This is a genomic window from Blautia sp. TM10-2, assembly GCF_003480845.1.
Taxonomy (GTDB): domain Bacteria; phylum Bacillota; class Clostridia; order Lachnospirales; family Lachnospiraceae; genus Fusicatenibacter; species Fusicatenibacter saccharivorans.
Genome location: NZ_QUJZ01000013.1, coordinates 57,672 through 115,342 on the forward strand (window position 1 = coordinate 57,672; position 57,671 = coordinate 115,342).

47 protein-coding genes, 2 tRNA genes, 4 pseudogenes and 1 riboswitch (1 of these 54 only partly in view) are annotated in these 57,671 nt (G+C 47.7%); of the genes and pseudogenes, 7 read left to right on the plus strand and 46 right to left on the minus strand.

Features of this window, described 5'->3' with window-relative positions; genetic code table 11:
• Window positions 1-60 precede the first annotated feature (60 nt).
• From DXD92_RS13795 to DXD92_RS13835, 9 genes are all read right to left on the minus strand, one after another.
• Window positions 61-684: a V-type ATP synthase subunit D gene (locus tag DXD92_RS13795; RefSeq protein WP_117801544.1), complete on the minus strand. Its 624-nt coding sequence runs from the start codon at window positions 682-684 to the stop codon at window positions 61-63.
• Between the two features lie 20 nt (window positions 685-704).
• Window positions 705-2,129 (minus strand): V-type ATP synthase subunit B, encoded by a 1,425-nt coding sequence (locus tag DXD92_RS13800; RefSeq protein WP_022461684.1) that lies wholly within the window; start codon window positions 2,127-2,129, stop codon window positions 705-707.
• Between the two features lie 14 nt (window positions 2,130-2,143).
• A complete protein-coding gene (locus DXD92_RS13805; protein ID WP_022461685.1) occupies window positions 2,144-3,910 on the minus strand; it encodes a V-type ATP synthase subunit A in 1,767 nt (588 codons plus the stop codon).
• Complete coding sequence (locus tag DXD92_RS13810; RefSeq protein ID WP_055220230.1) at window positions 3,903-4,490, minus strand: V-type ATP synthase subunit E; 588 nt, start codon at window positions 4,488-4,490, stop codon at window positions 3,903-3,905. The genes DXD92_RS13805 and DXD92_RS13810 overlap by 8 nt, the downstream gene beginning before the upstream one ends.
• A 23-nt stretch (window positions 4,491-4,513) precedes the next feature.
• Entirely contained in the window at window positions 4,514-4,822 is a 309-nt protein-coding gene (locus DXD92_RS13815) for a V-type ATP synthase subunit F (protein WP_055220228.1), read from the minus strand.
• 50 nt (window positions 4,823-4,872) lie between these two features.
• A complete protein-coding gene (locus DXD92_RS13820) occupies window positions 4,873-5,307 on the minus strand; it encodes an ATP synthase subunit C (protein WP_022461688.1) in 435 nt (144 codons plus the stop codon).
• Window positions 5,308-5,434: 127 nt separating this feature from the next.
• Complete coding sequence (locus DXD92_RS13825) at window positions 5,435-7,381, minus strand: V-type ATP synthase subunit I (RefSeq protein ID WP_308054128.1); 1,947 nt, start codon at window positions 7,379-7,381, stop codon at window positions 5,435-5,437.
• An 11-nt stretch (window positions 7,382-7,392) separates the two neighbouring features.
• Window positions 7,393-8,433, minus strand: a complete 1,041-nt coding sequence (locus DXD92_RS13830; protein ID WP_022461690.1) for a V0D/AC39 family V-type ATPase subunit — start codon at window positions 8,431-8,433, stop codon at window positions 7,393-7,395.
• A gap of 4 nt (window positions 8,434-8,437) precedes the next feature.
• Window positions 8,438-8,749 carry a hypothetical protein gene (locus DXD92_RS13835; RefSeq protein ID WP_055220224.1) on the minus strand — a complete coding sequence of 104 codons (312 nt, stop codon included), beginning with the start codon at window positions 8,747-8,749 and terminating at the stop codon, window positions 8,438-8,440.
• Window positions 8,750-9,163: 414 nt separating this feature from the next.
• Here DXD92_RS13835 and trmB point away from each other — a divergent pair, with 414 nt between their 5' ends.
• A complete protein-coding gene (gene trmB, locus DXD92_RS13840) occupies window positions 9,164-9,814 on the plus strand; it encodes a tRNA (guanosine(46)-N7)-methyltransferase TrmB (RefSeq protein WP_117761983.1) in 651 nt (216 codons plus the stop codon).
• A gap of 211 nt (window positions 9,815-10,025) precedes the next feature.
• On the opposite strand, the gene DXD92_RS13845 is transcribed toward trmB, so the two are convergent.
• Window positions 10,026-10,098, minus strand: a tRNA-Lys gene (locus DXD92_RS13845).
• 210 nt (window positions 10,099-10,308) lie between these two features.
• Window positions 10,309-10,458: a hypothetical protein gene (locus tag DXD92_RS18600; RefSeq protein ID WP_156327623.1), complete on the minus strand. Its 150-nt coding sequence runs from the start codon at window positions 10,456-10,458 to the stop codon at window positions 10,309-10,311.
• 177 nt (window positions 10,459-10,635) lie between these two features.
• Here DXD92_RS18600 and DXD92_RS13850 point away from each other — a divergent pair, with 177 nt between their 5' ends.
• Window positions 10,636-12,003: an MATE family efflux transporter gene (locus DXD92_RS13850; RefSeq protein WP_118640757.1), complete on the plus strand. Its 1,368-nt coding sequence runs from the start codon at window positions 10,636-10,638 to the stop codon at window positions 12,001-12,003.
• Between the two features lie 149 nt (window positions 12,004-12,152).
• Here the strand turns inward: DXD92_RS13850 and nrdD are convergent, their stop codons facing one another.
• Complete coding sequence (gene nrdD / locus DXD92_RS13855; RefSeq protein ID WP_118640759.1) at window positions 12,153-14,288, minus strand: anaerobic ribonucleoside-triphosphate reductase; 2,136 nt, start codon at window positions 14,286-14,288, stop codon at window positions 12,153-12,155.
• 171 nt (window positions 14,289-14,459) lie between these two features.
• Window positions 14,460-15,308, minus strand: a complete 849-nt coding sequence (dapF, locus tag DXD92_RS13860) for a diaminopimelate epimerase (protein WP_022461696.1) — start codon at window positions 15,306-15,308, stop codon at window positions 14,460-14,462.
• A 205-nt stretch (window positions 15,309-15,513) separates the two neighbouring features.
• On the opposite strand from dapF, the gene DXD92_RS13865 reads away from it, so the two are divergent.
• Together DXD92_RS13865 and trxB are read left to right on the plus strand one after the other, a co-directional pair.
• Window positions 15,514-16,839: a hypothetical protein gene (locus DXD92_RS13865; protein WP_118640761.1), complete on the plus strand. Its 1,326-nt coding sequence runs from the start codon at window positions 15,514-15,516 to the stop codon at window positions 16,837-16,839.
• 59 nt (window positions 16,840-16,898) lie between these two features.
• Window positions 16,899-17,819, plus strand: coding sequence for a thioredoxin-disulfide reductase (gene trxB / locus DXD92_RS13870; protein WP_118601130.1), 921 nt, complete (start codon window positions 16,899-16,901; stop codon window positions 17,817-17,819).
• 572 nt (window positions 17,820-18,391) lie between these two features.
• On the opposite strand, the gene DXD92_RS13875 is transcribed toward trxB, so the two are convergent.
• From DXD92_RS13875 to DXD92_RS13890, 4 genes are all read right to left on the minus strand, one after another.
• Entirely contained in the window at window positions 18,392-19,489 is a 1,098-nt protein-coding gene (locus DXD92_RS13875) for an ABC transporter ATP-binding protein (protein ID WP_118640763.1), read from the minus strand.
• Between the two features lie 6 nt (window positions 19,490-19,495).
• The gene (locus DXD92_RS13880; protein WP_243001844.1) at window positions 19,496-20,557 is read right to left on the minus strand and encodes a FecCD family ABC transporter permease; all 1,062 of its coding nucleotides are present in this window, start codon (window positions 20,555-20,557) and stop codon (window positions 19,496-19,498) included.
• An 11-nt stretch (window positions 20,558-20,568) separates the two neighbouring features.
• Entirely contained in the window at window positions 20,569-21,933 is a 1,365-nt protein-coding gene (locus DXD92_RS13885; protein ID WP_243104910.1) for an ABC transporter substrate-binding protein, read from the minus strand.
• A gap of 79 nt (window positions 21,934-22,012) precedes the next feature.
• Complete coding sequence (locus tag DXD92_RS13890) at window positions 22,013-25,801, minus strand: hypothetical protein (RefSeq protein ID WP_117814352.1); 3,789 nt, start codon at window positions 25,799-25,801, stop codon at window positions 22,013-22,015.
• A 279-nt stretch (window positions 25,802-26,080) separates the two neighbouring features.
• Window positions 26,081-26,284, minus strand: a riboswitch (cobalamin riboswitch).
• Between the two features lie 119 nt (window positions 26,285-26,403).
• Here DXD92_RS13890 and DXD92_RS13895 point away from each other — a divergent pair.
• The gene (locus DXD92_RS13895) at window positions 26,404-28,170 is read left to right on the plus strand and encodes a DUF885 domain-containing protein (protein WP_158581790.1); all 1,767 of its coding nucleotides are present in this window, start codon (window positions 26,404-26,406) and stop codon (window positions 28,168-28,170) included.
• Between the two features lie 90 nt (window positions 28,171-28,260).
• Here the strand turns inward: DXD92_RS13895 and DXD92_RS13900 are convergent, their stop codons facing one another.
• The 24 genes and pseudogenes from DXD92_RS13900 to DXD92_RS19715 form a co-directional block, all read right to left on the minus strand.
• Window positions 28,261-29,730 (minus strand): hypothetical protein, encoded by a 1,470-nt coding sequence (locus tag DXD92_RS13900; RefSeq protein ID WP_022461704.1) that lies wholly within the window; start codon window positions 29,728-29,730, stop codon window positions 28,261-28,263.
• Window positions 29,731-29,904: 174 nt separating this feature from the next.
• Window positions 29,905-30,675, minus strand: coding sequence for a TrmH family RNA methyltransferase (locus DXD92_RS13905; protein WP_118640767.1), 771 nt, complete (start codon window positions 30,673-30,675; stop codon window positions 29,905-29,907).
• Window positions 30,676-30,686: 11 nt separating this feature from the next.
• The gene (locus DXD92_RS13910) at window positions 30,687-31,343 is read right to left on the minus strand and encodes a potassium channel family protein (RefSeq protein ID WP_118640769.1); all 657 of its coding nucleotides are present in this window, start codon (window positions 31,341-31,343) and stop codon (window positions 30,687-30,689) included.
• A 15-nt stretch (window positions 31,344-31,358) separates the two neighbouring features.
• On the minus strand, window positions 31,359-32,744 hold the full coding sequence (locus DXD92_RS13915) for a TrkH family potassium uptake protein (protein ID WP_118640771.1): 1,386 nt from the start codon (window positions 32,742-32,744) through the stop codon (window positions 31,359-31,361).
• Window positions 32,745-32,752: 8 nt separating this feature from the next.
• Window positions 32,753-33,292 (minus strand): hypothetical protein, encoded by a 540-nt coding sequence (locus tag DXD92_RS13920; RefSeq protein ID WP_118640773.1) that lies wholly within the window; start codon window positions 33,290-33,292, stop codon window positions 32,753-32,755.
• Between the two features lie 130 nt (window positions 33,293-33,422).
• Window positions 33,423-33,506 (minus strand) — tRNA-Tyr (locus DXD92_RS13925).
• A gap of 139 nt (window positions 33,507-33,645) precedes the next feature.
• The gene (locus DXD92_RS13930; protein WP_118640775.1) at window positions 33,646-33,900 is read right to left on the minus strand and encodes a helix-turn-helix domain-containing protein; all 255 of its coding nucleotides are present in this window, start codon (window positions 33,898-33,900) and stop codon (window positions 33,646-33,648) included.
• Between the two features lie 49 nt (window positions 33,901-33,949).
• Window positions 33,950-35,158 carry an RtcB family protein gene (locus DXD92_RS13935; RefSeq protein ID WP_117510110.1) on the minus strand — a complete coding sequence of 403 codons (1,209 nt, stop codon included), beginning with the start codon at window positions 35,156-35,158 and terminating at the stop codon, window positions 33,950-33,952.
• Window positions 35,159-35,495: 337 nt separating this feature from the next.
• Window positions 35,496-35,810, minus strand: a complete 315-nt coding sequence (locus DXD92_RS13940) for a helix-turn-helix domain-containing protein (RefSeq protein ID WP_022461712.1) — start codon at window positions 35,808-35,810, stop codon at window positions 35,496-35,498.
• Window positions 35,811-36,148: 338 nt separating this feature from the next.
• Window positions 36,149-37,513 carry an MATE family efflux transporter gene (locus DXD92_RS13945; protein WP_118595949.1) on the minus strand — a complete coding sequence of 455 codons (1,365 nt, stop codon included), beginning with the start codon at window positions 37,511-37,513 and terminating at the stop codon, window positions 36,149-36,151.
• A gap of 170 nt (window positions 37,514-37,683) precedes the next feature.
• Window positions 37,684-38,181, minus strand: coding sequence for a flavodoxin family protein BilS (bilS, locus tag DXD92_RS13950; RefSeq protein ID WP_055220197.1), 498 nt, complete (start codon window positions 38,179-38,181; stop codon window positions 37,684-37,686).
• 202 nt (window positions 38,182-38,383) lie between these two features.
• Window positions 38,384-38,806 carry a PPC domain-containing DNA-binding protein gene (locus DXD92_RS13955; protein WP_055228550.1) on the minus strand — a complete coding sequence of 141 codons (423 nt, stop codon included), beginning with the start codon at window positions 38,804-38,806 and terminating at the stop codon, window positions 38,384-38,386.
• A 55-nt stretch (window positions 38,807-38,861) separates the two neighbouring features.
• Window positions 38,862-39,434 (minus strand): DUF6553 family protein, encoded by a 573-nt coding sequence (locus DXD92_RS13960; RefSeq protein ID WP_118640777.1) that lies wholly within the window; start codon window positions 39,432-39,434, stop codon window positions 38,862-38,864.
• A 119-nt stretch (window positions 39,435-39,553) separates the two neighbouring features.
• Window positions 39,554-40,603 (minus strand): galactose ABC transporter substrate-binding protein, encoded by a 1,050-nt coding sequence (locus tag DXD92_RS13965; protein WP_330411482.1) that lies wholly within the window; start codon window positions 40,601-40,603, stop codon window positions 39,554-39,556.
• A gap of 13 nt (window positions 40,604-40,616) precedes the next feature.
• Window positions 40,617-41,567, minus strand: a complete 951-nt coding sequence (locus DXD92_RS13970) for a substrate-binding domain-containing protein (protein ID WP_118601136.1) — start codon at window positions 41,565-41,567, stop codon at window positions 40,617-40,619.
• On the minus strand, window positions 41,564-43,399 hold the full coding sequence (locus tag DXD92_RS13975) for a cache domain-containing sensor histidine kinase (RefSeq protein ID WP_117801555.1): 1,836 nt from the start codon (window positions 43,397-43,399) through the stop codon (window positions 41,564-41,566). Before DXD92_RS13975 ends, DXD92_RS13970 begins: the two co-directional genes overlap by 4 nt.
• Before the next feature lie 86 nt (window positions 43,400-43,485).
• On the minus strand, window positions 43,486-45,084 hold the full coding sequence (locus DXD92_RS13980; RefSeq protein ID WP_055267740.1) for a response regulator: 1,599 nt from the start codon (window positions 45,082-45,084) through the stop codon (window positions 43,486-43,488).
• Between the two features lie 172 nt (window positions 45,085-45,256).
• Window positions 45,257-46,909 (minus strand): galactose/methyl galactoside ABC transporter permease MglC, encoded by a 1,653-nt coding sequence (locus DXD92_RS13985; protein ID WP_055228554.1) that lies wholly within the window; start codon window positions 46,907-46,909, stop codon window positions 45,257-45,259.
• 17 nt (window positions 46,910-46,926) lie between these two features.
• The gene (locus DXD92_RS13990; protein WP_055228555.1) at window positions 46,927-48,435 is read right to left on the minus strand and encodes a sugar ABC transporter ATP-binding protein; all 1,509 of its coding nucleotides are present in this window, start codon (window positions 48,433-48,435) and stop codon (window positions 46,927-46,929) included.
• Between the two features lie 147 nt (window positions 48,436-48,582).
• On the minus strand, window positions 48,583-49,887 hold the full coding sequence (locus DXD92_RS13995) for a substrate-binding domain-containing protein (RefSeq protein WP_055228556.1): 1,305 nt from the start codon (window positions 49,885-49,887) through the stop codon (window positions 48,583-48,585).
• A 343-nt stretch (window positions 49,888-50,230) separates the two neighbouring features.
• Window positions 50,231-51,592 carry an MATE family efflux transporter gene (locus DXD92_RS14000; RefSeq protein WP_117761998.1) on the minus strand — a complete coding sequence of 454 codons (1,362 nt, stop codon included), beginning with the start codon at window positions 51,590-51,592 and terminating at the stop codon, window positions 50,231-50,233.
• Between the two features lie 227 nt (window positions 51,593-51,819).
• A complete protein-coding gene (locus DXD92_RS14005) occupies window positions 51,820-52,533 on the minus strand; it encodes a metallophosphoesterase (RefSeq protein WP_117762300.1) in 714 nt (237 codons plus the stop codon).
• Window positions 52,534-52,912: 379 nt separating this feature from the next.
• Window positions 52,913-52,999, minus strand: a pseudogene (locus DXD92_RS19710) (IS200/IS605 family transposase); the annotation flags it as partial.
• 20 nt (window positions 53,000-53,019) lie between these two features.
• Window positions 53,020-53,172 carry a sortase B protein-sorting domain-containing protein gene (locus DXD92_RS19715; protein WP_118640779.1) on the minus strand — a complete coding sequence of 51 codons (153 nt, stop codon included), beginning with the start codon at window positions 53,170-53,172 and terminating at the stop codon, window positions 53,020-53,022.
• A gap of 308 nt (window positions 53,173-53,480) precedes the next feature.
• Here DXD92_RS19715 and DXD92_RS14020 point away from each other — a divergent pair, with 308 nt between their 5' ends.
• Window positions 53,481-54,188 carry a LytTR family transcriptional regulator DNA-binding domain-containing protein gene (locus tag DXD92_RS14020; protein ID WP_055267388.1) on the plus strand — a complete coding sequence of 236 codons (708 nt, stop codon included), beginning with the start codon at window positions 53,481-53,483 and terminating at the stop codon, window positions 54,186-54,188.
• 112 nt (window positions 54,189-54,300) lie between these two features.
• Window positions 54,301-54,528 (plus strand): annotated as a pseudogene (locus DXD92_RS19545) (winged helix-turn-helix transcriptional regulator); the annotation flags it as partial.
• 134 nt (window positions 54,529-54,662) lie between these two features.
• On the opposite strand, the pseudogene DXD92_RS14030 reads toward DXD92_RS19545, so the two are convergent.
• The 5 genes and pseudogenes from DXD92_RS14030 to yaaA all read right to left on the minus strand — a co-directional run.
• A pseudogene (locus tag DXD92_RS14030) lies at window positions 54,663-55,853 on the minus strand (MATE family efflux transporter); the annotation flags it as partial.
• 3 nt (window positions 55,854-55,856) lie between these two features.
• Window positions 55,857-56,399, minus strand: coding sequence for a rubrerythrin (rbr, locus tag DXD92_RS19550; RefSeq protein WP_243104913.1), 543 nt, complete (start codon window positions 56,397-56,399; stop codon window positions 55,857-55,859).
• An 18-nt stretch (window positions 56,400-56,417) separates the two neighbouring features.
• Window positions 56,418-57,038, minus strand: a pseudogene (locus tag DXD92_RS19555) (flavin reductase); the annotation flags it as partial.
• Window positions 57,031-57,438 carry a Fur family transcriptional regulator gene (locus DXD92_RS14040; protein ID WP_055225693.1) on the minus strand — a complete coding sequence of 136 codons (408 nt, stop codon included), beginning with the start codon at window positions 57,436-57,438 and terminating at the stop codon, window positions 57,031-57,033. The pseudogene DXD92_RS19555 and the gene DXD92_RS14040, both read right to left, overlap by 8 nt.
• Before the next feature lie 127 nt (window positions 57,439-57,565).
• Window positions 57,566-57,671 carry the end of a peroxide stress protein YaaA gene (gene yaaA, locus DXD92_RS14045; RefSeq protein WP_117805398.1) on the minus strand. The gene runs 644 nt beyond the window's last position, so only the last 106 of its 750 coding nucleotides appear in the window; the start codon falls outside the window, past its right edge — the gene reads right to left on this strand; it ends in the stop codon at window positions 57,566-57,568.

A 57,671-nucleotide genomic window follows, 5' to 3' on the forward strand; every position in this document is an offset into this window, starting at 1 on the left:
GCACCGCAAATCTCTTCGCGGCCCAAGCGGGTTTTTCATCTCTATTCCGGGAAAGCCTTATCAGCTTGCCTTGTTCTTTCTCTGTTTGATGACCTTCAGTCGTGTGAACTCCTCGCGCTCCTTCTCCTCCAGTGCGTCCGCGATATCCTTGGACAGCTGGGTGTAATGCGGAATCGTGATGTTCTTCAGCGCGTTGGCACGCTTCTGTGTTTTCTTGATTGCCGCAGCAAGGCGGTACGCCGAGTTCTCTATCATGGAAAGGTTTAAGGTCAGGTCTTTTACTTTTTCAAAGGCCTGTCTTGCCTGATCCAGGGACTCCTTCGTGCTGTAGTAAGCATACGTCGGGGCCTGTCCGGACGTATCAGCCTCTACCAGCGGAATTTCCACGCCCATGATACTCCTTGTCTTGATCCGGATGGATTCCTCCACCGGAACGGTATAGGACACGGTCTGTACGTTGGTGATACCGATCTCCATGTTAGCAATCTGCAGCGCCGCATATGCTTCGCGGAACGTCACATCAATCTGACGCTGAATATCCTTCGCCTCATCGATCAGGCCCATGAGCTCGCGGATCAGAATATTCCGCTTCTTGTCCATCAGCTCGTAACCCATGTGGGCAAGTTTCAGAGAGTTCTTTGCAAGAATCAGGTTTCCCTTGGTAGGAAAGGTATTCGGGTCCATTCCGATCTCACTCCTCTCGCTTACTCATTCATGGCATCGGCTTCTGCCTTTGCTTTTGCTACTGCATCAATGGTGGTCGGATGATAATACTGATCCAGAACCTTGGTGTTGACACGGTCGAGCTCTTCTCTCGGAAGCAGTCCAAGAAGCTCCCATGCCTTGTTCAGCGTATCTTCCATGGAACGGTTTTCATCCATTCCCTGGCCGATGAATTCATGCTCGAATTCATTACCGAATACCAGGTACTGTTTATCGATCGGAGAAAGCTCATCCTCACCGATAACGGATGCCAGGGAACGCGCATCTCCTACCTTTGCATAGCAGGAGAACAGCTGGTTCGCTACGTCCTGATGATCGGCTCTTGTGTAGCCCTCACCGATACCGTCCTTCATCAGACGGGAAAGACTCGGCAGCACGCTGATTGGCGGGTAAATAGACTGGCCGTGAAGCTGGCGGTCCAGTACGATCTGACCCTCGGTGATGTAACCGGTCAGGTCAGGGATCGGGTGCGTGATATCATCGTTTGGCATGGTCAGGATCGGAATCTGTGTTACGGATCCCTCTACGCCCTGTACGATTCCGGCGCGCTCATACAGCGTAGCCAGCTCACTGTACAAGTATCCAGGATAACCTTTACGGGAAGGAATCTCTCCACGGGAGGAGGAAACCTCACGCATAGCCTCGCAGAAGGATGTGATATCGGTCAGGATAACCAGGATATGCATGCCTTTCTCGAATGCAAGGTACTCGGCAGCTGTCAGCGCTACCTTCGGAGTGATCAGACGCTCTACAACCGGGTCATTTGCCAGGTTCAGGAACATAACAACGTGGTCAGATACACCGCTTTCCTCGAAGGTCCGGCGGAAGAACTCTGCTACGTCGTATTTAACACCCATAGCGGCAAATACGATTGCGAACTTTTCATCAGAATCTCCCAGGGATGCCTGCTGTACGATCTGTGCTGCCAGCTGGTCGTGCGGAAGTCCGTTTCCGGAGAAAATCGGCAGCTTCTGTCCACGAATCAGGGTGGTCAGACCGTCGATTGCAGAGATACCGGTATGGATATAGTTTCTTGGGTATTTACGGGTAACCGGGTTCAGCGGCAGGCCGTTGACGTTTCTTCTTACCTCTGCGTCAATCGGTCCCATGCGGTCGATCGGTTTTCCGATACCGTCAAAGGTACGTCCCAGGATTTCCTCGGAAAGTCCGATCTCCATCGGATGTCCGGTCAGACGGGTATGGGTATTGGTAAGAGACATGCTTGAAGTTCCCTCAAATACCTGAATAACGGCTTTATCTTCGTATACGGCAACGATACGTCCCAGTTTTTTCTCATTGCCGTCTACGGTAAATTCTACGATTTCCTCGTAGGAAGCATTTTTTACACCTTCCAGAACAACCAGAGGGCCATTGACCTCACTAAGGCCTAAATATTCAATTGCCATGATGAATTCCCTCCTTAACCATTCTTCTCGAGTACCTTATCGTAGAAGGTGTCGATATCTTTTTTGTATGTGTCAAACAGATCCAGACGGTCATTCGGTACATCGTATTTAATAGAAACGACGCGGTCGAAGATCTTGTCCTCTTTCAGTACGGACATTGGCATGCCCATCGTTACGAGCGCTTTGGATTTCTTGTACAGATAAAGAATAACTTCCATCATCTTGTACTGTTTTTCCAGAGATACGCAGGTGTCATCCGGATGGAATGCGTTCTGCTGCAGGAAGCCCAGTCGAATAACTCTGGCGATTTCCAGGGTCAGCTTCTGGTCATCCGGAAGAACATCGCTACCGATCAGTTTTACAATTTCCATCAGGGAGCTCTCAGAGTTCAGGATTCCCATTAACTGGTTTCGCATATCTACGAAGTTTTTGTTTACGTGATCTTTGTACCACGGCGACAGATCCTGCAGGTATTCACTGTAGCTGGTCAGCCAGTGGATCGCCGGGAAATGACGGGCGTAAGCCAGCGATTTGTCCAGTCCCCAGAAGCAGCGGACGAAACGTTTGGTGTTCATGGTAACAGGCTCGGAGAAGTCACCACCCTGCGGAGATACGGCTCCGATGATAGATACGCTTCCCTCTGCGCCGCAAAGGGTCTGCATCATGCCGGCACGCTCATAGAAAGCGGACAGACGGGATGCCAGATATGCCGGGAAACCTTCCTCGGCAGGCATTTCCTCCAGACGGCCGGACAGCTCACGAAGTGCCTCTGCCCAACGGGATGTGGAGTCTGCCATGATTGCTACATCGTAGCCCATATCGCGGTAATACTCAGCCAGTGTCAGTCCGGAATACAGAGATGCCTCACGGGCTGCAACAGGCATGTTGGATGTGTTGGCGATCAGGGTGGTACGGTCCATCAGCGGGTTGCCGCTCTTCGGGTCGATCAGTTCCTGGAACTCCTCCAGAACCTGTGTCATCTCGTTTCCACGCTCTCCACATCCGATATAGATGATGATATCGGCATCAGACCATTTTGCGATCTGGTGCTGGGTCATGGTTTTTCCGGTACCGAATCCGCCAGGGATGGCTGCTGTGCCGCCTTTTGCGATCGGGAACATCGTATCCAGGATACGCTGTCCTGTGATCAGCGGAACGGATGCCGGATATCTTTTCAGGGTTGGACGCGGTACACGGATCGGCCATTTCTGTGCCAGTGTGATCTCTTTTTCGGTGCCATCTTCCAGTTTCAGTTTTACAATCGGGTCAAGGATGGTGTACTTTCCGTCTTTGGCAGCCCAGATAACCGTGCCGTTGACATCCGGCGGAACCATCGATTTGTGTACGATGGAACGGGTCTCCTGTGTCTCTGCAATGATTGCGCCGCCCATCAGCTCTTCGCCTTCTGAAACAGTTACATGGACATCCCATTTTTTCTCTGTATCCAGAGAATCTACGGTAAGACCGCGGCTGATATATTTACCGGACTGCTTTGCAATCTCGGACAGCGGACGCTCAATACCGTCAAAAATGTTGTTCAGGATTCCAGGTCCCAGTGTAACAGAGAGGGCATCTCCGGATGCGGTAACTGTTTCGCCTGGTTTCAGTCCTGTGGTTTCCTCGAAAACCTGTACTGTAGTGGTATCCTTTGTCAGGGCAATAACCTCGCCGACCAGACGTTCTTTACCAACGTAAACCATCTCGGACATTTTAAATCCGGTGTTTCCTTTCAGATATACGACCGGACCGTTGATTCCATAGATAACTCCGGTTTTATTCATGCTCTACACCTCCGTGAAAGATGAAATTCTCCCGCTCTTCGTTCAGAAGGGTCTCGAAGGAATTATCGATCAGAATATTTTTCTCCGGAATGACCGCGCGCACGCCGCCAAGGAACGGCATGGCCGAAATGGTAAGGGTTACGGAGAGTTTCTGCTCCAGGGAAGCCTTATGAGCTTCGTCTGACGGATCCAGATATAAGGTCAGTTTGTCATTTCCGGCAAACGTAACGGCTTCGCGGATTTTGCGCTCCAGATACTCCTCATAGGATGGATCCTTTTTATAAGCGGTAAGTTTTTCACGAACTTCTTTAAACAGTTTTTCTTTTAATTCCAGATTTTTACGGGACAGCTTCCGTCTGATATGAAGCTGATCCGCAGACAGTGTCTTATTGACATCACGTTTTGCTTTCTCGGTCTCGGCAGCAACTTCTTCTTCTGCCTGACGTCTTGCGGTTGCTTTATGCTCCTCGAAGATCTTATCCAGAGCTTTCTGGTGATCGCCGATCACACGTTCTGCTTCACGGTTTGCACTGTCCAGGGAATGATTATAAAAATTCTGAAGTTTTTCCTCAGTAGTCAATGTGTGTCACCTCCAGGGCATTCTTACAGTTTTAATCCAATAGATTCATTTACAAAGGAAGTGATAAAGTCCGGCGCTCTTCCGGTACCGTGACGGTCCGGAATTTCAATGAGCAGCGGAAGCTTATGGTTGAGGCGGACATCCTCCAGAATGTCCGGGAATTCCTTCCCGAACTTTTCTGTAAGGAGAATAATTCCGATCTCTTTGTCTGCCAGTGTTTTCTGCAGTGTATCATAAAGCTCCTCGCGCTCATGAACGACAACGCCTTCCACTCCGGCCAGGCGCATGCCCGTCTGAGTGTCTACGTTATCACTGATCAAGAACATTTTCATTTATGATTCCTCCAACTTAAGGTGAAGATCAATACCTTCCGGTTTTGGAATCAAAGTTTACCAAGAATCATGAAGGAGATGATCAGACCATACAGAGCGATACCTTCGGCCATAGCTACGAAGATCATGGATTTACCAAAGATGCTGCCGTCTTCGCTGATTGCTCCAAGAGCTGCGCTTGCGGAAGATGCAACGGCGATACCGGAACCAATACCGGAAAGACCTGTAACAAGAGCTGCACCGATGTAACCAAGACCGGTTGCAAGACCAGCGCCTGCTTCTGTTGCAGCAGATGCAGTTGTTGCGCCTGCGAAGGAAACAACGGTTGCGATCAGCAGAAGGCCGAAGAAGCCGCTTACATTGGCTGCCAGAGATTTTTTGTAACGATTTTTGTTGTGCTCACCTTTGAAGTAATAAGTCATAGGAACAACGATGGTTAATACCATTGCGATTGCAGTAAGTACCTGTACAAATGCTGAGTTCATAATAGTTTTCCTCCTGAAGTTAATTCATTAAATTTACTCTTTGCTGCGATCCGGAGCCATTTTCACTTTTTCCCGATACAGCTTCCCGCCATATTCACTTCCATTTCGCATGGCTCTGAATCCTCTTTTATTTCTCGCCTTTTTTCAAAAACGGAACAAACGGTTTTCCGTCTCCTTCATAGAACCGGCTGAACATCTCGTAATACTCCAGACGCAGTACCTGGATCGCTACCAGCAGTGCCTCAAGGCAGGCAACGAAGACATTTCCGAGAACAATAACCGGCCAGCTGATGCTGCCGCCGCCTGTTGCTCCGCCGAGCATCAGGACAACCTCCATCATAGCCGCATGGCTGACTGCATATGCGCCGACACGGACAAAGGAAATTGTGTTGGAGAAGTAGCTCAAAAGCACATCGAAGAGTTCGAAGAATGCCTGTACAAAGAACATTCCCTTTCCAGTCTCCGGAAATGCATTGCCCTTCTTCTCTACCATACGCTCCAGTGGCTCTTTTAAGAAGATCGCAAGAAGCGGAATACCGAACATGACTACCATCACGCCGACAGCCGGAGCTTTATGGCCGCTGAACAGGAGAACGAGTGTAACGGCAAGGGCTCCGTAGAAAATGAAGCCTGCCAGGGAGTTCTGGCTGAACAGAAGCTCGCCGAGCTTATGGTTTCTTGCTGCATTAATCATATGCAGAACCATTCCTGTCAGAATCATGAACATACCAAATGCAACCGCTGCGACAAATACGGTGTTCATCGAACCGATGAACGGAAGCGTTGTCATCGCTTCCTTCGGATGCAGCCAGAGGGCCGGTATGACATTCTCAAATCCGAAGAAGCTGCCGAACAAGAATCCGAAGATCACAGAGAATACCGCGCAGGTACTCATGATCGCTGCCAGATCCATCTTCTTGTAGTGGTACAGCAGTGCGCCGCCAATCAGCAGACACAATCCCTGTCCTACATCGGCAAACATGATTCCGAAAATAAAGGCATAGGTGAGTCCTACGATAATCGTAGGGTCAATTTCATTGTAATTTGGCAGTCCGTACATCTTCACGTACATCTCAAACGGACGGAAGATTTTCGGGTTTTTCAGCTTTGTCGGCGGCTGACGCAGAACGTTGTTTGCATCATCCTCGATGAAGCAGAAGAGATTTGTGTCGTTTTCGATGTCCTTCTGGAAGGAAGCGGCATCTTTTTCCGACATCCAGCCGCACAGAATATAGAAGGTTTCCTTCTTAGATTTTGTGCAGGCTGCCAGGCGACGGACATCAAAGTTGCCGGAGAGCTGCTCTAACTGCTCTTTTGCTGCAACCAGATCCTCTGCGGAATCCGAAAGGCATTTTGCCAGTTTCCGTGAGCACTCGCTGAGTGCATCGTCTGTCTTTTTGATTTCTGCCTGAAGTGCTGCGTAAGCATCCTCCGGCGTTCCGCTGTACTCGTCCGGAACGTAGATTCTTTCGAAGTGCAGGGATGAGAATACGGCGTCCACTTTCGTGACCTGATCTCTCGGGCAGAAGTAAATGCCCCATACATACTGCTCATCGGAATGGCAGCGGTAGAATACCGTATCGCTGTTCTCATAGCAGTAGCTCTCAAACTTGTTGTAATACTCTTTTGTGATCTTTCCGAATCTGAATTTGATAAAGTGGAAATCCAGAATGGAGGAAAGATTGCAGTGCAGATCCTGGAACGGCTCGATTTTCTGTGCTTTTTCCATCAAGTCTTTCTTTTTTGCTTCCAGTTCTGTACGCTCCTGGTTCAACTGGCCAAGGGTGTGATCCAAACCATGGACACAGTTGATGGCATCTTCCAGGGAAAGTCTTTTCGTGGTGGTACGCTTGTCTTCCGGCAGAAGTGCTGTAAAATCTTCCGCCTGTTTTAAGGTCTCTTTGTATGGGTTGATCTGGATATACGGTGTGATATTCTGCATCGTAGACAGCTCCGTCAGAGCGTTTTCCAGATGTATCTCATATTTTGAGAGATAAGTGTTGACCACACGGTCAATGTCGGCTTTCGGCCCGGTGATGCTCAAAAATTTCATCTTGACAATCAATGAGTACACCTCCCCGTGTATTAAGTTTTTGCGATATGCTGCATTGCCTCGTCAGCGCTGATACGGTAACGTACGCACTCGAGTGCAATAATAAGCCGGTTTACCTCGTGCTCTTTGTGATAGAGGTATGAGTATATGGTGGCAACGGAATAAGGATCCTGTCTGGATTCACTGGAAAGTATGTGCTTCATAATGGCTGCATACATGGATTCCAGCGTATCGACTTTGAAGGAATCATACCGTTTCGCATAATAGGTTTGTTCCAGCAGCTGGGAAAATGCACTCATATTCTCGGCTTCTACCAGTGCCTTTACCACATCCTTTTTCAGCCGGTGATGAACCGGAATCAGCAGGGCGTAGATTTGTGCGCTGGTCATGTGATAATAGCGTTTGGAACGGTAGATCCACTGAAGGTTCAGCATGTCAAACTTGCTTCCCCATGCAGCGGTCAGCTCTTCCAGATCCCGCTTTGTCACTACTTTTGATCTGTCTTTCCACATCTGTGCAAAGTAATACAGATCCAGGGTCATCTCATAGTCGAACAGGGTCGGACGCTCGATATCCGCGAGCTGCGACAGCGGGGCATAATATTCTGTCCCTTTCAGGTTCGCAATCAGTTCTTCGATCGTCCTGGAGGACGCCAGAAGATTGATGTCCAGCTGGGAATGCTTGTTAAAGAACTCGTCGAATATGGACAGGTTCAATACCACATCACGGTGATCAAATACCGTGTTCAGGCATTCTTTGATAACGGACACTTCGTATCGTTTAAAGTAGAGCGCAAGGAACTTTCTCTGCTCCACATTTGCAAAACGGTACAGCTTGGAAAAATCCCGGTATACCGTCAGGCGCAGCATTTTCTCGATCTGACCTCGGTGAAGGTCAGCTTCGTTGTAGCCCTCAAACAGATCCTCATAGCCTTTATGCTGCTTGAGGTAAGAAACTGCCTGCGGTACACTCTCCAGTTCCACGATTTCCCGAAAATTCTGGTCGTTTAAAAGATGGCTCTGCATGGCTCTTATCTTTGTGGTAAGGCCGCTGTAGGATAATAGACCGCTCATCGTTTCACTTCCTTATAATGTTTTCGTAAATCTGTGTGGACAGTGCTCCGTGATTCTGCTCGTAATAAGCGTCCAGTGAAGATAGAAGTTCGGCGGCAGAGTCCCGCTGCTTTTTCTGATCCGCATCTGTAGTAGAATGAAGTTTTGTTGTGATCTCTTCAATCCGCTTTGCCGTTTCCGCTTCCAGATCTGCATCGAATTTTGCAATCCGCTCTTCCTGCTGCTCATCCTGGAGCTTCTTCTGATTCTCGGCAGCCTGCATAATCTTGGTAGCAGCCGTTTCGATCTCTGCAAGTTTGTTAATTACAGATTCCATAGCATCGCTTTCCCTCCTTATTTATTTAAAAGACAACAAAGACGAGGAAAACTCCCCGCATCTTTGCTGTTAGTATTCTACACCTTTTTTTCCAAAGTTGACATATTGAAATCGTAAAAAAAAGTGGAATTTCGATCGACTTTTTGATTAAAAATAGACAATGGGTCATATTTTTTCTTCCAATCTCAATAGCCAAAAGATGGTCCCTCATATGATTTCGATATGGTTCCAATCCGATTGTCATATTGCTGATAAGAAATGCTATGTGCAGGTTGATATTGTATATAGTATTTTGAAAACTTTGAAAATTTGAAAACGGGATTTTTCTGTTTTGCTTTTTCGGGAGCTATGATATACTGGATATGATTGGCTTTTATTCTAATATTTATCACTTAAGAAAGGAATTTTACGCATATGCGCCTTAGAAATATCAGAGGATCAAAAGATGTGATTGCTTCCTGTCCGTTCGTTGTGCAGGAGCCGGAGAGCTGCCGGGGACGGTGGGCTGAAATTTTTGGAAATGAAAATCCGATTCATATTGAGGTCGGTATGGGAAAGGGCCGCTTTTTGATGGATATGGCGGTTCTGCATCCGGAAATCAACTACGTCGGCATTGAAATGTACGACAGCGTGCTGCTCCGCGCAGTACAGAAACGGGAAAAACTGGAGACGGAAATCAAAAACCTGTTCTTTATCCGCATGGATGCACGCCAGCTTCCGGAAGTGTTTGCTGAGGGCGAGGTAGACCGCATTTACCTCAACTTCTCCGATCCGTGGCCGAAAGACCGCCATGCGAAACGGAGACTGACATCGCATGAGTTTCTTGCACGGTACGAGAAGATTTTAAAGAAGGACGGAACACTGGAATTCAAGACCGATAATAAAGATCTGTTTGACTACTCTCTTGAAGAGATGAAAAATGCAGAAGGATGGGAACTCACTGCATTCACATACGATCTGCACCACGATGTGGTTCTCTCAGAAGGAAATGTAATGACGGAATATGAGGAGAAGTTTTCCTCAATCGGAAACCCGATCTGTAAGATGGAGGCACGGTTTCTGTAGCGGAATGCTTTCGCAAATGATTTGATTCCCATCCAAAATACAAACCGGCAGCAGAACGGTCTCTTGAAAAGTAAGACCGCTCCGCTGCCGGTTTTTCTCTGTTTCTATCGCAATGTAAAAAAGTTGATACACAGACTTTTGGTATTTTGCTTGTAAAACAAGAAAAACACCGTCCCCGCAGCTCTCAGGTCTGCAAAAACAGTGCTTTCGATGCGCCTTCAGGGACTCGAACCCTGGACAAATAGATTAAGAGTCTACTGCTCTACCAACTGAGCTAAAGGCGCTTACTTTTGTTTTTCTGTGTTTCATTGGATGATCCACTCGCTGAACACAAATAAGATTATAAAGGATTCTGCCGAAAAAAGCAACCTTTTTTTCACTGTTTCTTTACTTTTGTTAAAAACAGCGAAAACAGGTCTTATAATTCTATTAAATTTCACAATTTTTTCGTATATTTCCGTTTGTTTCGACGACGGCTCCAATGGCAGCCGAACCTACTTCCGTTTCTTATCTTTCTTTTTCAAAAGCTTCTCCAGCTCCTGCATGGATTTCTGGATTTTATAAAGACAGCCGCTGCCGGCATATTTATTCTGATAGCAGAAATCCTGGAGTTTCTGCTGAAGGAAACCTGATTTTCTGATCAAACTTCTTCTCCGCTTTCCGGCGTACCGGACACGGGCACCGGAAAAGTTCTTTTTCTTCTATATTATACAGGGAATGTCAAAAATGACCAGAAAATAGCTTGTTTTAGCCATTGTTTTCCCATTTCCTTTCCGCTATAATACAGCAAAAACTACTATTTATACTTTGGGGGAATTTTTATGAAAACACGAATGAATTTTAAGGATGAATTTTACCAGAAACTAAAACTCCTCGTCCTTCCGATTGCGATCCAGAATTTTATGCTGGCTCTCGTCAGCGCAACGGATGCGATCATGCTGGGCTGGATTGATCAGACTTCGTTGTCTGCTGTTTCACTGGCCGGACAGGTGCAGTTTGTTTTGAGCCTTTTTATCTCAGGCATCGCGGCGGGCGCCGGTATTATGGCAGCGCAGTACTGGGGGAAACAGGATGCCGCTTCGATCGAAAAAGTGATTCCGATCGCACTTCGCACCAACCTGCTGTTCTCCGGCCTGTTTACCATCCTTGCCGGTTTCTGTCCCGAAATGCTGATGCGCATCTTTACAAATGATGCGGCCCTGGTTGCAAGCGGAAGCCAGTATTTACGCGCTGTTGCACTCTCCTACGTACTCTGCGGTATTTCGCAGGTCTATCTGATCCTGCTGAAAAACACCGGTCATGCAGCAGTCAGCTCCCGCATCAGTTCCACTGCGGTTGTACTGAACATCATTTTAAATGCCATCCTCATCTACGGTCTTTGCGGTGCTCCGGCACTTGGGATCCGCGGAGCAGCTTATGCAACGGTAGCTGCCCGCGTTGTGGAACTGATCTGGGCTTATCTCGAGACAAAGAAACCGGAGCGTGTACGGATTCTCTGGAACCGCCTCTTCTCTTCCGCAGGGAAAATACTTTCAGAAGACTTCTGGCGCTACACGCTTCCCGTGCTTGCGGCCTCCCTCGTCTGGGGAATTGCCTACGTTCTGTACTCCGTTATCATGGGCCACATGGGAAGCGATGCTGTTGCAGCAAACTCGATTACCTCGATTGCAAAGAGCCTCCTCTCCTGCCTGATCCGCGGTGTGAGCGGCGGTGCCGGTGTTCTGATCGGAAATCTGCTCGGCGCGAACGAGCTGGAAAAAGCCCGTGAGTATGGAGGACGTTTAAGCCATCTCTCCATTGCCATCGGCATTGTGACCGGCGGCCTGCTGATGCTTATTTCCCCAGCCATCGTTCATTTTGCCCCACTTTCCGATACCGCAGCCGAGTACCTGCAGTACATGCTTCTCTTCTGCGGTCTGAACCTGATGGCACAATCGGTCAACACCACCGTTCTCGACGGTATCTTTTGTGCCGGAGGCGATGCGAAATTTGATATGCAGGGAAACATCGGCGCTATGTGGTGCTTTTCTGTACCGCTTGGCTTTCTTGCCGCATTCTGGCTGAAGCTTCCGGTTATGGTGGTTTACTGCATTGTAAATCTCGATGAAATTGTAAAGCTTCCTGCCGTTTATCATCATTATAAAAAGTACATCTGGGTTCGAAATATTACCCGCGATGTCGAAGATTAATTCTCACATCATCTGCAGTCCCTGCCGCCGGCAGCTTCCACCGGATACAATACCCAAAAAGCCTCTGAGGAAAGTCACATTCACACCGGACTTTTCTCAGAGGCTTTTGATTATTCCATTGATTGTTCCATTGATTATTTCATGAATGATTACATCGATTTTCTCTCTGCAATTTCCGCCATCTTTGCTTCATTCAGACGTGTGTCGCCATGGACACGGCTGTAGGAAAGATAGCCGTTCATACGGTCGATCTTTGTCAGGTTCTTGGAACCGCAGACCGGGCAGACATCCATGTCGAGTTCCTGGTGGCCGCAGTCATCGCAGTAAGCCAGGGACAGGTTTACGCCCTCGTAGTAGCCAAGCTCCATCGCACGCTCGATCAGTGTCTTGATCGCGCCTTTGTTGTAGCCGACCGGATAGCGCACGTACTGGATTTTTCCGCCGTTGCAGAGCTCCCAGAAACGTCCCTCGAGATCCTGTTTCTGGATCGGGGTGATGTCCTCGGTTACGTGGCAGTGGAAACTGTTGCTCACATACGGGCGGTCCGAAACGTTGCGGACGATGCCGTACTGTTTGCGGAACTGCTCTATCTGCAGGCCGCACAGGGATTCTGCCGGTGTGCCGTAGATCGCATAGAGGATGCCGTCCTCTTTCTTAAACTCGGCAACCTTGTCGTTGATATATTTCAGCGTGTCAAGTGCGAACTGTCCGTCCTCAACAAGAGATTTTCCGTTGTACAGCTCCTGCAGCTCGTTCAGCGCCGTGATACCGAACGATGCGGTCATCGGCTTTAACAGCGGGCGGATCTTGTCGGACGGTTTTAAGTGGCCGCCGTAGAAACCTCCCTCACAGTAAGCCAGCGGGTTCGTGGATGCACGCATCTCGCCGAGGTAATCGTAGGTCCGTTTGTGCAGATCGCGGATCATCTCGAGGTAGAAGTCGAGCACTTCGTGGAAATCGCGGTTCTCGGAACGGGATTTTGCCAGGATCATCGGAAGATGAAGGGAAACGGCTCCGATGTTGAAACGTCCGACAAAGACCGGTTTGTCGTTCTCATCTGCCGGCTCCATGCCTCCGCGCTCGTACCACGGGCTAAGGAAAGCACGACATCCCATCGGGCTGATGACTCTCTTGTATTTCTTGTACATCTCGGCGATGTAGCCCTCGCCGCTCATCGACAGCCAGTCCGGATACATCGTCTTGGAAGAACAGTCAAGTCCTGCCTCGAAGACATCTTCTGCGATGCCGCCCTCTCTGTGAATTGCCTTGTCATATAAGAAGACGATTTTCGGGAAGAGCACCGGCTTTTTGTGGCCTTTCTTGCCCTGTCCGTTTTTGTGGACCTCGAGAAGGGAGATGGAAATCATCTTCTCGAACATGCTCGTTCCAAGGCCGAGGGTCACGGTAACGAACGGATAATCACCGCGGGAAGATCCAACAGTGTTCAGTTTATACTCAATTCCCTGCCATCCCTGATCGCACTCTCTTCTTACTTTGTCGATCGCATACTCGATGGCTTTCTCCTGTGCACCCTCCCAGGATGCGTCGGTATATTTCAGGAACTCTTTTACGTAGTAATCATAGCTCTTCTGTGCGTACGGAGCAAGGATCTTGTCCACCTCCGGCACGGTAAAGCCGCCGTACTGCTGTGCAGCGGTGCTGAGGACGATATCACCCATGACATCAAATGCGGTGTCAAGTGTCTTCGGCTCGTTGTACCAGACATTTCCCATCTCGAAGCCGCCTTTTAAAACGTTTCCGACATCGAACAGACAGCAGTTCATGGTATCGAGACGTGCGGACTGGTCGTGGATGTAGATGTAGCCGTCCTTACAGGCCTGCAGCTCGTTGCGGTTCATGAAGAACTTGCGGTACAGCTCTTTGTTCAGCTCGTTGAAAATCAGGCTTCGCTTCGTTGCAACGAGGGCGCTGTCGGTGTTGGCATTGCTCTTGTCGCCGATGTAGCGGATGGACTGGCTCTTCGTGTAGACCTCGTCCATCATATGGATAAAATCAGTTTTGTAATTGCGGTAATCGCGGTAGCTTTTTGCCACAGCCGGGTTTACTTTTTCGAGTGCTCCCTCCACGATATTGTGCATATCGCTGATCGGAATTTCGGTCTTTCCAAGGGAATATACGTGCTCGGTTGCGAACTTACAGATAAAGTCAATCTCCTGCTGTGAGAAGGTATACAGGATTCTCTGTGCGGATTTATTTACGGCACGAACGATCTTCTGCGCGTCGAATTCTTCTTTGGTGCCGTCCTTTTTGATAATATAAACCATTGTGGTGTCCTCCAAATCAAACACTATATCTTGTGTGTCCCCCACCCTTTTCTTGTAGCGGGCACCACATATTGTAGCATGTTTCTTTTGAAAAGAAAAGGCATTTCCTGTAAGTTTTTATTTTCAGAATATTGCATACTGCTCTTTCGTGCAGACAGAAATCTGCATTTTTCAAATTCGTTCTGCAAGCGTTCCTTCAAAAACGGTCTCGGCCGGGCCGGTCAGAAGGACCTTATTTTTCGTCCGGTCCCATGTAACGAAAAGCCTGCCGCCGCGCAGTTCTACGGCAGTTTCTCCCTCCGAAACACAGCCGGAAAGCATCGCCGCGACGGCTGCCGCACACGCTCCCGTTCCGCAGGACAGCGTTTCACCGCTCCCACGTTCCCAGACTCTCATTTTTATTGTGTGTTGATCTAAAGTCTGGATAAACTCTGTATTGATACGGTCCGGGAAGCAGGAAAGGTGTTCAAAAGCGGAACCGGTCTTTGCAATGGATATTTTTTCCACATCTTCCACCGGAATCACCGCATGCGGATTTCCCATCGAAAGGCAGGTCATCGTATAATTTTCCCCGCACACGGTAATTTTATGCTCCAGCACATATTCCCCCAGAGAAACAACGGGGATCTGTGCGGCGCGGAATTCCGGCGTTCCCATCTCCACTGTCACCTGACAGATCTCATTCAGATTCTCCCCCGTCTGCAGATGAATCACACGGTTTCCGCTGCCGGTTTCGATAGTCAGCGTCGTTTTTCTCGTCAGCCCATGCTCGTACACGTATTTTCCCACACAGCGGATGCCGTTGCCGCACATCGCGCCCTTCGAGCCGTCGGCGTTGTACATTTCCATCGAAAAATCTGCTGTTTTGGATGCCCCGATCAGAATCAGCCCGTCCGCGCCGATGCCGAAATGGCGGTCACTTACCGCTTTTGCCAGCCGTCCCGGACTCTCCACCCGCTCCTCCATGGCATTTACATAGATATAATCATTTCCGCAGCCCTGCATTTTTGTAAAACGCATACACAGCCTCCTCCCAGACTTCTGCCCTTTCCAGTTCCTTACTAAATATGTATTCCGTACCGCGCGTTTGAAAAACCATTTTTCTCAAATCCGCTTCAGACATTGGAAAACGAAGCGGAATGTGATAGAATAGGGGGAACTGATATCGTTACCTACATGAAGTAACTTTCAAATATTTTTAACCATTTATTATGAGGAGGTTTTGATGAAAAAATACCGTTGGGTTTTAACAGCAGTATTTGCCGCTTTCCTCGTGGGAACGAGCGGCTGCGGAAAGAAAACAGAAACGATTCCGATCACAACCATCAGTCAGAGTACCGACGATGACGACCCCGAAGACAATCTGGCGGCCTCCGGCGATTCCGATGAGATTCCGGAATACGATGTGGATCTCTCGAAGAACCTGAACAGTTTTCAGCTTGCCATCTGGGGCGATACATACGAAATTCCGGAATCCTACGCGGATTTTACAGCGCTTGGCTGGGTCTACAGCGGCGACGACACGAAGGAAATCCAGCCGGAATCCTTCTCAGAGGGCGAAAGTTTTGAAAAGGACGGAAACCAGATTACCGTCGATATTGCCAATCCGGATACCACGGCAAAGCCAGTGGCGGAATGCCTGATCGGAGGCATTCACATCGACACCTCGACCGCTGAGGGCCAGAATATCTATGTCGGCCTGCCGAACGGCGTCACTCTGCAGCAGTCGCTGATGGAGGATGCGGAAAGCATCTACGGTGCGCCAAAGGACCGTTATGAGACCGATACCTCTGTGCAGTTCACGTATGAGTACGGGCTGTACCAGACGATCACGCTCGGCTTCGATAACAAAACGGGAATTCTGTATTCCCTCGATATGCAGAACTTTACGACCACGGCTGATGCAGAAGCGCTCGATGGTGTCAGCGATGCCACAACACCGGAAGTGGAGGCCTACCAGGCACCGGAAGCCGACAGCATTGAAATCAACGACTGGACCGTCCGCTTTGACGATGTACTCTATCATCTTCCCGTTCCGGTCAGTGAACTTCTGGACCACGACTGGACCGTCAATACGAAAGAGTCCGATACGGCCGTTTTAAACGGAAAATACGGCTACGTCACGCTGGAAAAGGGCGGTCAGAAGCTTTACTGCACCGTACATAATTACGGCGCGGAGGCGACGACAGTGCGCAACTGTTTTGTTACTTCGCTGTACGGCGATCTCGATACGACAAAGATTCCGATTTCAATCACAAACGGCATCACGCTCGGCACTTCCGAGAGCGATTTTCTGGCGAAGGCAGGGGATGCCAAATCAGAAAAAACGGAAAAAGAGGATAGTAACCTGACACTCTACACATTCTATAGTGATGACGAAAAGCTGGACTACACTGAAATCGGCATCGACAACGATCTGAAGCTGGTACGCAGCATCAAGGTGGTTCACAACCAGCCGGAAGCGCCGGAAGAAGAAGCCAAAAAAACTTCCGCGGAAGATTCATCTTCCGTTTCCGACAGTCAGGAACCGTCCGAAACACCGGCTCCGTAACGATACTTTCAGAAAAATGGCTGCATGGCAGCTTACTACAGACGAAAACGAGGATTTTTATGGAAAACTTATACGACGTTATCATCATCGGCTCCGGCCCGGCGGGTCTTTCTGCCGCGATTTATGCGAAACGCGCAAAGCTCTCCTCTCTTACGATTGAGGCAAACTTTGCAAGCGGCGGCCAGGTGCTGAATACCTATGAAGTAGACAACTATCCCGGCCTTCCGGGCATCAGCGGCATGGATCTCGGAAGCACGCTGCGCGCACACGCTGAAAAAATGGGCGCGGAATTTTCCCGCGAGCGTGTGAAGGAGCTTGTTCTTGACGAAGAGATCAAGATTGTCCGCACGAGAAAAAATGAGTATCATGCCAGAACGGTCATTCTTGCAACCGGTGCGGAGCACCGCGCGTTAAATGTACCTGGTGAAAAGGAACTCTCCGGCATGGGCGTCTCTTACTGTGCAACGTGTGACGGCGCATTTTTCAAAGACAAAACCGTTGCCGTTATCGGCGGCGGCGATGTCGCCGTGGAGGATGCGATTTTCCTTGCCAGAACGTGCAAAAAGGTTTACGTGATCCACCGCCGCGATGAACTGCGGGCAGCCGGTGTTCTCCAGGATGCACTGCTGGCACTGCCGAATGTGGAAATGGTGTGGGATACGGTTGTGGATTCCATCGAGGGAAACGAGATGGTGTCCGGCGTGAAGGTAACGAACAAAAAGGCAGGAGAAGCCGGTATGATCACGGTAGACGGCGTGTTTATTGCCGTCGGTATCGTTCCGGTCTCCGCACTGATCGCAGGCACCGTAGAAACCGATGAGGCTGGCTACATCAAAGCCGGCGAAGACGGTGTGACGAGCGTGCCGGGCGTGTTCGCCGCAGGCGATGTCCGCACGAAGCAGCTCCGTCAGATCATCACGGCAGCCGCCGACGGCGCGAACTGTGTGACTTCGGTAGAGAAATATCTGATCAGCCACTGATGGCTTCTTTCGAATAGAATACAGCAAAAGCAGGCATTCTTCGTATTGTACGGAGAACTGCCTGCTTTTTTCTGTTTTTCCGTAGTTTCTGAAATCTGAAAAACCTTTCATATCAGTCGTATAAAACTTTAAAACCTCTTTTGTCGAAATTGCACAAAGAAACCGGGTTTTTTCCACACGGGCCAATTTTATAAACATCCCGTCCACAAGTTATCCACATAGTTAACCACCGAAAACATGCCTAAAAACAAGTTATACACCGAGTTATCCACATTATCCACGAAAAACGGTGTGGAAAGCATGTGTTTAAATCTTGCGAAATCAGAACGCGTGTTTTGGTCATAACAGAGAAAACCGTTATTTCGCCAAAAGATTTTATAAAGCACTTGACTTTTTAAGTGTCAATCTCTGTTGGTTTTTGACTTGAATTGTGTGAATTTTTCGTACAATTTAATATTACATTTTTCGTGTTCTTTTGCTGTTTTTACAATGGCTGCAAAAAGAAAATCTCCTGTTCGGAAAACGATTGTTTCGTTCCCAGACAGGAGATTTTGATTGGATTTTTCTTTGTTTTACTCTGCCAGCTTTCCAAGCCGCTTTGCTTCTGCCCTCAGCTCTTCGATCCGGCGGTTGCACATGCCCACCGGGACGCCGGTGTCGATGACACGTTCACAGCTCTTCATCAGCTCGCAGGCGCGGGCAAATGCCTCGTCGCTGATCTCCTGGAACGGTGCTTCGGTTACCGTCTCCATCGCCAGAATGCGGGCGAGCTGGTAATCGATATCGTTCGTATACAGGACGCCTGCCGCAAACGGGACATTTTCCTTCTGCAGTTTCCGGAACACCAGGATTCCCGTTCCGCCGCCTGCGAGGACAAAGACGCGCGGTGTTCCCTCCGGCCGCGGCAGCTCGATGCTTCCGAAGCACGGGTCAAACGAACCATTGTCAATCTCGTACAGTTCGCGGATGATATCCTCGCGGAAAATTGTCTCCGGTGCGCCGAAATGGGAAATAGCATCGCCCTTGACGCAGATGATCTTATCTGAAATTTTCTGTGCCAGATCGATCTCATGCAGCGACATGATGACGGTGATGCCCTTCTCCTTTGCCATGCGGCGCAGAATCGCGAGCAGTTCCAGCTTGTGGCGGATATCGAGGAAAGAAGTTGGCTCGTCGAGGATGATGACCTCCGGCTCCTGACAGATCGCACGCGCAAGAAGCACTCTCTGGCGCTGGCCGTCGCTGATGGCGTTGAAATCGCGGCCGCCGAGCTCTTCGGCATGAACGGCGCGCATCGCCTTCTCGACCTTCTCCTCATCCTCGCGGGTCAGCATGCCGAGCCGTCCGGTGTACGGATAGCGGCCCGTTGCCACGATATCGTGGCAGGTCATCAGCTCCGGCTTCATGCGCTCCGTCAGCACAACAGCCATCTTCGTGGACAACTCGCGGAACGAAAGCTCATGCAGGTTTTTCCCGTCAAACTCCACATTTCCGCCGACCAGCTTTAACTGGCGGGTGATGCTTTTCAGAATCGTTGATTTACCGGAACCGTTCGGTCCGATCAGCGTAACGATCTCGCCTTTTTCGATGCCGATGCAGATATCTTTGATCAGCGGCTTCTTATCATAGCCGACCGTCAGGTGGTCCAGATGAAAATAATATTCATTCATATTCTCTTACCCCCTTTTCCGGCGCAGCATCATGAAAATGACGACCGGCGCACCAAAGATCGATGTGACCGTACTGATGGACAGCTCCAGCGGTGCAAACGCCATACGCGCGATCAGGTCGCACATCATACAGAAGACGGCTCCGCCGAGGAACGTTCCCGGGATTACGACGAGCGGACGCGATGTGCCGAGGCTCTGTTTAACGAGGAACGGGACGGCAATGCCGACAAACGAAATCGGACCGGCAAATGCGGTGACGCATGCGGAGAGAATACTCGAAAGCAGAATCAGCGCGATGCGGAATACTTTGATGTTGACACCCATGCTCTGCGCATACGCCTCACCGAGCTGATATGCACCGATCGGTTTTGCCATCAGGAACGTGATGACAAAGGTGATGCCGATCACAGCCGCAGAGATCGCTACGTTGCTCCAGCTCATGCCGGAGAAGCTTCCCTGTGACCAGCCGTGGAGGTTGACGATATCGGAATCCTCCGCGAAGGTGACAACAAAATCCGTGACCGCCGAGCAGATGTAACCGATCATAATACCGCCGACGAGAAGTCCTGCCATATTTTTGATCCGCCGGGACATCAGCAGAATGAAGCTGACGGAGAGAAGGGATCCTAAGAATGCTGCAACAATCATCGTGTAAGATGTGATATTGCGCGCCCGCTCCAGATAAAAGATCATGGTCAGCGCCACGACCATTTTGGCTCCCGAGGAAATTCCAAGAACAAACGGACCGGCAATCGGGTTTTCAAAGAAAGTCTGTAAAAGGAAGCCCGACAGGGACAGAGCACCGCCTAGGATTGCCGCCATCAGAATACGCGGAAGGCGGATTTTCCAGATAATATTGTACGCTTTCCCCTCTCCGGTCCGCCGCAGCAGAATCCGGAAAATTTCCGGAATCGAAATATTTACGTTTCCGGAATTGATATTCAGCACGGTGATGGCGGCGAACGCCAGAATCAGCACCAGGAACACAGCGGCATACCGCGAACGGCGCCGGAAGTTTTCCATATGGAAACTGTTCTCTTTTCCTGTCATATTTTTTTTCTCTGACATACGTTCCTCCATCAGGATAATTTTCTTAAGAATACCATCTGATCCGGATCGCCGCCCGTTACCAGAAGGTTAATGTCGTTGGTAAACTGTGCAATTTTATCGGTTGCCTGATACATGGATTTCTCGGTTGTCCAGACGTTGCCCTCTTTGACTGCTTTGTAATCGGCAAACATGGAATCCTTTGCCAGCAGGTCGTCCAGGGTTTTGACGGTGGAATCGATGCTTGCGTTGTAGATCAGGTAGTCCGCATCTTCGGCCGTATCGTAGAACTGCTCCATCGTGATCGGCACGGATGTTTTTCCGCTGTCGTCCTGGAGATCACGGAAGGCGTTGCGCGCACCGCCAAGCTCGATCATGTTGGAAATATAGTCCTCCGGGTTCCGCACAACGGCAGCTCCGCTCGTATTAATATAGAAGAAAGCGACCGTTTTTTCGGTATTCTGGAAATCCTTCAGATTTTCCACAACACTTGCCTGATTTGCAAAGAAGTCGGCTGCCTCCTCCTCTTTGTCCAGCATGGCACCGTAGAGTTTGATCCATTCGGTTCTGCCAAGAGGCTGGGATTCGTAGCTGGAACGGTCGATGAAGACCGGAATATCGAGCATCTCGATCATCTCCTGTACCTTCGGGGAATGGAGGATCATCGTGGATTCAATGGCCAGATCACAGTTCTCACTGACCAGAAGTTCGTAATCCGGCTCACTGTATTTTCCGGCGAAGATCATCGTTCCGGCATTCATCGCGTCAACGGCATCCTGTACGTACCAGTTGTCTGCGGTTTCACCGGAGAGACGAATCGTATCGAGGGAGTCGATGGCATCGAACAGCGCCATCGGAGAGGTTGCTGCCATGTAGATGCGTTCCAGCGGCTGATGGATTACAATTACGTCGGAATCGAGGTCATCCGGCGCCTCTTTTCCGTCCGGGACGAGCAGATACTGCGCGCCGTCTTTGACATCGATCAGTTTATAGCCGTCTGTGCAGTAGTATACGTTAAAGCACTCGGCGTAATTCAGGACCATCTTGCTCTCGATGGTGATTCCGGTGATGTCCGGTGCGTCGCTGACATCGTCTGTCGTTGCGAAACCATCCGCGGATGCGGTATCACTCCCGGAGGTGCTGCTCTCAGCAGTGGCTTCGGAGGTGCTTTCACTTTCAGCCGTACTTTCCGAGACGGATGTGCTCTCCGTCTGGCTTTCGGAAACGTCTGCTGCGGATGCTGTGGATGTGCTGCTCTCAGAAACTGTCGAAGTGCCCGACGCGGACGATGTGCTGCTTCCCGTTGATGCGGTGCTGCCGCAGGCCGTCAGTGACATCGCTGCTGCAAGAAAAAGTGCGGCCCATTTTTTCAGCTTTCTTTCGTTTTTTCCTGTCATTTGATATTCCTTTCTGAAAGAAAAAGCCGCTGCCATACGGCAGCAGCCCTTTCTCATTTTTTGCTGCAAATTATTGTACTTATTTATTCTCTTCTGCCTTTACCATCTGCTGGAACAGCTCGTTTGCCTGATCCTCGCATCCGAAGATCACGCCGTAGACTTTCAGCCACTCTGCTTTCGCAAGATCGGTCTTCTCGTCTGCGGAACGGTCAACCAGCATCGGAATGGTCAGGGTTGCCAGACGCTCTGCGGTGTCGGACAGACGCTCATTTTCCTCTTTCAGAAGTTCTTCCGGAGTCTTGTCTTCGTCTGCTTTCTCATCCGTTGTCTTATCGTCTTTATCGTCCTTCTGATCCTCAGCTTTGGTATCTGCGGTCTCGTCGGCTGCATCAGCATCTTCCTCATCTTTTGCATTTCCCGGAAGGAACTCAGACGGAAGAATTGCAAAGTCGATTTCGTCTTTTACCAGAGCTTTGTAGTCCAGATCATCGAATGCTCCGTCGAAGGAGATTTTTTTGTCTTCCATTGCTTTTGCAATGTTTTCGATCTGGCAGTCTTTCTGCTCCATGCCGACTGCTTTGATGCTCTCTGCTGCGTCTAACTGCTCATCGAGAAGTTTCAGGGCATCCTCAGATGCTACGTATGTTTTCTCAACCGGAAGCTGGATCACGATCATATCTTTGTCCAGTCCTGCCGGAATCTCAACATCTTTCGGAACGATCAGATATTTGACAACATTGCCTTCGTACAGCTCTTTTGTCTTTTCGGTCAGATCTTTCGCTTTCTCAGTGCTGGTCTTTTTGGAATCGGATGCTGCTGCCGCTTCTTCCTCGTCGGTTGCTGCTGCGGTATCCTCCGCTGCTGCGGTATCGGTATCTTCTGCTTTCTTGTCGTCCTCGTTCTGTTTCTCCGGATCACGCTCGGTATCTTTTGTCATATCGATCTCCAGCAGGGTGATGCCTTCGTCGTAATGATACATCTTGAAGTACTCTGCGTAAGCAAGTTTTGTCTCTGCTTTGTATTCCAGTCCCATGATCTCTGGAGCGGTGGTATCCAGCTTGGAGTTATCGGTGCTGATCGTGGAGATTGTTCCGTCTGCTTTTACAAATCCTGTGCTGGAAGAAGTGCTGCCGCCCTTCTTTGCTGCTGCCAGGGAGATGAAGATGTTGTAGGAAATCTCATGGGCAACGGACATTCTGGTGGTCATACCGATGATGGTATTGTTCTTATTCAGCTCAACCGGAATGGTGAAGATGCTGCTTCCGCCGCTGACATTTGCCATGTATTTATTTCCGTTTGCTTTTACATATCCGTAGTACGGACTGCTGAATGCGATCGTTGCATAAGCCTGTCCGTTCGTTACAGTAATCTTGCTGCAGGAGATGGTTACCTTTCCGGATCCGCCGGAGAAGGAGAATCCGTCTGGTGTGTAAACGCCGTCTGCCAGTGTGGTTGCACTGTCTACTTTGGATGTGCCGCCGCTTAAGTCAGACTCATATTTGGATTCCTGCTCCGGTTTGGTATCTGCCGGTTTCTGGGTCGGTGCCGGAGTCGGGGTGCTGGTGGGTTTTACAACCGGTGTCTCAGATGGAGATACGGTTGGGATATTGGTCGGAACGAGGGTTGGTTTCGGAGTATCGCCCTTGTTGTCATCCGACGGAAGGTCTCCGGTCTTTTTCAGGCTGGAAGATGCAATCGTGATGGCTCTGTCGTACCATTTGCCGCTCTTTACTGCATGAGCTGCTACAGCAAATTCCTGATCAAGTGCCTCTACCGGGATTTCAAACTGCATTCCGGTTTTGGTTTCACCGTCTAAGGTGTAGTCCACTTTTCCGGTGGAAGCGATCCATGCGCCGCTCTCTGCTGCCGCATCTTTTCCGGTTCCCATATACAGATAATCATAGCCGCTTCCGCTTAAGGTGATAACTGCTGTCATTTTTCCGTTTTTCGCGGTCAGTTTTACGCCGACTACCTTGAACATTGCTGCATTAGTTGTTGCCTCTGCACTGTAAATACCATCTGCTACTTTATTGGTCTCATCTGCCGGAAGATCTGCGGTCTTTTTCAGACTGGAAGATGCAATAGTAATGGTTCTTGCATACCATTTATCCCGTTTTGCAGAATGGGAAGAAACAACAAGTGCCTGATCGAGTGCTGCTACCGGAATATCATACTGCATTCCTGTTTTCGTCTCGCCGTCTGCTGTTGTGTAATCAACGGTGCCGACGCCTGCAATCCATGCACTCTTGTCTGTGGCAGCTGCCTCTTCCGGTGTTCCCATGTACAGATAATCGTAGGCAACACCACTTAACGTGATGCGTGCTTTCATGTCGCCGTCTTTTACGGTCAGCTCTACGCCGACTACTTTGAACATAGCTGCGCCGGTCTCCGCGGTTCCGCTGTAGATACCGTTTTCTACTTTCGCCGGTTCCGGAGTTGGAGTTGCGGTTGGAACCGGAGTCTCACTCGGAGTCGGGGTTGCAGTCGGGACCGGAGTCTCGGTCGGCTCCGGTATCGGAGTTACTTCCGGTGTTTTGCTTCCCGGAACTGCAAGATAAAGCTGCTGTTTGGTGTACCAGGTTCCGTCTTTCTTTCCAAGAACGATCGGAACGGTTGTGCCGGCTTTGTCCGCATCTACTTCAAATGTAAAGGAATAACCGCCGTTTGCTTCCTGCATTCCCTGGATAGCCGGTGTTTTTGCAAGGTCATCGTTCTTTCCAAGATACAGTTTATCAAATGATACGTTGTTTGTTTTCAGTGTAAGAACGAGTTTATCGCCCTTGTTGATCATTGTTGCCTCGGAGATGACGAACATTTTGAATACGCTGCCGTCCTCTTTGGTAACCGGTGCTTCTACACTGGCTGGCTTATTCGAGGAATCCTCACCTGGATTTTCGCTTGGAGTCTCGGTTGGTTCCGGTGTTACCGTCGGGATTGCATCGGTGCTGTGGATCGTAACGGTTTTATCAGCCCATGTTTTTTTCTTGGCTGAGCGAACGGCAACATCCATCTGTTTGTCAAGCTCTTCCACCGGAATTTCAAAACGATATCCGGTCTTTTCTGCACCAGTCTTCGTATCCGTATAGGTTTCGCTTCCTGTCGGAGCAATCCAGCTCTTTTCATCTGCTGCGGCAGCTTCTGCTGCTGTTCCCATATACAGGTAATCATAGCCGGTTCCACTCAGCAGAATGGATGCTTTCAGTTTTCCATCTTTTACGATGAGTCTGGAAGAAATCACACGGAACATGCTTCCGGTTGCTTCTGCAGAAGTCTCATACTCACCATCTGCCGGTTTTGCTGCTTCCGCTGCTTTTGTTTCTTTCTCCTCGGCTGTATTGGATGCCTCATTTTTGGTTGTTTCTTTTACTTCCGTTTTCGGCTGTTCTGCCGCCGGACTGGTATTCTCTTTTACAGCATCTTTGGTTTCTTCTTTTGCCGGTGTTTCTTTTTCAGCATCTTGGGAAGTCTCATCTGCTGCTTCCGGCTCTTTTTCTGTGGTATCGGCAGTCTCTTCACCGTCTTTTGCAGTGTCCTCTGCAGTATCTTCCGAAGCATCCTCATCTGCGGATGGTGTCTCGGTCTCGTCAGATCCTGCCGGTGTCTGATCCTCTGCAGGCGCGGCCGGTGTTTCCGTCGGCTCTTCTGCCGGAGTCTCTGCAGTGCTTTCACTGCTCTCGGTTTCTGCCGGTGTTGTTTCCGGTTCTGCCGTCTCTGCTGTTTCTTCGCTCTGCGGCGCTTCCTCTGCGGCTGCGCTGCTTTCTGTCTGTGCTGCTTTTTCCTGCGTATCTGCTAATACGCTGGCAGTCGGGCTCATGATCATGGACGCCGACAGCAGCAGTGCCAGAAATTTGCTTGAATTTCCTTTCATAACTTCTCCTTTTCTTCGGATCTCCTTCGCGCATCTGCTCCGGATTCCGTCTGACTTTTTCAGGCAGCTGGGCGGTGCCTGTCCCCGTCAATGATGTCTCCCTGCAAGTAATCTTGTTTTTGAGGACACATTTTTTCTGCGAAAAGACAAACAGACATCTGCTTTTTCTGCAAAAGAGTTTCTCCACCGGAGCTCTTTTTCGGACGCATGGCGACAAAAAAGCAGATGTCCGATTTTACTTCGTACATCTTTCCATGAATATATGCTTTCATCGGAAGCGATTCACTAACCTTTCCAGCAGGTTTCCTGACTCGCAGATCTTCACGGCAGCCGCGCCTTCTCATGCGTTTCGCACAATGGCATTTCTGCAGCTAACACTCCCTGCTTACAGTGACCGGATCGCTCAGGATTTCCACCTGATTCTCTTTTACCTTCGCGGATTCTTTTTCAAATCCGTTCTGCACTGAAAAGTCCCTTATTTCATTCGTTACTGATTATAGCAAAGCCGTTTTGGAAAGTCAAATGAAAGGCCACGGAAAAAGCGCATAAAATCAGCATTTTTTACATACTTTATGATAACTGTCCGCACCGGAGCCTATTCTATGAAACCAGCTTCTCTGCACCGCCGCATCCTGTTCCCTCTGCTTCTGTGCGGCGGACTTCTTTTCGCCCTGCTGTTCTGGTATTTTTCCCCGTTCTTTTCCCCTGGTGAGAACCGCCGGTTTTCCGCGTATGTGGAGGAACGGTTCCACTCCGAGGTAACCTCTTCTGCCATCACGCTCCACTATACCCTCGCTGATCCGGCTTCCCGCGGAATTGCCCCCGGCACCGCCTCGTTCGGCACGGTTTCCATCCCTGACCGCACCTCGTATGATGCCCTGCTGCAGAGTGTGGAAACAACGCTCACATCCTTTCATCGCAACCGCCTCTCCGCGGAAAATCAGATCACGCTCGATCTTCTGCTCTACGAGCTGGACTGCGAGAAAATGCCGGGCAGCACCAGCCTTCTTGCGGAACCGCTCGGTCCGTCGCTCGGGATTCAGGCACAGCTTCCCATTCTGCTCGCAGAATACCCGTTCCGCACACAGCAGGATATCGCCGACTACCTCCATCTTCTGCAGGATCTCCCGCGCTATTTCTCCGACCTCATCGCACTCGAACAGGAAAAATCCCGGCAGGGCGTGTTTCAGAATGACCTTGCGGTCGATGGCATTATCCACCAGTGCAGTGCTTTTCTCGCCGACGCGGATACACCGGAAAGCCATCTGCTCCACACCGTTTTTCAGAATAAACTGCAGGCGTCTTCACTGTTTTCTGAGGCGGAAAGGAATCTCTGTCTGCAGACGCATGAAAAACTCCTTACCTCCTGTGTTTTTCCCGCCTACCGCTCTCTTTCCGATGCGCTTTCTTCACTCCGCGGCAAAGGAACACAGAACGCCGGTGGTCTTTCCCGGCAGGAAGGCGGACTTTCCTACTATGCGTATCTTCTCCGCAGCCGCGTCGGTGTTGATGCTTCACCGGAGGAGCTGACCCGCCTTTTAACACAGCAGCTTGCGGACCAGTGTGCCGAAATGCAGATCATTCTCGATCAGAATCCGTCGCTCTCCCTCTCCGAGCAGGCGCTCGTGCTGCCGTTCTCCACGCCTGAGGAAATGCTTGCCGATCTGCAGAATGCCGTTTCTGAAGATTTTCCCGTTCTTTCGGGTATCGCATACGAAGTAAAGACCGTGGATGACTCCCTCAAGGATTTTTTAAGCCCCGCCTTTTATCTCACACCGCCCGCCGATGTCAATTCACCCAACTCCATTTACCTGAATCCCGCGGATGAGATGACCGGCATCGAGCTGTATTCCACACTTGCCCACGAGGGCTTTCCCGGCCATCTGTACCAGACCGTCTCGTTCTCGCGCTCCGACCCGCTTCTGATCCGCCATCTCTACGCGCCGTCGGGTTATGTGGAAGGATGGGCAACCTACGTTGAATCATATGCCTGCCGCTACGCCGCACGTAATCTCGATGCAAACTCGCAGGCGCTCTGCCGTCTCTGGTATCTGAACCGCTCGGTGCATCTTACCCTCTGCTCGCTGCTGGATCTCGGAATCCACAGCCAGGGATGGCTCTTCTCGGATGCGTCAGCCTTTCTGGCGCAGTTCGGCATCACGGATGTGTCGGCCGCTGCCTCTTTATATCAGTATATTCTCGAGACACCGGCGAACTATCTGAAATACTGTGTCGGATCGCTCTCGTTTTCACAGCTCCTCTCGGAAGTGCAGGAACAGGAAGGTGACTCATTCTCATTGATCGGTTTCCATGAAAAACTGCTCCGTCTCGGGCCTCTGCCGTTTCCGCTCGTAGAAAAATATCTGTAAACGGTTCGCCCTGCTGAAAAAAAGATCCCACAGACTTTCTTCTATAAATAATAGAAAGTTCTGTGAGATCTTTTTCATTTTCAAAATTCTTTAACCTAAATTGTAAAGAGATGGATCTGTCGGCCGCTGCGGATCAATAACAGAGGCAGAATCAAACAGATCGCTTGTTCTGTCCTCGCCGCCTCCGTAGAGGTTCTGGTACAGACGGTATCCATCCAGGTTTCTTCGTCCCATACGCAGGTAATTGTCTCTTACCTGAACGAAATACTGGGAGGAATCTACGTTGCAGTAAATGTTGAAGCCCTGACTCTTTAAGTAAGCAAACTTCTCATTGTCCATCGTGTAATCGTGCCAGTCGGAAAGATCCTGTCCATGTGCAAAGATGATGATATCGCTTCCGCCGATGAGCGGTGCAACATACGTCAGCCATTTCTCGGTATCCGCCTGGATCGTCTCGATCGGTTTGTCGCCGACACGGATATGGCCCCAGGTATGGCTTGCGAATGTCCAGCCGTCTGCTTTGATCGCATCGGCTACTTTTTTCGCCTCCTCGCACTCTTTATCCCAGTCGAAATCCGGGTGTGCATCAAGCCATGCTACCTGATCATCCGTCAGATCTTCTCTCGTCTTGTAATCACCGTCGGTGCGGTATCCGAGGATTCCATCGTAGCCGGTCAGTGCTACGGTTCCGCGCGCATTGTGGTATACGGCATCCGGATGCGCTTCGATAAACTGATCCATCAGCGGGATGCAGTCGTAAGCACCGGTCACAACAGTTCCGTCATCCTGAATGTATTCGCAGGTCGGTTTTCCGTCGTCGCCGACTACCATCTTGCTGGCAATGCCGCGTCCGTCGTAAGAGTGGTAATAGGAAAGGTCATCCAGAGAAAGAACGAATGCTTTCTTGCCCTCCGGCAGGTAAATGTCCCCTTCCTCGTAATGAACGGTTCCGTCATCATCTACGGTCTTTTTCACGAGATCGTTGATCGAAACCATGACATATCCTCTGTCGTACATCTGCTGGGTGATCGCGTTGAACTCATCCACGGTGGTCATCCACTGGCAGAAGCCTGCGGTCTGTGCGTTGTCCTGATAGAACGCTTTCTGCGGATCGACTACAAGAGAATGATAGAAAATGTGGGTTACTTCGTTGACGTTGACGCGCACACAGGCATCTCTCGTGCTGGTGTACTCTGCTACTTTTGTGATGATATCCGCGTCGGTCGCTGCGCCCTCTACGCTCTGGAGCTTTTCAATGGCTCCATCGTAATCGTATGTCTGCGCAAGTGCATCGGCTTCCGCCATAATCTGTGCTTTCGTTGTCGGCGCTTCAGCACTTCCCGTGCTGTCCGACGATACGGAACCGTCCACCTCTGCTGTTTTCTGATCCTCTTTTTCCTGTGCTTTCTGCTGGATTTTTTCTGTTCCTCCGGCCAAAGCCCAGATTCCAATGCCGAAGATGACAAGCAGAACACATAGAATTCCTGTTTTGATCATCAGCGCACGCTTCCGCTTTCTTCTTCGGAGCTCCTTTTTACTGATGTTTTTTTTCTCACTCATTTTTCCTTCCTCCCAAAACAGCTTTTGCTTTTCTGGCAAATATTACAGTTTTACCGGACTGACAGAAATTCAGCCCGGACTCTGTTTTTTCTATTTTAGCTCAAAATACCGGTTCTGTCGAGTAGTTTTCCGGCGGTTAAGAGAAATGTAAGAAAACCGGTAACGCTCTTTCTTTTATGCGCGCTGGCCATGTGCCTCATACATCAGAACGGCGGATGCAATCGCTGCGTTTAACGACTCCACTTTTCCTTCCATCGGAATACGGATCAGGCACTCGGCGGCCTCTGCCATTGCATCGGTCAGGCCGTTTCCCTCATTTCCGATCAGGAATGCCGTTCCTTTTGTGTAATCCTCCTCGCGGTAGGAATGCACGCCGTGCAGATGTGCCGCGTACGTACAGATCTTCCGCGCTTTTAAGCCTTTTACAAATCCGACCGCATCGTCGACGATCAGAAACGGCATACGGTAGATCGAGCCCATCGTCGAGCGGATCGTTTTCGGATTGAAGATATCCGCGGTACCGCGGCTCATGATGATGCCGGTGACTCCTGCGCCCTCTGCGGTGCGGATGATTGTTCCGACATTTCCAGGGTCCTGCAGATCCTCAAGTATCATCAGAAGCGGTGTCTTTCCGTTGTCCATCACCTCCTCTTCGGTGTAATGCGGCATGCGGATCACACTTAAAACACCCTGCGGCGTCTTCGTGTCGCACATGGACTGGAACACGCGGTCGTCCACTACTTCGTATTCTGTCCCGTCGGACGGCATTTCATGCATTTTGCTGCCGCTCTCAGACACATATACTTTTTTCAGCCATTCCCGCGGCGCTTCCTGGAACATTTTCCAGCCCTCCGCCACGAAAACATCCTGCTCCCGGCGTTCTTTTGCTTTTTTGTTCAGCGCAATAATGTTTTTTACCTGTGCATTGCTGCTGCTTGTAATCATGAATGGTCCCCTCATTTCCTGTTTTTCATCAATTTGGCAAGTTCTTTGTTTTCGCCGATCAGAATCAGCACTTCCTCTGCGCGGAGCAGCGTCTTCGGATTGACCGTGACACGGATGTCTTCCCCGTCCTTGACGGCGATTACGTTGATACTGTATTTCTTCCGCAGATCCAGCTCCTCGAGGTTATGCCCCGTCCACTCTTCCGGCACGGGAAGCTCTACCATGGAAAACGAATCCGACAGCATGAAGAAGTCCTGGAAGCCACCGGAAATCAGGCTTTTTCCGAGGCGGATGCCCGTCTCACTCTCCGCCATCACGACGCGGTCCGCGCCGACTTTTTTCAAAATATTGGCATGCATCTGGCTCATGCCCTTTGCGATGACGAGCGGCACGCCCGCCTCTTTTGCCTGCAGGGTGGCGAGGATGCTCGACTCCATATTTTCAGCGATGCCGACGATCACGACATCCATGTTGCTGATGCCAAGCGATGCAAAAACACGGCTGTCGGTGATGTCCGCGCGCGCCGCATATGTGACGAGATCGGCGATCTCCTGTACCAGCTCCGGGTCTTTATCGACCGCGAGCACTTCTTTTCCTGCCTGCGCCAGCGTTGTCGCCACGGCGAAGCCGAATTTTCCAAGTCCGATGACTGCGTATTGTTTACTCATGTTTTTTCTCCTCTTTTATCCAATCAGCACCCGCTGTTCCGGGCGCTGGATATCCACATCTTTTCTTCCGCTTCTCCGCCGCAGTGCAATAGCCAGCGTAACCGGTCCAAGACGTCCCATGAACATGACCAGAATTACGATGATTTTTCCCGCCGCCGGAAGGGTCGGCGTAAGCGACCGCGTCAGTCCCACGGTTGCCACAGCGGAAACGATCTCATACAGGCAGTCCAGCAGAGGACTTCCGGTGACAGAGATCAGAAGCACCGTCGCGGTGAATGCCATCGTCAGTGCGAAGAAGAAAATAACGACCGCGGTGCGGATGTTTTCTTCCATGACCTTCCGTCCCCAGACCACGGTGTCGGAATCGCCGCGGATGTAGGATGCGACGACCACGAGCAGAATCGCAACAGTCGTCGTCTTGACACCGCCCGCCGTTCCCATCGGAGAGCCGCCGATGAACATGAGGATCATACTTACCATCGCGGAGCCGTCCGAGAAGTTTGCCTGCGGGATCGTCTCAAAGCCGGCGGTTCGCGTCGTCACGGACTGGAAGAAGGCCGCCATAGCCTTCTGCGCCGGTTTTAAGCTGCCAAGCGAGGATGCGTTGTTCCAGTCCAGCGCGAGGATCAGAAGCGCCCCGCCGAACAGAAGAATGACGGTTGTCGTCAGAACCAGTTTGGTGTGGAGCGTGAAGCCGCGCACGAAGTTTTTCCGGGTCCGTTTTCCTTTTACAAGATCCTGCACGCGCTCCAGCACTTCCCACCAGACCGGAAAGCCAAGGCCGCTTAAGAAAATCAGGCCCATCGTCGTAAAGTTGATGAGAGGGTTCGTCACAAACGGGGCGAACGAGGATTCCCCGACGAGGTCAATTCCGGCGTTGCAGAAGGCGGATACGGAGTGGAACAGGCTGTAGCCGATTCCCTTCCAGAAACCGTATTCCGGCACAAACCAGAAGCTGTAGAAAAAGGCTCCCGCCAGCTCCACCGCCGCCGTGCCGATCAGCAGCTTCCGCACAATACCGACGCTGCCCTTTAAAACCGGCAGATTGTAAGTGTCCTGGATCAGTTTACGGCTCTGCAGACTGATTTTCCGGCGCAGGATCAGAAACACCATCGTCAGGCACGCCATGATGCCAAGACCTCCGAACTGAATCAACCCGAGGATCACAATTTTTCCAAAGGTACTCCATGTCGTCGCCGTCGGAACGGTGACAAGGCCCGTCACGCAGACAGATGTCGTTGCGGTAAACAGGGCGTCGAGCCAGTAAACGCTTTTTCCGTCCGCCGCAGAAACCGGCAGGCAAAGAAGAATCGTTCCCAGCAGGATTACCGCCGCAAATCCCAGCATCATAATCCGCTCCGTCGGGGTATGCCATTTATTTTTGCTTTCTTTTTCGGCCATTGCTCCTCCTATTCTGCCGCTTCATTTTCTGCTTCACTGCTGTAGTAGAGCTTTCCGGTCTCACTGTCCGTCACGGTAATATCCGCAAAATATTCCCCGCAGGAACCCTCACACTGGTAATAGACGTCAAACGAAACCGTCATGTCATCTTCTCCTTCCAGGTATTCCGCGTGAACCTGATTTTTCGCGGTCCCCGTCGTTCTGCTCCACACTTTATCATCCGCAAGAAGCTCCTTTTTGATCTTCACAGGAAATTCACTGGATGCAATTTCGTGCTGATTGGACTCGTTTTTGATCCGGTAATAGAGATTCATGTACAGCCCGTCATCTTCCTCATGGAAAAACCAGCCGTAGATATCATCCTCCGCAACAATCGTCGGCTGGATCAGCTCAGCGTTTGTTTTGGTCGTGAATGCATTCATCTCATGCGTAAACTCATTCTGCATCCGGCGATGCTTCATCAGCCAGTTGCCTTCCTTCACACCGGCCGCAGCCACGGCAAGAACGACAGCGCCGATGCAAAGGCCAATGATTTTCTTTTTTGTCATTATTTAATTTCCCCTTTTCTTTTCGAAATACAAAAATAAGATACCCATAAGAACATACTTATGAGTATCTTATCAGTTTGCACATATAAAGTCAACGGAGCCGGTGGAGACTTTCCGCGACCGGTTTGCATGGGCAGAGTTGGACTCGAACCAACGGTGTTTCTATTGTAACGGATTTACAGTCCGCCGCCTTCGCCGCTAGGCTTACCTGCCCTTGTTATGTCTTTATTATATCTCATCGTATGTGGTTTGTCATTCAACCTGCGGTATAATCCTGCGTTTTTTGCGCACCGGGCGGATTGCTTCCCCCCTTCGGGCTTTGCCGCTCCGGCGCGCCGGATCAGAACCGGACTTCATGCACTCGCAAGCACAAGCTCTCTTGTCTCCACAATCACGATCTCATCGATCGACACATTCAGTACCGCTGCCAGCACGACCAGGTTGTCGATTGCCGGCATGGCGGTGCCGTGCTGCCACTTGTAGATTGCCTGCGGGGTGGTGAAACCGAAAATTTTCTGCAGGTCACGGACGGTAAGGCCTGCCTGCTGCCGCAGTCTTGTAATGTTTCTTCCTGTTGCTTCCATATCAATTGACGGAATTGCCATCATTTTTTTCTTCCTCCTTCTTGCGGAGGAATTTTACTGGTTTCCTCCGCCTCTATTCTGATGCTTTGAAATTGTAGACGGGACGCAGCACCTCCACGACATCGACCGATGCACGGACTATATCGAGAATGTCATCCAGCGATTTGTACGCCATCGGCGCCTCGTCCAGGGTATGTTCGTTGACAGAAGTCGTATAGATTCCCTCCATGCTCTTCCGGTATTCCTCCAGTGCCAGGGTTTCCTTCGCTTTTTTGCGCGACATCAGCCGTCCGGCTCCGTGCGGGGCAGAATCGTTCCACTCCGGATTTCCTTTTCCGACGGCGAGAATACTGCCGTCGCGCATATTGATCGGAATCAGCACTCGTTCTCCTTTGTGCGCTGCGATTGCGCCTTTTCGGAGTATCATCTCGTTTGTGTCGATATAGTTATGAATCGTGTGGAACGCATCGGTGCCGGTAAGGCCGGTTCGTTCCAGCAGGATTTCCGCCATTTTTTCCCGGTTCCGGCGTGCAAACTGCTGGCAGATCTCCACGTCGTGCAGATAGGCTTCCAGATATTTTCCGGTCAGATAGCAGAGATCCTCCGGCATCTGCGCTTCGTCCGGTTTCCACTGCAGCTGTTTTAACGCCTCCTGGATTTCCTTTCTGCGGCCCTGCTCTTTGTAGGTGCGTATGAGCTCCTCGCGTTTTTCCAGGTACTCGTCATAACCGCGGTCCAGCCGCACTGCCAGATTCTGGTAATACTCTGCCACCTGTTTTCCGAGATTCCGCGAGCCGGAATGGATGACGAGATATTTTGTGCCGTCGGCGGCTTCATCGATCTCGATAAAATGGTTGCCGCCGCCTAAGGTTCCAAGCGACCGCTCCAGGCGTTTTGTGTCTTTTAATTCCCGGCTGCAGGCAAGTGTCATCAGGTCAAAACGTTCCTGTCTCCCCTCCCAGACATTCATGCCGGACGGGATAACATGTGCCGCCTCGTCGATTTTTGCAAAATCAAGTTCGGCTCTTCCAAGATTTACGGTGTACATGCCGCACCCGATGTCCACGCCGACGACGTTCGGCACTGCCTTGTCGCGGATGGTCATCGTTGTTCCGATCGTACATCCTTTTCCCGCATGCACATCCGGCATGATGCGGATCCGCGAGCCTTCCGTCATCGGATAATCGCACATGCGGCGGATCTGCTCGATGGCTTCCTCCTCTACGACCCTGGCATAGCAGATGGCTGTATTTACTTTTCCTTTGATTTCGATCTGATCCATTCCGGGTTTCTCCCTTCTCAATTTGTTCTGATATAAAAATTTAATAGAAAAAGCCACCTATCCCATGTGTTCAACATAAGATAAGCGGCTCCTCTTCGTTCGTATCCAGTTGTCTGATGCGGTCGTCTAATTTGATCCTCCCGTATCATATTCCACAGAATCCGTTCTGTCGCTTTTCTCAATTGAACATATCAAAACAAAGCCACGCTGTTTGACGACAAACGTTGCTTCTGGGGTATGTTCTAAATTGCGGTAGCCAAAACGTATTCCTGCTGACATCTGTTTTTCCTTTCCAAAACCTTTTTAACCGATTCTTTTTCTGCTTTTCTTCACTGTATCACAAAATAACGATTTTGTCATTATACCAGCGGTTTAATCTTTCTCGGATTTCTCTGTATTTGCTTCGGAAACGAGGAATATCCCCGTCAATGACGAGGATATCTTCGATGCTTGTGTTTAATAATCTGCTTAAAATGAGAAAGTTGTCCAGACTTGGTAGACACTTGCCGGAAATCCATTTATAGACCGCCTGTGGATTTTCAAAACCCATGGCATTCTGAATGTCTCTCACGGTGTATCCGCTTTCACGAAGAAGGGATTTGATGCGGCTGCCAGTTTCTTTCTGCTGGATTGACAAATAAATTGGTTCCATCCTGCACCTCCATATGTTTAAGCCATCCCGAAACACAGTTTTATCTTATCATCCGGTACTGGAAAAATCCAGTTTTTTCTTCCTGTTTCTACACAACCCGAATGATCTGTTCATACAAAAGGATTTTCTTTTCATCTACATTCCGATTGTCATGTGCTGCAAGATTATTCCGTCCCTCTTCCATCTCTTCTTCGGATGCAAGCTCCTCTTTCCACCAGCTCAGGTGATTGATCCGGTACGGCTTCCAGCCGCGGTCAAAAATCTCATCTCAACGACTCTCTTGCATATGCGCTTTCCTTTTTACCGCAAGAAGATGTCTAGAGCGTGTGGCGAACTTCCTATTTCTTTTCTTCTATCAAATGATGATTCAGCCATTTTCCTGATTTGAACCGGATGGTAAAGAGAATGGACCGCAGGCTCCAGTCTGCCGCCATACCGATCCAGACCGCAATCGGGCCGAATCCCCATACGCGGCACAGGTAAATACAGAGACTCACACGGCACAGCCACATCGTACAGCAGGATGTGATCATGGAGAATTTTACATCCCCGGCAGCCCGCATGCCGTATCCCGGGACAAACGCCATGACCCAGCAGAGCGGCTTTACAATCGTGATAAAGATCATCATCTGCATGCAGAGCTTTGCACTCTCTGCCTCCATACCGCCGATCATCGTAATCGGTTTTGTCAGCACAAATACCAGCAGACAGCTTGCAACGATAACCACTTCTGACAGCCAGCACAGTTTTTTAATATAGTAGATTGCTTCATCCTTCCGGCCCGCGCCGAGACACTGACCGACTACCGTCATCAGTCCGATGCCGACACCGATCGCAGCGACACCGTTCAGGTTCTCAAGGATGTTCGTCATCGCCTGCGCGGCAATGGCAACCGTGCCAAGTGTGGACACAGTGGACTGAATCGCCAGCTTTCCAAACTGGAACATACTGTTCTCGATTCCCGATGGAATACCGATGAACAGTATTTTTTTGATCAAACCAAAGTCCGGCCGAATGGAAAGATACTGCTTCACAAAAATCGGTTTGCTTTCATCCCGAAGCTTCCACAGTACGACAACCGCACAGAAAATACGCGAAATTAAAGTCGAAATCGCGGCTCCTTCGACACCCATATGGAAGCCGAAAATAAGAATGGCATTTCCGCCGATGTTCATAAAGTTGGAAATCACCGAAATCACCATCGGACTGCGGCTGTTGTTCTGCGCCCGCAGAATGGATGCGCCCGCATCGTAAAGACCGATAAACGGGAATGACAGCAGCGTAAACAGGAAATACACCTGTGAATTTTTCATAACATCCGCTTCCACTGCCCCGAAAATCACACGCAGCAGCGGAACACGGAAAATCAGGCAGCCCGCGGATAATGCGACGGACAAAACTGTCATAACAAAAAGCACCTGCTGTGCCGAACGGATTGCTCCATCCCGTTTTTCGCTTCCAATATACTGCGAACAGAGAATCGCTCCTCCTGCCGCCAACGCAGAAAGCGCCTGAATGACTAAGATATTAATGGAATCCACCAACGAGACTGCCGAAATTGCGGCAGACCCGACATTGCTGACCATCATCGTGTCGACAGTTCCCATCAGGGAAGAAAGTAACTGTTCAATGATGATCGGAATTAAAAGCTTGCGAAGATCCGTGTTACTGTATAAATGAGTTTGTTTTGTTGTAGTTTTCATTGTTTTTACTTCTGCATGACCTCATCTGCCGGATATGCTTTGCCAGCCCTGCCTTTTCCACACCTTTCTTTTTTCTCTCCATTCTATTCCATTTGACGACCCATTGCAATCATTTCGCGAATTTTGCTCTTATCTGATTATTTTTATCAAGCACAATATACTTTTCTATCTCATAATGACTTTTTCAGTCTTTCCAAATCTTCGCTGTCCGGATGTGACAAAGCACGGTCAAAATTCTGAATCAGCAGATCAAGATTGGCCGGATGTTCCGGGTTTTCTTTCATTTTCACATACCGTTCACGCACAGACTGCGGCATCTTTCCCTGGCACATATACTCACCGATGACCGTATTGCTTGCATCAATCGACTGTTTGACTTGTCCGAGAATCTTTTCAAAATAGGCATCACTTCCGCCAAATCCAGCTGTTCCAAACAGAAAAATCTTTTTATTTTTTAATTTCGACAGCAATTCTAATGTCTTTTGGTCTGCATTCCCTTTGTCCGTCCAAAATCCGATATAGCATACGTCGGATTGCGGTACCTGCGAATCGTTTGTGCCAAAATAATCGCATTTGTCCTTTGGCAACGTTTCATAGATTGCATCAGCCAGCTTCTTTGTATTACCCGTTAAGCTGCAAAACAGGATCGAATAATGTTCTTTTATCATAGCCCATACACCTCCAGTTCAGGTATTTATGTGGAAAATCCACTTTTTCGTAAATTGTATTATCTCTTCAGATCACATCTCGATTTCGCTTACGCTGCATCCCGATGTTGCTTCTCACTATTTCCTCTCAGGCTTTTAAGTCAAGCGGATATTCGCAATCCGCTTCGCTACTTGCTCATAACCGAATAGCTGCTTTGCAGCTTCAGTTAAACTTAAAAATATTAAGTCCGGTTTCTTCATCATGAACTCTGTCCACTCTTCCGTCAATTACCGTGATGACCAGCTCACAGGTTGCACTGACAATCGCTCTGTTCAGATGTCCTCCAAACACCTCGCCCTTCTGATTTCCGGCACTCATATGAAGATGTGCATAATATTCTCCATCCATTGTATTGATTGTACCTGTCAGTGATGTAATTTCATAATACCCCTGGAAGCTGTTTGAATAATATTTCTTTTCGTCTGTCTTGTATACTCCGACTGTGAAATCATTGATCGCTCCAAGAGCCTGGACACTGGCAAGCTTTATATTCTCCTTTATGGCAATTACCCTCAGCTGCTCCAATATTTCTTCGTCTTTGTCAATCCTTGCTACTATAACATTGTCAAATTTTCTGTATTCCATTTTATTCTCCTTTCTCTTTCCGCCCGGTCACTTTTCAGACATTACTGCAATAACCTCAATATTTATTCAGAAAATGCTCCCTGTTCGGATACTCCTGCCGATATGCCCGGAGGGCGGCTTCCCGGAGCAGGATGAATTCTTTTTCCATGTGAAGCAGGCGTGGTGCCTTGAACGCGATCACACTGATCTGTTCGGCGATTTTTTTCGCGATTCCTTCTTCGGACAATTGTCCCATGCCGAATACCAGAGAGGTAAATCCTCTGCCTCCTCTGCTGACCTGAATAAATTTCAGGAATACATTGTACAGTTCATCTGCAAGAATTTTCTGGTATCCCTCATCTGACTGCATGGCTTCCGCCAGACACAACGTAGAGAGAATCCGGGCTCCCATCTTTCTTCTGTCGCCTCCCGGATCCAGAGAGGTTCCTTCCGCCAGATACTTCAGTTCCATCAGGCATTTGACAAATTCATCCTTCTGGAGCCTGCGTTGTCCGTATCGGGCCGTCCAGAGCCGAGCCCGGTATTCTTCTTCCCAGGCTTCCTCCTCTCCGATATATTCTTTTAAGATCTGCTGCCGTTTTGCCGGATCTGTCTCCTGATAAAAATCTTTGGTCCATGTATGTTCCATCTGTTTTTCCTCATTCTGTCAGTCGGATATTCGCAATCCGCTTCGCTGCTTGCTTGATTGGTTTAAAATAAAGACACGTCTTTACTTACTCTTTCTGCCTGCAAACGCAGTCTTCCTGCTTACATTTCGGAGTGGGAAATCGTCTCTTCTGCGTTCAGGTACTCATCGATGTTGCTGCCGTCTACCTTCTGATATTCTGAAAAATAATACCGGCCTTCTTTCAGGCTTTCCTGGTCAAATTCCTCTCCCTCGAACAGCTCCACTGCCATTTTCGCCATTTTCTTTGCCTGATCCACTCTGTCATTTAGGATGCTGCCCTGCATCTCTCCTGCCTTTACGGCTTCCAGAGCCTCTTCCAGGCCATCAATTCCGAAGATCACCGGCCATTCTTCACGGACATAGCCTGCTTTCCGATAGGCCTCCACAGCCCCAAGTGCCATCTCATCGTTGTTGGACATAACAAGTTCAATCTTTTTTCCGTACTGGCTGATCAGACGGTTCATGCGGTTTTCCGCCTGTCCCCGGTTCCAGTCCGCTAACTGATAGCTTAGCTTTTCCAGTATAACATCATTCTTCATCAGTGTCTTTACGGAATACTCTGTTCTGCTGATGGCATCCTGATGGCCTGCTTCTCCTTCCAGAAGCACGTATTGGATCTTTCCATCCTGATTTTTATCGACTTCCGGATGGCTCTTGATGTATTCTTCTGCAATCTCGCCCTGCATAATCCCGGACTGTTCTGCATCACAGCCCACATAATACAGCTTTTCCCACTGCATCAGGTCTTCCCTTACCGGTTCCCTGTTAAAAAAGATCACAGGAATGTCTTCATTCCTTGCCATTCGGATGATCCGGGACGGAGCTGTCCGGTCCACAAGATTGATACAGAGCACATCACAGCCGGCATCAATCATCTCTTCCACCTTTTCGTTCTGTTCCTGCTGATCGTCGTTTCCGCTTTTTGTCGATACGATAATCCTTCGTTCTTTGTTTTCCATGGCTTTCAGCTGCGCCTTCAGTTCATCCGTCAATCCATTGATAAAAGGATCATCCTGAGTGTAGGTTATCACTCCGACCCGCAGGGTTTTCTCTGTCTGGTCCGACTTGCCGGAACACCCCGACAGCACAAGCACCGCACTCCCTATCGTGGCAGATAATAATACTGCCACCCTTCTTTTCTTTTTATTCATAGGAATATAAAAACCTTTCTAAATCTTCGTCCATAGAGAAATTTTCCTTGCCAAGTACCTGATATTCGGTTATATATCCTTGCATTTTATAAGACCTGTGCTCGATCCTTTTGGTTATTTCTTCCACACTTTTATAGCCGATTTCATATCCGTCCGGCACAGCCAGCCCCTGAATGTTTCCGTTATCCAGAAGTGCAATTGTCTTCAGACTGTAACCCACTCCATAGAGCTCCGCGCCCTCGTATGTTCCATTTTCTGCCTGCTCTCCAAACTCTTCCAATATTCCTGCATCCAGGATGACAAGAGCATCCGCCTCTGTTTCCTTCTTCATCCGCTCCACAATGTCCTGTTCTTTTCTCCGGTAAATACACCAGCTGATCTTGCTTTCGCTGCCTTCCAGCGCCTCGTTCAATCCACAAATCTCCGCCTGTACAGCCTCGGACATTTTCCAGTCGGCGATAATTCCGATCTTCTGCTTTTTTGTTCTCAGCCGTTCTCCCAGCCATCTTCCGATCTCCCGGTAATCCGGCTGGATCGTGGGACTGGCAGTTTCCCCTTCTTTTACCGCCAGACCATCTGCAATCAGCAGATACGGTTTCTTTCCACACTCTTTTTTCAGCATATTTTCCGTCTCATGACCGGGTGCCGGATATATGATAAAGCCATCAATATCGTTGTCCTTCTGTTCCCTGATAAATTCTCTTTCCGCCTCCGGCCCGTCGATCTCTTCCGTATTGCAGATGATCATATGAACGTTGTTCTCTGCCGCAGCCTGCTTCATTCCCTTGATCAGGGCATCCCAGCGTTTGTCACCGGACTCCGGAAGAATCACCGCAATCCGGGGCTCTGCTACGTTCTGATCGAAAATCTTCCATACAAAGAATACTGCCAGCAGCAGCAAAAGAAACTCAATTATAAGAAATTTCATTCTGTTCTTTTTCATCCGCCCGGTCTCCTCTGTATGTATTTTTGTAATTCCAATGCTTCTGCGTTTTCCGGTGTATATGGGATTGCCGGAATACGGATCGTAACCCTTGTTCCTTCGTCCGGTTCGCTTTCTATGGAAAGTCCGTATTCTTCGCCAAACATCAGCCGGATTCTGGAATGCACATTGATTACGCCCACACCGGAACCATGCTTCGGAACCTTGCTGTTATCCGTCAGAATATTTTCCAGGACTTCTTCCCGCATGCCCATCCCATTGTCTTCGATGGTGATCAGAATGTCCTCGTCTTTCTTTTTTCCGCTGACGATGATCATGCCGCCATCATCCTCATCCATATTGCCAACGCCATAATAGATGGCATTTTCCAGGATAGGCTGGATCACCAGCTTTACAATGCAGTAGTTTTCAATCTCTTCCTCAATCCGGAATTCTGTTTTAAATCGCTCTTTGTACCGGGCCAGCTGGATATTCATATAGCTTCTGCTGTGCTGCAGCTCATCCTTAATGGGAATGATGGTCTTACCCCGTGACAGACTGACACGAAGTAATTTTGCCAGTTCGGAAATCATACGAACCGCTGCTTCATTTTCCTGGGCTTCCACCATCCATGTGATGGACTCCAGTGTATTATACAGAAAATGGGGGTTGATCTGGCTTTGCAGGGCATCCAGTTCACTTTTTCTTCGTTCATTTTGCTGCCGGATGATCTCGTCCATCAGTTTTTCGATCTGTTCATAGGACTTCTGCACAGAATGTCCCAGATGGCGGATCTCCGAGGAGCCGCCGATATAGATATCCGGTTTTCCTCCTGCCTCATGGGCCTTGACGGAAGCATCCAGCTCCCGGATCGGTTTGGATATCTTCCGGGATACCAGCTGATTTCCCTCCAAAAGCATGACCAGAAGAACCAGAATCGTGGCAAATACATAGTAACGGAAGTTCTTGTAGTTTGCCGCCTGCACGCTCTCTGGCACAACACCGATCATCTTCCAGCCTGTATAGGCTACGCTGCCGACGATCACGGTCTCGTTCTGACCGCCGGAACGGATCTCGTAGGTTCCGTCCTCGTATTTTGCCGCGTCCAGACTGTTTTCTTCAAATAATCCGCGGTTTAACTCCGTTCCCCGTGGATGATAGATCATCTCTCCGTCCTGACTGGTCAGATAATAGTAGATTCCGCCGGAACAGTCATTGATCTGCTTCATCACGTCCCTGATCACAGAATATTTCATATCCAGTAAAAGAATACCTGTTTCCGGTGTCTCTCCCTTGTTGACATCTACATACCTGCTCAGGGAAACGACCCATTGGTACCGATAAGAGCCGTCCTCAAACAGCTCCTGGATATGCGGTGTGGAAAAGTGTATATTTTCAATGGCATCTTCCGCATTTTTATACCATTCCTGCGTCTGCACCTTCACATTTTTCTTTTCTGCCGCCACCGGCTCCGATGCAATCAGATTTCCTTTGGGGTCATACAAAGCCAGGCTCTGGATCTTATCGGAGTTGGTCTCATAGAGCAGACTGAACTGCTCCGAGAATTCCCCGCTGGATATATCAAACTGCTGGACCACGTTGTAGTTTGCCCCGTTTATAATCTGCCGGATATCCAGCAGGTCTGCATCTAACCGGTCCACGGTAGCCTCTACAGTAGCTTCCGTGTTGTCCACTGCTGTTTTTTCCAATGCCAGCTTGAATCGATGGTAAAGCAGCAATCCCATTACAATGATCGTAACCAGTGAAATCGCCATAAGGACAGACAGGATGATCGACTGTATGTTAAATACGATGTTCTTCCTGGAATCCGGCTTTCTTTTTCTATCTTTCATGTATTTTCCCTTTCACCTGTTCCCTCTTTTCTGCCTGATGTACTCTCGGAGTCTTTCTGTGCTTGCTCTTTCTGCTTTCCGTCTTTTTATTTTCCGGAAGCTCTGTATTTGGAAGGGGAAACACCGAATTTCTTTTTGAATACATAGCTGAAGTAGTTCGCATCCTGATATCCCACTTTTTCTGCGATCTTATAGCTTTTTTCATCGGTGTTCAGCACCATTTCTTCTGCCCTGTCCATTCGGTAATCGGTAAGATAGGAGACAAAGGACTGACCGGTTTCCTTTTTAAAGATGGACGAAAAGTAAGAATTGGACACACCAAGATCTGCGCACACATCATCCAGCGAGAGCGCCGGTTCCATATATCTGTCTTTTACGATGTTCTGTGCATCGGTGATGATCCGTCTGGAGGTACTGTTTCTGGTACTTCTCAGTTTTTCGCTGATCGCCATAGACATATTGATGATCCAGTTTGTCATAGAGCTTTCATCCAACTGAGTCACTCTTTCATAAAGGTTCTGTACATTTCCGGAAATTTCATTGAAATCCATGGAATTATTGGCACAGAATTTGAAAAATCCGCTGACAATCTCCATGGTAGCCAGATTGTACTGGCTGATGGTGGCTGCATTCTTATGGAGCTTTTCTGTCTCTTTGATGGCTTCTTTCCGGATCTTCTCCTGATCCCCTACATGGATGGCACGAAACAGCTCCTGCATCCTTGTCTCTTCTAAGGGAACCGCCTTTTTTGACTCTTTAGGAACGATCTCCGCGATATTGATGGCTCGTTTCGTTCCGTACAGGACACGATAGGATACCGCCTCTCTGGCTCCCTCGTAGGAAATACTGATGTCGTACAGACTGTTGCAGACGGTTCCGATCCCTGCGGTAACCGCCGCCCCCATAATTCTCCATGCCCAGCGGCAGAACCGGTCACACTTGTCCGTCAATTGAGCTATCTCATCTTCTGAATGGAGTTCCATAATCAGAATGGTATTACCCATATAAATGAATTCCTGGCAATTACAGTTCTCCATCAGCCGCTGTTTGATCTCCCGTTCCACGGACATGGATAATAATAAGGGATTCATCCCATCCGGCACATCATTTTCCGAGGTATGAAAGATAATGCAGCAAAACAAAGGTCCCTTCATATCCACCTGATAATCCAAAAGGAATCGTTCATAGTCCTCTTCTCTGACTCTTCCTTCAATCAGGGAAATGAAGAAATTGGACTGCAGCTTTGGTAATACCTCCTGGAAATAGTCTTCCAGTTTTTTTACATTTAACTTTTCTTCCCGTTCCCTGTCCAGTGTTGTTTTCAGCTTCATCAGGCTCTCTGACAGCTCGGTGGCGCTGATGGGTTTCAGCATATATTCCTTAATCTCCAGATGGACGGCCTCTTTCGCATACTCGAATTCGTCAAAGCCGGTGCAAAGCATAATGTAAATATTAGGATAGTCCTGGTTCAGTTTTCTTGCCAGCTCCAGTCCATCCATGTAAGGCATTTTAATGTCCGTCAGTACCACATCCGGCTGAAGTTTTTCCACCAGCTCCAAAGCCTTCACGCCGTTGGTGGCACTTCCCACTACGTCAAATCCCAGATCATTCCAATGGATCTTTTTTTTCATAACATCGATGACCTCTACTTCATCATCGACAAGAATCACTTTATATTGTTCCATTCTTATCCCCCTGTTTTCCGGAGTACGTTGTTGTTCCTTCATTATAGCAGAAGATTGCTCTCTGCTGAATGAATAGTTACAAAAATTTTTGCCAGAACAGAATAAAAGACCGCCCTAGTCATCCATCGGACGACCGGGCTGTCTTATATTCTATCTGTTTATGAATCTTTCATTATTTTTTCTGTACATATTTCAGACAGTCAAGTGTTACAGCTGCCAGAATAATGATACCTTCGAAGATGAACTGAAGGTTGGTATCAATACCCAGAATCGTCAGGGCATATGTCAGGGAGGTAAAGATCAGTACACCGGTTACAACTCCGGAGATCTTACCGATACCACCGGTAAAGGATACACCACCAACTACGCAGGCTGCGATGGCATCCATATCCCATCCCTGTCCGTAAGCTGCACTACCGGAACCAACCATACGGTTACATTCCAGCCAGGAACCGAAGCCATACAGGATACCTGCCAGCATAAATGCTCCCATTGTTACTTTAAATACAGAGATACCGGATACTGCTGCCGCTTCCGGGTTTCCACCTACCGCATACAGGTTTTTGCCAAAAGTTGTTTTGTTCCAGATAAACCATACAATGGCAACTGCTGCAACAGCCCACAGAATGATGGTCGGGAATTTTCCGATCTGCGGAATGAAAGTATTCGGGATGGCAGAATCAATCGCACCGAAGGATACACCCTTGGTCGCATAGGTAACCAGACCGAAGATGATCAGCATGTTCGCCATGGTAGAGATAAACGGATGCATTTTGAATCTCGCCATGAAGAATCCGGCAATCATGGCAAATGCTGTCGTAAGGATTACACACATTAACAGTGCAAACAGTGCTTTCGCTGTAGCAGGCATAGCGGAGAAGTCAAATACATGTCCGAATACGGCACCTGTATTGATTCCGTTATGCATGATGATGGTTGCTGTAACCATACCCATACCAACCATACGTCCCACAGAAAGGTCGGTACCTGTTAACAGGATCAGACCGGCAACACCAAGTGCAAGGAACATACGCGGGGATGCCTGCTGTAAGATATTCAGGATGTTGGTAACCGTCAGCAGCTGTGTATTTTTAACGATCGGTGTGATGATACACAGTGCGATGAAGATCAGAATGATTACAATATACAGACCGTTTTTGTACAGGAACTGAGATAAATCGAAGGTATATCTGTAATTTTCCAGTTTCTGTATTCTCTGCTGCGGGAATGTAAATTTGGAAGCCCGCAACAGGTCGATCAGGTGATATTTATGCATGAATGCTTCATGTCTTCTGTCCTTGATCTCCTGAAGCTTCGATTCGTGAGCCATCTGTGCATCAAACAATTTATTTTTGAGCACATATTTCTCAGCCTTAATCTCTTCTGCACCCTTCAGAGAAGCAACCTTTTTCTGATGCTCGCTCTTTAGATCTGCTTTGACCTTCTCATATCTGCTGTTTTCTTCTGCTTTTGCAGCTTTGCAGCTTTTGTTTACTACGTCGTAATAATCCTTTTTGTAATGCGCGGCCAGATAGCTTTCTGCCTCTGCGATCAGCTTTTTGATTTCTTCTTTGTTGTCTGCTTCTACTTTTTTTGCATTTTCCAGCTCTTTTTTGCTGTTTTCAATGATCTTATCTCTCTGTGTTGCGGATAAGTTCTTGTTTTCTTTTGCAATCGCGATCTGTTTTTTCAGATCGCTCACTTTGTCAAAGCCGTCTGCACGTAATGCATCGATTTTTTTCTGGATTTCTTCCACATATTCATCGATCGGCTTCAAAAGCTTTGCTTCTTCTTCCGACGAAATAATAACGCTGTTTTCTGCCATTTCCAATTTTCCTCCTGTTACAGGTATTTAGCACTGAGTCTCAATAATTCTTCCTGGTTTGTTTCTTTGGTATTTACGATTCCGGCCAGACGTCCGTTAGACATAACACCGATTCGGTTGGTAATACCAAGAATCTCCGGCATTTCGGAAGAAACAACGATGATTGTTTTTCCCTGTTTCGCCATATTGATAATCAGTTCATAAATTTCATATTTTGCTCCAACATCAATTCCTCGTGTCGGGTCATCCATCATGAATACGCTCGGTGAACGCTCCAGCCATTTACCAAAGATGACCTTCTGCTGATTACCACCGGAAAGGTTGGCGATCATATCATCCGGTCCCATACATTTTGTATGCATGATCTTGATTTCTTCAGCCGTTGCACGCACCATCTTGTCATGCGATAATGCGACTCCGCTCTTATAATGCTTCATGTTTGCAATGGTAGTATTGAATGTAATATCGCCCTTCAGGAACAGACCATTGGCTTTTCTTTCCTCTGTAATCAGAGCAAATCCGTGATCCATAGCATCTTTCGGGGAGGAGAAGTTCAGTACTTTTCCATCATATACGATATTTCCTTCTGCTTTTGTACGAATTCCGAAGATTGTCTCCAGAAGTTCCGTACGACCGGCACCAACCAGACCATAGAATCCGAAAATTTCTCCTTTTTTGATATCAAAAGAGATGTTCTGCAGTTTCGGTGCATATTTTGTTGATATATTCTGTACGGAGAGAATCGTTTCTCCCGGTGTATTGTCTACAGGCGGAAATCTGTTGTCCAGAGAACGTCCAACCATGGCGGCGATCAGTTCGTTCATATCCGTTTCTTTACTTGGCTTGGTCATGACCAGGCTTCCGTCTCGCAGTACGGATATTTCGTCACAGATTTCAAATATTTCATCCATTTTATGTGAAATGTAGATCAGAGCAATTCCCTGCGCCTTCAGCTGACGCATCATCTTAAAGAGTTTTTCAACCTCCGGTGCAGTCAGGGATGATGTAGGTTCATCCAGTACAATGACTTTGGAATGATAGGAAATCGCTTTTGCGATCTCGCACATCTGTCTCTGAGATACAGACATTTTCTTCATTGGCTGCGTCAGATCAACTGTAATTCCCAGTTTTCTGAACAGGTCTGATGTTTCTTTTTTCATTCTTCCTTCGTCGATCACTCCAACGGAATTCTTTGGGTATCTTCCAAGGAACATGTTATCTACAACACTTCTTTCAAGACACTGGTTCAACTCCTGGTGTACCATTGCCACTCCGTTTTCCAGTGCATCCTTCGGGCCGGAGAAATTCACTTCTTTTCCGTCCAATACGATGGTTCCTTCATCTTTCTGATAGGTTCCAAAGAGGCATTTCATCATTGTCGATTTTCCGGCACCGTTTTCACCCATCAGTCCCATAATGGTTCCAGGTTTGACATTCATGCTGATATGTTTCAGAACCTTATTTCTACCGAACGATTTGCTCATGCCGTTAATCGATAAGATATATTTATTCTTATCATCTGTCATAGCTGCGCTTCCTTTTCTTAATAAAGAAGGGTATCATTGCTGACACCCCTCTATAATTTCATTCATTTACGGTAACGATTCAGAGACCTCATCTCGATTTCGCATGGCTCCGAATCGTCACCATTTACACTCTTATTCTGTCTCGAATTATTTGGAGAGAAGTGATGTATATGCTGCTGCATTATCGGTCTTAACCATGTTAATTGCAAAAGCATCATACTCGCTCGGGTTTCCAAGACGGTTTGTGATATTAGACTCTGTCTGTCCGTCTCCACCGATGTAATCTACCTTCAGGTTCAGCAGATCATCATATTTCTCCAGCAGTGGCTGATAGGTAGAGCTCAGGAAGTTATCCGATGCGTTGTAGATATTCAGCCATACTTTTTTGGATGGGCTCTTGCTTTCATCCAGCTGTTTTGCAACTTTATCGTAAACTTTTGTGGAATCTGTGAAATCGTTGTAGTTATCGGCTGTTACAGCAATATTTAATGCGTAGTAAGATCTCTCTTCTTCGCTGTATCTGTAATCCTCACCCTCTGTCAGGCAGTTGCCGGCTTCATCTGCTGTACCGATACCGGTATCAATGTCTACACCGTCCAGTGCGTTACGCAGAACTCTCAGTGTCAGGTAAGCCTGAACGTCTGCATGCTGAGAAATTGTTCCGCCATATCCTTCACCGATTGCTGCTACAGCATCGCTGTTTGCATCGTAACCGAAGGTAGGAACTTTGTTGTCTTTCGCCCATGCATTGAACATTGACATTCCCATACCATCGTTATTGGAAACTACAACATCGATCTGATCACCGAAGGAAGCTGTCCATGTTCCGATCGCGTTACCAGCTGTTGCAGCATCCCATGTTGCACCTGCTGAGTTTTTCATTTCCTGAGAAGCCAGCTCACGGATGGTATATGTTTTTCCGTCTACATCCAGAGTTGCATCCTGCACAACCTTTGCTTTTCCGTCTACGTTTGTTCCGGCCGGTGTAGAATCTACTCCGCCGTCTGCATCTACACCTGTTCCAAGTGCGGAACGAACACCACGTGTACGGGCGATAGAATCGTTATGTCCGATATCACCGATTGCCAGAACATATCCGATTACGCCGTCACCGTTTCTGTCGATCGTGTCTGCGTTTTTCTTGATGTAATCCAGAACCATCTGTCCCTGCAGCTCAGCACCCTGGTTTGCATCGAAACCTACATAATAAGTATTTCCGTTGAAGTTCAGAGCATCTTTGTCCAGTTCGCCGGTAGCACTGCTGGATGGCTGACGGTTGAACCAGCACAGAGGTTTGTCCTTGTTTTCTACGCTTCCGCCCGTTGATGCCGTAGAATCTGCTGTTTCTGTTTTCTGGGTAGAATCTTTAGACTCTGATGTGGATCCTCCACAACCAGCCATGGATACTGCCATAGCTACTGCCATAATTGCTGCTAATGCTTTTCTTTTCATTTTTATTCCTCCCGTTTGGTGATTTTGCTAGATTCGCTTCGTTCCTAGCTGATGAATTCATTATAATCACAAGCGGTCTGAAAAAAAATAGAATATTTTTGGATTAGTTATTGAAATTTTTGGTTATTTCTTGTCGTAATTCCCCAAAACTCCAAGAATCATGCAAAAAAGCAGTCCCACAGAGCGCAAATTACCGCATGACAGATTTTTGTCGTACCTCGGGTACGCCTTCCCATCTGTTTCCTGTAGTTTGCGTTCTGCAGCACTGCTTTTTTTGTATTATTTCTTACTTATGCTTTAAGCGGGGTAAGAGATCTAAAATCCTCTTGCAGGCGAGACTGCATCAGCTTTCTGACGTTTTAGCATCTTTATATTTTCGTATCAGAATCATATAGCTTATGATCAGTAAAACAGCCGCACTGCTCCATGCACAGATCTCGGCATAGTATATTCCCTCTTCGCCGATCCATTTCGGCAGCAGCAGCGCAACGCTGACACGCATCACAAATTCTGCAATGCCGCTGGCAAGCGGAATCAAAGTATTGCCCAGCCCCTGGATCGCGGAACGATACACATGCAGCAAATACAGTATCCACAAAAAGACAGCCATGATAAACAAATACTTATATGCAATATCTAATACCTGTCGGATCTGCTCCGGTTCACCGGATACAAACAGAGACAATATATTACGCCCAATCAGCACCATCATACCGGAAATGAAAACAGAAGTGAGCACTGCCATATACGTACCGCTGCGCACACCTTTTCGGATTCTCTGATATTTCTTTGCGCCAAGATTCTGCCCTACATACGTTGTAATCGCATATCCATAGGAAACGGCTGCCATCTCCAAAATTCCATACAGCTTGTTCGTTGCCGTAAATCCGGCTACAAACAGAAAGCCAAAGCCATTGATCACATACTGCACCGTAAGTCCTCCCACAGAAATGATCACGTTCTGTATGGCAAGAGGAGTCCCCAGCTTCAAAAGCCGCAGACTCATAGACGGCTGCCTGTAAAAATCCTCCTTTTCCAGTCGGATATCCCTGATTTTCCGTAATACAAGCAGACAGTACAAGGCTGAAAATCCCTGTGCAATAACAGTCGCCACGGCTGCTCCGGCTACGCCCCAGCCAAAAACTGCCACAAACAGCAGGTCAAGTCCCACATTGATCACTGCTGCCACGGTCATTGCAATCAATGGAGATCTGCTGTTTCCAAGTGCCCTTAAGATCGCCGCAAAGATATTATAGGCAGCTATAATCGGGACTCCCGCAAAAATCAGCCGCAAATATAGCATCGTCAGATCAATAACATTATCCGGTGTCTGCAAAAATAAAAGAACGTGATAAACTGCGCCTTCACTTACTGCAAGTACAATCACAGACAGTAATGCTGTCATAATATAGCTTTTCGCCACCGCACATTTCAGATTTTCCTTTTCCCCTGCTCCATAGTACTGCGATACAAGAATCGAAAAGCCCTGTGTGATACCTGTCATGATGCCCAGCACCAGCCAGACCAGCCAGTCTCCGGCGCCTACTGCCGCCAACGCTTCTACTCCTACCACCTGGCCAACAATCATGGTGTCCGCCATCGTATAAAACTGCTGGAAAATATTTCCGAGCATCAGTGGTATGGCAAACGTTATGATCAGTTTTCCGGGGGATCCCGCAGTCATATTCTTTTCATTTGTTCCCATAAGATTAAGAAGCTCCTTTTCTCTCTTTCTCCTCCTGCCGCTATTTTACAGGGGACCATTGCGAAACACAATTCTATTTTTTCACAAAGTTTTTCCGATATTTTTGGTGGCTATTACTTTCTTTTGAGGTAAAAAGAGATTTTCGTTGGTTTTCCATTACAGAGTATGAAAAAGAAGCAGCGTATTTGAGACGCAGACATAATATGCATCCAATTACGTATCGGATTCTACATCTTAATTCCGCAGTATTCCCATGTCACTGTATCGAGCAAGAGGAACTCCTCTGTTCCAATCGGCTTTCCATCTCTGTAAGTTGAAAACACATCCGTGCTAATCAGATTTCCCTCTTTCGTAATTGCATCCATAGGTGTATGGCCTACAACCTGCAACAACTTACGTGGCTTATATAATCTCATTTTTGAATGCTGTGGTCTCAGCCAGATCGGCGATGCATCATTCCACATCTCGATTCTTCCGAGCTGATTAATCGTCTCTAGCACAGCATCCACATCATTATATTTTGCTCGCGGAACATATTCCTCTACAAAGAAATTCAGTACGCCTCCATGAGAAAAGAGAACATTGTCTATTCTCTGAACATATTTAATGGGATTATCTTCTGGAACAGCCTCTCGCAAATCCAACAACTTTCTTTGCACTGTCAGTGAAGCCATGGAGCTATAACCGCTCTCCAGACAATGCCACAGATAACTCAAATCGTGATTCCCGTAGCACCAGGCTGTTTCCGGAAATGCTTTTGCAAACCGAATAGCCTCATCATAAGTTTCTTCATAAAGTCCGACATTATATTGCTTGTCCCAATCATCAGGGATGTCCATCAGACATACCGCTCGATCGGCAATTCCCTGATGCATAAGAGCTGTAGCCTGTTTAAACATCTGCGGTTTAAGATGAACATCAGGAATTACTAATATCTTCATACCATCATACCTTCTTATACTATTCTACTGGATATATCACCCTTTGTCCGGATATCTTCCAACTGATACCGCATTTGCAATGTCTTAATCCAATGAACTGCTGTTTCATAGCACCACCACAGACAGGATTTCCGAGAAATAGTTGCAGCGGCTCGCAATCTTTTTCATAATTTTATATACTGGCAGACAGCAGGTGGTAAAAAGAACCGGTCTTCTCATAAATGCCGATTCCCTGGATATAAAAAGCAGAGGTCGTTGTTTCACAATAAGGAAATACTGACCTCCATAATTTTAAAATAGATTAGTTATTACAATAGGATAAGCCTCATGCCGCAAGTGGAAATTATCCCCCTGTCCGAAATCTGTGATTTCGCTGGATTCCCTTCATGATTTTGATCATGTCTGAAATGTAAAACTGTGATCGGCAGTCTACAAGCAGATGAATAGGATCCTGCATAACCTCTATATCCTTTTTTAGATAATTCACTACATATCTTTTTTATGTTTTACTCCACAGCTAAGCACAATCATTGAAAATAGCAATATCGCAATCCAAATTCCTGCTTTGCTCTCATCTCCTGTTTTCGCATTTGTTGTGCTTTCGTTTTCCTCGGAAGGTTCTTCCTCCTCGATATCCACATCTCAGGCTACTACTTCTGCAGACGAGTTTCCGGTTTTCTGATTCTGCACTCCTCTTCCTATTTCTGTCTCTGCCTAATGATTCGTTCTGTATAGTCAACTTTACTTTTTTATAATATCACGCGCGCAATTACAAAGCAAGCTTTTTTACTTAAATCTGCGTTTTTTTAATGTTTCTTCGATAATTCGTGGTAAATCTTAATTAAAATGCATTTTATTGACATTAATTGTTGTGTTTTAATTGTCTCTCTTGTATTTTCAAAACAGCTATAGTAATATAGAATTATCACAATAAAGGAAGGTCTCATATGCGTTATAATGTTCCACTATATTTCGAACGAAAAAATATCAAAATTTCAGATATTTTTTACCTTACCAGGCAGAATCCTCACACAATCATTACGCTTTCCTCGGGAGAGAGCATTGCAACTACAATCCCGATAAAAGAACTTATGCTTTACTTGCCGGAAGAAGATTTTCTAAATATCTCAAAAGGCGTTGTTCTTCGAAAAAATCAAATTGTTCATATATCCGACGAAGGATTTTATACAATGACTGATGGCGCTGTCTTTCAAGGGAGAAAACGTAATCTGCGTCAGCACAAACAAATCCGTAAGGCACTTGGTTTAAATGCGCAGAACTATTCGGAGGTTTCAGAAGACAGCTCACTTCAATTATTTAATAGCTGTAGCTTTCTCAATGATATGCCACTTGCTTTTTGTATTATTGAACTTGTATTTGATGCACAGGGACATGGTGTAGACTTTGTATTCCGTTACTGTAATGATGAAATGGCTGTTGTTGAGGGCGTTCCCGTTTCAGAAATGTTGAATCGTTCCTTTTATGAAGTCTTTAAAAATGGGGATAAAAAATGGCTTGTTACTTATGCGGATGTAGCATTAAACGGCAATAAACATATCCTGCAGGATTATAGTCCGGAAATCAACAAGACTCTGACTATCTACTGTTTTCAACCTGCCAGCGGATATTGTGCATGTGTATTGATTCCGTCTTAGTGTTCCTCCATTTGGCGTATGCGATTACAAAATTATTTTTCTGTAAACAAAAAAAGTGCGGAAGTCCTTGATTTTTAAGGGTTTCCGCATCTTGAATTATCAACAAAAAAAACGCTCCATAGAAAGTGACGGACTTGTTATCCGTACTGTCTACCCGGAGGTTCCACCCAGGGTTGAATATAGTCTCAGCGAACTGGAACCTACTCTGAAGCCAATTCTTGACTCAATGGTTGAATGGGTAGTGCATATAAACAAATGTAAGAAGAATTTTTATGGATTAAATGCTAAAGACACCACTTTACAACTTTTTCATAAAAAAATATCGTACAGGACTTTCTGATGTATAATGAATTTGACCCAAAACATTACAAAGGAAAGTGACCCTGTACGACAAAAATATTATACAACAAAAAACACTGATTGGTGCTTGTATTTGTTTGCTATTAAATTGTTGTGAGTCAGACAAACTTGAAGTTAACTAATGGATGCCATTTTATCAGTCGACCATGATCTCCTAAGAGCCACATAGGAGATTAAAAAGTTTGCAAGCCAGCCAACTGGTACCGCAAGCCAGACAAAGGCAATGCCGAAACGTGGTGCACAGATTAGGGCAACGGACAGACGAATCGCAAGATTCACTATGTTTGCAACGAGGAACGGACGCATAATTCCGAGACCGCGAAGAACTCCATCGGTTGCCATCTTGATACCCAGGAAGATGAAAAAGTAACCAATCCACCTCATATAATCACCAGACACCTGATAGGCAAACGCCGTTCCGTCTTTTCCTAAGAACAGTGAGGAGATCTGCGTATGCAGCGCTTCAATGGTCACAAACGCAATGGCCGCAAAGCACAGATCCAGCACCAGCGCAGCATGGTAGCCTTTTTTGATACGATCAATTTTCTTTGCGCCAAGATTCTGGGAAACATACGGCGAAACCGCATTACCGATAGATACAAAGATCAATGAAAAAACATTTTCCACCCTCATCGTTGCTGTATACCCAGCGAGTGCCTGTGTACCGAAAGGATTTACCACTGCCTGCACAATCATCATACCGATGGACACTGTGGACTGCTGTAAAACCGACGGCACCGCAATGCGAAGCATGGAATACAGCTCCTGCCGTTCAAACCTGTTAAAGGGGCTTTTATATTGCTGCATCCGTGCAAAGAAAATCAAAAGCGAAAACACTGCGGAAATTCCCTGTGCAATCAGGGTTGCAATAGCCGCACCGAACACACCGAGACCTAGCCCAGCTACCATCCAAAGATCCATTAAAATATTCAGGATGGACGAAAAAATCAGCAGTCCTAGCGGAATTTTGGATTCGCCGATTGAGGTGAACATGGTAGAAAGAATGTTATACATAAACAGAAACGGAAAGCCCACAAAATAGACCCGCAGATACAGTACTGCATCATCCAGTATGTCGGCAGGGGTTTGCAGTCCACTCATCATCGAGCTGGCGAAGAAAAAGCCAAAAACACCAAGGACTATACTTAGAAGCAAAAAGCTAATCAAGGAGGTTGACACGATTGTTTTCATTTTGCCATACTCCCTGGCTCCGAAATAACGGCTCACAAGCACACCGGCTCCGACACCGGCTCCCAGTGCCACACAAATGAACACATTGGTCAATGCTGCACACGCACCGACAGCTCCTTAATAATTCTCTTCATGTACTTCAAAATAGCTCTGTGGATGATTACATACCGGACATACTTCAGGCGCCTTAGTTCCTACCACAATATGTCCGCAGTTACGGCATTCCCATACCTTAACTTCGCTCTTTTCAAATACCTGTGAAGTTTCAATATTCTTAAGAAGTGCACGATATCTTTCCTCATGGTGCTTCTCAATCTCACCTACTGCCCTGAATTTTGCTGCAAGCTCAGGGAATCCTTCTTCCTCAGCTGTTTTAGCAAAGCCATCGTACATATCTGTCCACTCATAATTTTCGCCTTCTGCCGCTGCCACCAGGTTTTCCTTTGTATCACCAATTCCTGCTAATTCCTTGAACCACATCTTTGCATGTTCTTTCTCATTATTTGCAGTCTTTAAAAACAATGCTGACATCTGCTCGTAACCTTCCTTTTTCGCTACAGAAGCAAAATAGGTATACTTATTTCTTGCCTGTGATTCCCCTGCAAATGCCTCCTGTAAATTCTTCTCTGTCTGTGTTCCTGCATATTTGTTTGCTGCCATCTCTTTTACCTCCGTTTTCTTTACTACTTTTTCAAAATCTGATGCCGGGTGCTTGCACAAAGGACATATAAAGTCATCTGGTAATTCCTCGCCTACATATTCATATCCGCAAATTCTGCAACGCCATATTGTCTGACTGTCCTCTGTTTTTCCAACCTCCTGTGGCTTAGGCTTAATATTATTCTGATAATAATCATATGTTACTGAAGGAACATTGCTTAAAACTTCCATATCGGTTATCTCACCGATAAACATCGTATGTGAACCCAAGTCCTCTGTTTTAGTAACTGTCACAGAAATGTATGCATTTGTACCTTCTGTAATATAATAAATACCATTTGTGCCCCTGGCACACTGCTCAAAGGCTTCAAACTTATTGGTATCTCTTCCTGTTTGGAAGCCAAAATGTTTAAACAATTCAAATTGTGCCTTCTGACTTAAGACTGATACAGTAAATTTTCCGGTTCTTTGAATCATATCATGCGTATAATTTGCCTTATTTACACAGATACTTAACTGGTTTGGTTCCGAAGCTGCCTGAATGGCTGTATTAATGATGCATCCGTTATCTTTTTCTGCTTCTTTAGCGGTCAATATAAACAGTCCATAACTCAACTTATACATTGCTTTCCTATCCATGCTGTTCCTCCTTTACCTTCTCCCTGCATTTCGGGCAAATCCCTTTAAATGAAATATCATAATCCACAAATTCAATTCCATGAGTGTTATGAATTCTTTCCAGTAAATCCGGTATTTGATCCATATCCACATCAAAAATTTCACCGCACTTTATACATCTTACATGGTAATGATTTTTCAATGTAAAATCAAATCGGTTCGGTCCATTCGGAACTTCAACCTTTCTTAATGCACCTTCCTCTACCAATATATCAAGATTTCTATATACAGTTCCTTTTCCAATTGTTGGATATGCTTCTTTTATAAATTCATACACTTCATTCGCCGTAACGTGTCTTCTCATTTCGTATACGGTATTTCTTACGAGATCTTTTTGAATGGTATTTCTCCTACTTGTCATTCGTCCTCCTTATTAGGATTAGTTCTTAATAAGGATTATATACCACCATCATCCTGCTGTCAATAAAAATAGTAATAATTCTCATTATTACAAAAACTGTCAAACTGAGCATCTTTTACCTGAATAACTATTTTATTTTGCGTTCAAATACATATTCTGAATCTGAAGATAAATCAGACCTAAACGAATATCCGAGTCTGTCAAACTTCTGAATCTCCACCGGATTTTCAATA

Excerpts from the sequence above, each read along its gene's own strand:
- DXD92_RS13795 (WP_117801544.1), bottom strand. The coding sequence starts at position 684 with ATGGACCCGAATACCTTTCCTACCAAGGGAAACCTGATTCTTGCAAAG.
- DXD92_RS13800 (WP_022461684.1), bottom strand. The coding sequence starts at position 2,129 with ATGGCAATTGAATATTTAGGCCTTAGTGAGGTCAATGGCCCTCTGGTT.
- DXD92_RS13805 (WP_022461685.1), bottom strand. The coding sequence starts at position 3,910 with ATGAATAAAACCGGAGTTATCTATGGAATCAACGGTCCGGTCGTATAT.
- DXD92_RS13815 (WP_055220228.1), bottom strand. The coding sequence starts at position 4,822 with ATGAAAATGTTCTTGATCAGTGATAACGTAGACACTCAGACGGGCATG.
- DXD92_RS13820 (WP_022461688.1), bottom strand. The coding sequence starts at position 5,307 with ATGAACTCAGCATTTGTACAGGTACTTACTGCAATCGCAATGGTATTA.
- DXD92_RS13830 (WP_022461690.1), bottom strand. The coding sequence starts at position 8,433 with ATGAGCGGTCTATTATCCTACAGCGGCCTTACCACAAAGATAAGAGCC.
- DXD92_RS13835 (WP_055220224.1), bottom strand. The coding sequence starts at position 8,749 with ATGGAATCTGTAATTAACAAACTTGCAGAGATCGAAACGGCTGCTACC.
- trmB (WP_117761983.1), top strand. The coding sequence starts at position 9,164 with ATGCGCCTTAGAAATATCAGAGGATCAAAAGATGTGATTGCTTCCTGT.
- DXD92_RS13850 (WP_118640757.1), top strand. The coding sequence starts at position 10,636 with ATGAAAACACGAATGAATTTTAAGGATGAATTTTACCAGAAACTAAAA.
- nrdD (WP_118640759.1), bottom strand. The coding sequence starts at position 14,288 with ATGGTTTATATTATCAAAAAGGACGGCACCAAAGAAGAATTCGACGCG.
- dapF (WP_022461696.1), bottom strand. The coding sequence starts at position 15,308 with ATGCGTTTTACAAAAATGCAGGGCTGCGGAAATGATTATATCTATGTA.
- DXD92_RS13865 (WP_118640761.1), top strand. The coding sequence starts at position 15,514 with ATGAAAAAATACCGTTGGGTTTTAACAGCAGTATTTGCCGCTTTCCTC.
- trxB (WP_118601130.1), top strand. The coding sequence starts at position 16,899 with ATGGAAAACTTATACGACGTTATCATCATCGGCTCCGGCCCGGCGGGT.
- DXD92_RS13875 (WP_118640763.1), bottom strand. The coding sequence starts at position 19,489 with ATGAATGAATATTATTTTCATCTGGACCACCTGACGGTCGGCTATGAT.
- DXD92_RS13880 (WP_243001844.1), bottom strand. The coding sequence starts at position 20,557 with ATGTCAGAGAAAAAAAATATGACAGGAAAAGAGAACAGTTTCCATATG.
- DXD92_RS13885 (WP_243104910.1), bottom strand. The coding sequence starts at position 21,933 with ATGACAGGAAAAAACGAAAGAAAGCTGAAAAAATGGGCCGCACTTTTT.
- DXD92_RS13890 (WP_117814352.1), bottom strand. The coding sequence starts at position 25,801 with ATGAAAGGAAATTCAAGCAAATTTCTGGCACTGCTGCTGTCGGCGTCC.
- DXD92_RS13895 (WP_158581790.1), top strand. The coding sequence starts at position 26,404 with ATGAAACCAGCTTCTCTGCACCGCCGCATCCTGTTCCCTCTGCTTCTG.
- DXD92_RS13900 (WP_022461704.1), bottom strand. The coding sequence starts at position 29,730 with ATGAGTGAGAAAAAAAACATCAGTAAAAAGGAGCTCCGAAGAAGAAAG.
- DXD92_RS13905 (WP_118640767.1), bottom strand. The coding sequence starts at position 30,675 with ATGATTACAAGCAGCAGCAATGCACAGGTAAAAAACATTATTGCGCTG.
- DXD92_RS13910 (WP_118640769.1), bottom strand. The coding sequence starts at position 31,343 with ATGAGTAAACAATACGCAGTCATCGGACTTGGAAAATTCGGCTTCGCC.
- DXD92_RS13915 (WP_118640771.1), bottom strand. The coding sequence starts at position 32,744 with ATGGCCGAAAAAGAAAGCAAAAATAAATGGCATACCCCGACGGAGCGG.
- DXD92_RS13920 (WP_118640773.1), bottom strand. The coding sequence starts at position 33,292 with ATGACAAAAAAGAAAATCATTGGCCTTTGCATCGGCGCTGTCGTTCTT.
- DXD92_RS13930 (WP_118640775.1), bottom strand. The coding sequence starts at position 33,900 with ATGATGGCAATTCCGTCAATTGATATGGAAGCAACAGGAAGAAACATT.
- DXD92_RS13935 (WP_117510110.1), bottom strand. The coding sequence starts at position 35,158 with ATGGATCAGATCGAAATCAAAGGAAAAGTAAATACAGCCATCTGCTAT.
- DXD92_RS13940 (WP_022461712.1), bottom strand. The coding sequence starts at position 35,810 with ATGGAACCAATTTATTTGTCAATCCAGCAGAAAGAAACTGGCAGCCGC.
- DXD92_RS13945 (WP_118595949.1), bottom strand. The coding sequence starts at position 37,513 with ATGAAAACTACAACAAAACAAACTCATTTATACAGTAACACGGATCTT.
- bilS (WP_055220197.1), bottom strand. The coding sequence starts at position 38,181 with ATGATAAAAGAACATTATTCGATCCTGTTTTGCAGCTTAACGGGTAAT.
- DXD92_RS13955 (WP_055228550.1), bottom strand. The coding sequence starts at position 38,806 with ATGGAATACAGAAAATTTGACAATGTTATAGTAGCAAGGATTGACAAA.
- DXD92_RS13960 (WP_118640777.1), bottom strand. The coding sequence starts at position 39,434 with ATGGAACATACATGGACCAAAGATTTTTATCAGGAGACAGATCCGGCA.
- DXD92_RS13970 (WP_118601136.1), bottom strand. The coding sequence starts at position 41,567 with ATGAAAAAGAACAGAATGAAATTTCTTATAATTGAGTTTCTTTTGCTG.
- DXD92_RS13975 (WP_117801555.1), bottom strand. The coding sequence starts at position 43,399 with ATGAAAGATAGAAAAAGAAAGCCGGATTCCAGGAAGAACATCGTATTT.
- DXD92_RS13980 (WP_055267740.1), bottom strand. The coding sequence starts at position 45,084 with ATGGAACAATATAAAGTGATTCTTGTCGATGATGAAGTAGAGGTCATC.
- DXD92_RS13985 (WP_055228554.1), bottom strand. The coding sequence starts at position 46,909 with ATGGCAGAAAACAGCGTTATTATTTCGTCGGAAGAAGAAGCAAAGCTT.
- DXD92_RS13990 (WP_055228555.1), bottom strand. The coding sequence starts at position 48,435 with ATGACAGATGATAAGAATAAATATATCTTATCGATTAACGGCATGAGC.
- DXD92_RS13995 (WP_055228556.1), bottom strand. The coding sequence starts at position 49,887 with ATGAAAAGAAAAGCATTAGCAGCAATTATGGCAGTAGCTATGGCAGTA.
- DXD92_RS14000 (WP_117761998.1), bottom strand. The coding sequence starts at position 51,592 with ATGGGAACAAATGAAAAGAATATGACTGCGGGATCCCCCGGAAAACTG.
- DXD92_RS14005 (WP_117762300.1), bottom strand. The coding sequence starts at position 52,533 with ATGAAGATATTAGTAATTCCTGATGTTCATCTTAAACCGCAGATGTTT.
- DXD92_RS14020 (WP_055267388.1), top strand. The coding sequence starts at position 53,481 with ATGCGTTATAATGTTCCACTATATTTCGAACGAAAAAATATCAAAATT.
- rbr (WP_243104913.1), bottom strand. The coding sequence starts at position 56,399 with ATGGCAGCAAACAAATATGCAGGAACACAGACAGAGAAGAATTTACAG.
- DXD92_RS14040 (WP_055225693.1), bottom strand. The coding sequence starts at position 57,438 with ATGACAAGTAGGAGAAATACCATTCAAAAAGATCTCGTAAGAAATACC.